Source organism: Bradyrhizobium sp. BTAi1 (assembly GCF_000015165.1).
GTDB classification, from domain to species: Bacteria; Pseudomonadota; Alphaproteobacteria; order Rhizobiales; family Xanthobacteraceae; genus Bradyrhizobium; species Bradyrhizobium denitrificans.
Genome location: NC_009485.1, coordinates 4,340,897 through 4,396,885, shown reverse-complemented (window position 1 = coordinate 4,396,885; position 55,989 = coordinate 4,340,897). Strand labels below are relative to the sequence as shown.

Annotated in this window: 49 protein-coding genes, 1 tRNA gene and 1 pseudogene (2 of these 51 only partly in view); 30 read left to right on the top strand and 21 right to left on the bottom strand. The window is 65.5% G+C overall.

Annotated features, from left to right (window positions below):
* Together BBTA_RS41740 and BBTA_RS41835 are read right to left on the bottom strand one after the other, a co-directional pair.
* On the bottom strand, positions 1 to 2,067 hold the 5' portion of the coding sequence (locus tag BBTA_RS41740) for an FG-GAP-like repeat-containing protein (RefSeq protein ID WP_012044244.1). 216 nt of this gene lie to the left of the window's left edge; only the first 2,067 of its 2,283 coding nucleotides appear in the window; the start codon lies at positions 2,065 to 2,067; its stop codon lies beyond the left edge, outside the window.
* A gap of 969 nt (positions 2,068 to 3,036) precedes the next feature.
* Positions 3,037 to 3,446, bottom strand: a pseudogene (locus BBTA_RS41835) (IS5 family transposase); the annotation flags it as partial.
* 61 nt (positions 3,447 to 3,507) lie between these two features.
* On the opposite strand from BBTA_RS41835, the gene BBTA_RS19600 reads away from it, so the two are divergent.
* From BBTA_RS19600 to BBTA_RS19580, 5 genes are all read left to right on the top strand, one after another.
* Positions 3,508 to 4,095, top strand: coding sequence for a hypothetical protein (locus BBTA_RS19600; RefSeq protein ID WP_012044243.1), 588 nt, complete (start codon positions 3,508 to 3,510; stop codon positions 4,093 to 4,095).
* A 307-nt stretch (positions 4,096 to 4,402) separates the two neighbouring features.
* A complete protein-coding gene (locus BBTA_RS19595; RefSeq protein ID WP_041750774.1) occupies positions 4,403 to 4,729 on the top strand; it encodes a hypothetical protein in 327 nt (108 codons plus the stop codon).
* A 160-nt stretch (positions 4,730 to 4,889) separates the two neighbouring features.
* Positions 4,890 to 5,102, top strand: coding sequence for a hypothetical protein (locus BBTA_RS19590; RefSeq protein WP_041750773.1), 213 nt, complete (start codon positions 4,890 to 4,892; stop codon positions 5,100 to 5,102).
* Positions 5,103 to 5,257: 155 nt separating this feature from the next.
* Positions 5,258 to 5,818 carry a hypothetical protein gene (locus tag BBTA_RS19585; RefSeq protein WP_148221478.1) on the top strand — a complete coding sequence of 187 codons (561 nt, stop codon included), beginning with the start codon at positions 5,258 to 5,260 and terminating at the stop codon, positions 5,816 to 5,818.
* A 394-nt stretch (positions 5,819 to 6,212) separates the two neighbouring features.
* Positions 6,213 to 6,896: a hypothetical protein gene (locus BBTA_RS19580; protein WP_012044239.1), complete on the top strand. Its 684-nt coding sequence runs from the start codon at positions 6,213 to 6,215 to the stop codon at positions 6,894 to 6,896.
* Between the two features lie 51 nt (positions 6,897 to 6,947).
* Here BBTA_RS19580 and BBTA_RS19575 read toward each other — a convergent pair whose 3' ends face one another.
* On the bottom strand, positions 6,948 to 7,379 hold the full coding sequence (locus tag BBTA_RS19575; RefSeq protein ID WP_148221477.1) for a hypothetical protein: 432 nt from the start codon (positions 7,377 to 7,379) through the stop codon (positions 6,948 to 6,950).
* Between the two features lie 266 nt (positions 7,380 to 7,645).
* Between BBTA_RS19575 and BBTA_RS19570 the strand changes: the two genes are divergently transcribed.
* Both BBTA_RS19570 and BBTA_RS19565 read left to right on the top strand, forming a co-directional pair.
* Positions 7,646 to 7,831, top strand: coding sequence for an AlpA family transcriptional regulator (locus BBTA_RS19570; RefSeq protein WP_012044237.1), 186 nt, complete (start codon positions 7,646 to 7,648; stop codon positions 7,829 to 7,831).
* Positions 7,832 to 7,919: 88 nt separating this feature from the next.
* Positions 7,920 to 8,150 (top strand): hypothetical protein, encoded by a 231-nt coding sequence (locus BBTA_RS19565; RefSeq protein ID WP_012044236.1) that lies wholly within the window; start codon positions 7,920 to 7,922, stop codon positions 8,148 to 8,150.
* Positions 8,151 to 8,238: 88 nt separating this feature from the next.
* On the opposite strand, the gene BBTA_RS19560 is transcribed toward BBTA_RS19565, so the two are convergent.
* A tRNA-Lys gene (locus BBTA_RS19560) sits at positions 8,239 to 8,314 on the bottom strand.
* A gap of 510 nt (positions 8,315 to 8,824) precedes the next feature.
* On the opposite strand from BBTA_RS19560, the gene BBTA_RS19555 reads away from it, so the two are divergent.
* Complete coding sequence (locus BBTA_RS19555) at positions 8,825 to 9,946, top strand: acyltransferase (RefSeq protein WP_012044235.1); 1,122 nt, start codon at positions 8,825 to 8,827, stop codon at positions 9,944 to 9,946.
* A gap of 43 nt (positions 9,947 to 9,989) precedes the next feature.
* On the opposite strand, the gene BBTA_RS19550 is transcribed toward BBTA_RS19555, so the two are convergent.
* Together BBTA_RS19550 and BBTA_RS19545 are read right to left on the bottom strand one after the other, a co-directional pair.
* Positions 9,990 to 12,677 carry a glycosyltransferase gene (locus BBTA_RS19550; protein ID WP_012044234.1) on the bottom strand — a complete coding sequence of 896 codons (2,688 nt, stop codon included), beginning with the start codon at positions 12,675 to 12,677 and terminating at the stop codon, positions 9,990 to 9,992.
* Positions 12,678 to 13,029: 352 nt separating this feature from the next.
* Positions 13,030 to 13,602, bottom strand: coding sequence for a hypothetical protein (locus BBTA_RS19545; RefSeq protein ID WP_012044233.1), 573 nt, complete (start codon positions 13,600 to 13,602; stop codon positions 13,030 to 13,032).
* 153 nt (positions 13,603 to 13,755) lie between these two features.
* Here BBTA_RS19545 and BBTA_RS40155 point away from each other — a divergent pair, with 153 nt between their 5' ends.
* Positions 13,756 to 13,938, top strand: coding sequence for a hypothetical protein (locus BBTA_RS40155; RefSeq protein ID WP_148221476.1), 183 nt, complete (start codon positions 13,756 to 13,758; stop codon positions 13,936 to 13,938).
* Between the two features lie 56 nt (positions 13,939 to 13,994).
* Positions 13,995 to 15,551, top strand: a complete 1,557-nt coding sequence (locus tag BBTA_RS19540) for a beta-1,6-glucan synthase (protein WP_041750771.1) — start codon at positions 13,995 to 13,997, stop codon at positions 15,549 to 15,551.
* Here BBTA_RS19540 and BBTA_RS19535 read toward each other — a convergent pair.
* The gene (locus BBTA_RS19535; protein ID WP_008963041.1) at positions 15,511 to 15,891 is read right to left on the bottom strand and encodes a hypothetical protein; all 381 of its coding nucleotides are present in this window, start codon (positions 15,889 to 15,891) and stop codon (positions 15,511 to 15,513) included. The genes BBTA_RS19540 and BBTA_RS19535 overlap by 41 nt on opposite strands.
* Before the next feature lie 103 nt (positions 15,892 to 15,994).
* Complete coding sequence (locus BBTA_RS19530; protein ID WP_041750770.1) at positions 15,995 to 17,251, bottom strand: hypothetical protein; 1,257 nt, start codon at positions 17,249 to 17,251, stop codon at positions 15,995 to 15,997.
* A gap of 146 nt (positions 17,252 to 17,397) precedes the next feature.
* Between BBTA_RS19530 and glmU the strand changes: the two genes are divergently transcribed.
* A complete protein-coding gene (gene glmU, locus BBTA_RS19525; RefSeq protein ID WP_041750769.1) occupies positions 17,398 to 18,744 on the top strand; it encodes a bifunctional UDP-N-acetylglucosamine diphosphorylase/glucosamine-1-phosphate N-acetyltransferase GlmU in 1,347 nt (448 codons plus the stop codon).
* A gap of 15 nt (positions 18,745 to 18,759) precedes the next feature.
* On the opposite strand, the gene BBTA_RS19520 is transcribed toward glmU, so the two are convergent.
* Positions 18,760 to 18,987 carry a hypothetical protein gene (locus tag BBTA_RS19520; protein ID WP_012044229.1) on the bottom strand — a complete coding sequence of 76 codons (228 nt, stop codon included), beginning with the start codon at positions 18,985 to 18,987 and terminating at the stop codon, positions 18,760 to 18,762.
* 232 nt (positions 18,988 to 19,219) lie between these two features.
* Between BBTA_RS19520 and glmS the strand changes: the two genes are divergently transcribed.
* From glmS to BBTA_RS19505, 3 genes are all read left to right on the top strand, one after another.
* Complete coding sequence (gene glmS, locus BBTA_RS19515) at positions 19,220 to 21,046, top strand: glutamine--fructose-6-phosphate transaminase (isomerizing) (RefSeq protein ID WP_012044228.1); 1,827 nt, start codon at positions 19,220 to 19,222, stop codon at positions 21,044 to 21,046.
* A 184-nt stretch (positions 21,047 to 21,230) separates the two neighbouring features.
* Positions 21,231 to 21,842: a LysE family translocator gene (locus BBTA_RS19510; protein WP_012044227.1), complete on the top strand. Its 612-nt coding sequence runs from the start codon at positions 21,231 to 21,233 to the stop codon at positions 21,840 to 21,842.
* Between the two features lie 192 nt (positions 21,843 to 22,034).
* Positions 22,035 to 22,832: a DUF502 domain-containing protein gene (locus BBTA_RS19505; protein WP_012044226.1), complete on the top strand. Its 798-nt coding sequence runs from the start codon at positions 22,035 to 22,037 to the stop codon at positions 22,830 to 22,832.
* A 12-nt stretch (positions 22,833 to 22,844) separates the two neighbouring features.
* On the opposite strand, the gene BBTA_RS19500 is transcribed toward BBTA_RS19505, so the two are convergent.
* Positions 22,845 to 23,216 (bottom strand): VOC family protein, encoded by a 372-nt coding sequence (locus BBTA_RS19500; RefSeq protein ID WP_012044225.1) that lies wholly within the window; start codon positions 23,214 to 23,216, stop codon positions 22,845 to 22,847.
* Between the two features lie 53 nt (positions 23,217 to 23,269).
* On the opposite strand from BBTA_RS19500, the gene BBTA_RS40150 reads away from it, so the two are divergent.
* From BBTA_RS40150 to BBTA_RS19490, 3 genes are all read left to right on the top strand, one after another.
* Positions 23,270 to 23,473 carry a hypothetical protein gene (locus BBTA_RS40150; protein ID WP_012044224.1) on the top strand — a complete coding sequence of 68 codons (204 nt, stop codon included), beginning with the start codon at positions 23,270 to 23,272 and terminating at the stop codon, positions 23,471 to 23,473.
* An 18-nt stretch (positions 23,474 to 23,491) separates the two neighbouring features.
* Positions 23,492 to 25,372: an autotransporter domain-containing protein gene (locus BBTA_RS19495; RefSeq protein WP_041750768.1), complete on the top strand. Its 1,881-nt coding sequence runs from the start codon at positions 23,492 to 23,494 to the stop codon at positions 25,370 to 25,372.
* 153 nt (positions 25,373 to 25,525) lie between these two features.
* Positions 25,526 to 26,380: an NAD(P)-dependent oxidoreductase gene (locus BBTA_RS19490; RefSeq protein ID WP_083780683.1), complete on the top strand. Its 855-nt coding sequence runs from the start codon at positions 25,526 to 25,528 to the stop codon at positions 26,378 to 26,380.
* 107 nt (positions 26,381 to 26,487) lie between these two features.
* Here BBTA_RS19490 and recG read toward each other — a convergent pair whose 3' ends face one another.
* The gene (gene recG / locus BBTA_RS19485) at positions 26,488 to 28,590 is read right to left on the bottom strand and encodes an ATP-dependent DNA helicase RecG (RefSeq protein WP_012044221.1); all 2,103 of its coding nucleotides are present in this window, start codon (positions 28,588 to 28,590) and stop codon (positions 26,488 to 26,490) included.
* Between the two features lie 191 nt (positions 28,591 to 28,781).
* On the opposite strand from recG, the gene BBTA_RS19480 reads away from it, so the two are divergent.
* Both BBTA_RS19480 and mfd read left to right on the top strand, forming a co-directional pair.
* Entirely contained in the window at positions 28,782 to 29,069 is a 288-nt protein-coding gene (locus tag BBTA_RS19480; protein WP_012044220.1) for a succinate dehydrogenase assembly factor 2, read from the top strand.
* Complete coding sequence (gene mfd, locus BBTA_RS19475) at positions 29,069 to 32,584, top strand: transcription-repair coupling factor (RefSeq protein ID WP_012044219.1); 3,516 nt, start codon at positions 29,069 to 29,071, stop codon at positions 32,582 to 32,584. The genes BBTA_RS19480 and mfd overlap by 1 nt, the downstream gene beginning before the upstream one ends.
* 402 nt (positions 32,585 to 32,986) lie before the next feature.
* On the opposite strand, the gene BBTA_RS19470 is transcribed toward mfd, so the two are convergent.
* From BBTA_RS19470 to BBTA_RS19460, 3 genes are all read right to left on the bottom strand, one after another.
* The gene (locus tag BBTA_RS19470; protein ID WP_012044217.1) at positions 32,987 to 34,219 is read right to left on the bottom strand and encodes a hypothetical protein; all 1,233 of its coding nucleotides are present in this window, start codon (positions 34,217 to 34,219) and stop codon (positions 32,987 to 32,989) included.
* 205 nt (positions 34,220 to 34,424) lie between these two features.
* Positions 34,425 to 35,933, bottom strand: coding sequence for a class I adenylate-forming enzyme family protein (locus tag BBTA_RS19465; RefSeq protein WP_012044216.1), 1,509 nt, complete (start codon positions 35,931 to 35,933; stop codon positions 34,425 to 34,427).
* Between the two features lie 51 nt (positions 35,934 to 35,984).
* On the bottom strand, positions 35,985 to 37,790 hold the full coding sequence (locus BBTA_RS19460; protein WP_012044215.1) for an extracellular solute-binding protein: 1,806 nt from the start codon (positions 37,788 to 37,790) through the stop codon (positions 35,985 to 35,987).
* Positions 37,791 to 38,071: 281 nt separating this feature from the next.
* Between BBTA_RS19460 and BBTA_RS19455 the strand changes: the two genes are divergently transcribed.
* Positions 38,072 to 38,863: an invasion associated locus B family protein gene (locus BBTA_RS19455; protein ID WP_041750767.1), complete on the top strand. Its 792-nt coding sequence runs from the start codon at positions 38,072 to 38,074 to the stop codon at positions 38,861 to 38,863.
* Positions 38,864 to 38,997: 134 nt separating this feature from the next.
* Here the strand turns inward: BBTA_RS19455 and hspQ are convergent, their stop codons facing one another.
* Positions 38,998 to 39,330: a heat shock protein HspQ gene (hspQ, locus tag BBTA_RS19450; RefSeq protein WP_012044213.1), complete on the bottom strand. Its 333-nt coding sequence runs from the start codon at positions 39,328 to 39,330 to the stop codon at positions 38,998 to 39,000.
* A gap of 132 nt (positions 39,331 to 39,462) precedes the next feature.
* Here hspQ and BBTA_RS19445 point away from each other — a divergent pair, with 132 nt between their 5' ends.
* Positions 39,463 to 40,416 (top strand): AEC family transporter, encoded by a 954-nt coding sequence (locus tag BBTA_RS19445; protein ID WP_012044212.1) that lies wholly within the window; start codon positions 39,463 to 39,465, stop codon positions 40,414 to 40,416.
* 9 nt (positions 40,417 to 40,425) lie between these two features.
* Here BBTA_RS19445 and BBTA_RS19440 read toward each other — a convergent pair whose 3' ends face one another.
* A complete protein-coding gene (locus BBTA_RS19440; RefSeq protein ID WP_012044211.1) occupies positions 40,426 to 41,625 on the bottom strand; it encodes a UbiH/UbiF family hydroxylase in 1,200 nt (399 codons plus the stop codon).
* A 108-nt stretch (positions 41,626 to 41,733) separates the two neighbouring features.
* Between BBTA_RS19440 and pcsA the strand changes: the two genes are divergently transcribed.
* The 3 genes from pcsA to BBTA_RS19425 all read left to right on the top strand — a co-directional run bounded on the left by pcsA (position 41,734) and on the right by BBTA_RS19425 (position 44,338).
* Complete coding sequence (gene pcsA / locus BBTA_RS19435; protein WP_012044210.1) at positions 41,734 to 42,468, top strand: phosphatidylcholine synthase; 735 nt, start codon at positions 41,734 to 41,736, stop codon at positions 42,466 to 42,468.
* Positions 42,465 to 43,190 (top strand): TerC family protein, encoded by a 726-nt coding sequence (locus BBTA_RS19430; protein ID WP_012044209.1) that lies wholly within the window; start codon positions 42,465 to 42,467, stop codon positions 43,188 to 43,190. The genes pcsA and BBTA_RS19430 overlap by 4 nt, the downstream gene beginning before the upstream one ends.
* A gap of 173 nt (positions 43,191 to 43,363) precedes the next feature.
* Positions 43,364 to 44,338 carry a quinone oxidoreductase gene (locus BBTA_RS19425; protein WP_041750766.1) on the top strand — a complete coding sequence of 325 codons (975 nt, stop codon included), beginning with the start codon at positions 43,364 to 43,366 and terminating at the stop codon, positions 44,336 to 44,338.
* Positions 44,339 to 44,443: 105 nt separating this feature from the next.
* On the opposite strand, the gene BBTA_RS19420 is transcribed toward BBTA_RS19425, so the two are convergent.
* The 3 genes from BBTA_RS19420 to BBTA_RS19410 form a co-directional block, all read right to left on the bottom strand.
* Positions 44,444 to 45,046, bottom strand: coding sequence for a hypothetical protein (locus BBTA_RS19420; protein ID WP_012044207.1), 603 nt, complete (start codon positions 45,044 to 45,046; stop codon positions 44,444 to 44,446).
* A 265-nt stretch (positions 45,047 to 45,311) separates the two neighbouring features.
* Positions 45,312 to 45,593, bottom strand: coding sequence for a hypothetical protein (locus BBTA_RS19415; RefSeq protein WP_041750765.1), 282 nt, complete (start codon positions 45,591 to 45,593; stop codon positions 45,312 to 45,314).
* A 299-nt stretch (positions 45,594 to 45,892) separates the two neighbouring features.
* The gene (locus BBTA_RS19410) at positions 45,893 to 47,089 is read right to left on the bottom strand and encodes an acetylornithine transaminase (RefSeq protein ID WP_012044205.1); all 1,197 of its coding nucleotides are present in this window, start codon (positions 47,087 to 47,089) and stop codon (positions 45,893 to 45,895) included.
* 403 nt (positions 47,090 to 47,492) lie between these two features.
* Here BBTA_RS19410 and BBTA_RS19405 point away from each other — a divergent pair, with 403 nt between their 5' ends.
* The gene (locus BBTA_RS19405) at positions 47,493 to 48,620 is read left to right on the top strand and encodes a DUF2336 domain-containing protein (RefSeq protein ID WP_012044204.1); all 1,128 of its coding nucleotides are present in this window, start codon (positions 47,493 to 47,495) and stop codon (positions 48,618 to 48,620) included.
* Positions 48,621 to 48,674: 54 nt separating this feature from the next.
* Here the strand turns inward: BBTA_RS19405 and rimO are convergent, their stop codons facing one another.
* The gene (gene rimO / locus BBTA_RS19400; protein ID WP_012044203.1) at positions 48,675 to 50,000 is read right to left on the bottom strand and encodes a 30S ribosomal protein S12 methylthiotransferase RimO; all 1,326 of its coding nucleotides are present in this window, start codon (positions 49,998 to 50,000) and stop codon (positions 48,675 to 48,677) included.
* 114 nt (positions 50,001 to 50,114) lie between these two features.
* Here rimO and BBTA_RS19395 point away from each other — a divergent pair, with 114 nt between their 5' ends.
* From BBTA_RS19395 to BBTA_RS40815, 5 genes are all read left to right on the top strand, one after another.
* Positions 50,115 to 50,705, top strand: a complete 591-nt coding sequence (locus tag BBTA_RS19395; RefSeq protein WP_012044202.1) for an ANTAR domain-containing response regulator — start codon at positions 50,115 to 50,117, stop codon at positions 50,703 to 50,705.
* Positions 50,702 to 51,856 (top strand): CmpA/NrtA family ABC transporter substrate-binding protein, encoded by a 1,155-nt coding sequence (locus BBTA_RS19390; RefSeq protein WP_012044201.1) that lies wholly within the window; start codon positions 50,702 to 50,704, stop codon positions 51,854 to 51,856. Before BBTA_RS19395 ends, BBTA_RS19390 begins: the two co-directional genes overlap by 4 nt.
* A gap of 344 nt (positions 51,857 to 52,200) precedes the next feature.
* A complete protein-coding gene (locus BBTA_RS19385) occupies positions 52,201 to 53,988 on the top strand; it encodes a NirA family protein (protein WP_041750764.1) in 1,788 nt (595 codons plus the stop codon).
* Positions 53,985 to 55,592, top strand: a complete 1,608-nt coding sequence (locus BBTA_RS19380) for a sulfite reductase subunit alpha (RefSeq protein WP_012044199.1) — start codon at positions 53,985 to 53,987, stop codon at positions 55,590 to 55,592. The genes BBTA_RS19385 and BBTA_RS19380 overlap by 4 nt, the downstream gene beginning before the upstream one ends.
* A 172-nt stretch (positions 55,593 to 55,764) precedes the next feature.
* A complete protein-coding gene (locus tag BBTA_RS40815) occupies positions 55,765 to 55,932 on the top strand; it encodes a hypothetical protein (protein WP_168167909.1) in 168 nt (55 codons plus the stop codon).
* Between the two features lie 11 nt (positions 55,933 to 55,943).
* Here the strand turns inward: BBTA_RS40815 and BBTA_RS19375 are convergent, their stop codons facing one another.
* Positions 55,944 to 55,989, bottom strand: the end of a protein-coding gene (locus BBTA_RS19375) for a LamB/YcsF family protein (protein WP_012044198.1). It continues 728 nt past the right edge of the window; the window shows 46 of its 774 coding nt (coding positions 729-774); its start codon lies beyond the right edge, outside the window — the gene reads right to left on this strand; its stop codon occupies positions 55,944 to 55,946.

The following is a 55,989-nucleotide window of genomic DNA, read 5'->3' as shown; positions in this document are numbered from 1 at the left end:
GGCCAGGATCTGGCCATTGTTCATTTGCCATTCGGCCAGCGTGCCGCTGTCATTGCGCCAGAGAATGTCAGCCTTGCCGTCGCCGTTGAAATCGCCGGTGGCGACGACGTGCCAGGACAGGTCGGGCACCGAGCCGATCGCAGGCCCGGCCAGGATCTGCGATCCGTTCATCGACCATTCCGCGAGCGTGCCATTGTCGTTGCGCCAGAGAATATCGGCCTTGCCGTCGCCGCCGAAATCATCGACGCCGACGATGTGCCAGCTCGGATCGGGTGACGAGCCGATGTTCGGCCCGGACAGCACCTGCGCGCCGTTCATCGTCCACAGCGCCAGCCCGCCGCTGTCGTTGCGCCAGAGGATGTCGGCCTTGCCGTCGCCGTCGAAATCAGCGGTGCCGGCGACGTTCCAGCTCTTGTCGGGCGAGGAGGCGATGCCTGGTCCGGAGACGATCTGCGATCCGTTCATCATCCATTCGGCGAGCGCGCCGCTGTCGTTGCGCCACAACAGGTCGCTCTTGCCGTCGCCATTGAAGTCGGCGACGCCGACGACGTGCCAGCTGTTGTCCGGGACGGAGCCGAGCTGCGGGCCGGCCATCACCTGGGCGGCGTTCATTTGCCATTGCGCCAGGGTGCCGCTGTCGTTGCGCCAGAGGATATCGGCCTTGCCGTCGCCGTCGAAATCGCCGGTCAGGCCATAATCGCCCTGGACGCCGGTGCTGGCGCTCACGCCGGCGTCGAGCAGGAAGCGGAATGTCTCGGATTGGTGTGTGCCGGCGACATGGGCGATGGTGGTCCAGTGCACGCCGCCATTCAGGCCGTCGCTGTCCATCTGGACGTCGGCGAAGGCGCCGCTCTGGTCCTCGACGACGCGAACGAGATGATCGGCGGTCTGGCCGGCATGGACGCCCCAGGAGAGCAGGGCGCTCAGGTCCATCGTGTCGCCCTCGGCGGCACTGTAGACGCCGGCATTGCCGCGGTTGAAATCCTGGATCAGGTCGGAATTGACGCCGGTGTTGGATGCCAGGATCGCCTGGTCGAACACGAAGCGGTCGCCGCCTTGATTGCCGAACAGGGTGTCGATGCCGTCGCCGCCATTGATGACGTCGCCGCCTTCGCCGCCGCGGAGGATGTCGTTGCCGGCCTGGCCGTTGAGAATGTCGTTGCCGACGCCGCCATAGATGGTGTCATTGCCGGCGCCGCCATCGATGGCATCGTTCTTGACGCTGCCGATCAGGAGGTCGTCATTCACCGTTCCCGAGAGGTGATAATACTGGTCGGTGATGCGGTAGATCGTGACCGTTGAGGCATTGGCGAGCTGGCTGAAATCGGTCTGGTGCTCGCCGAGCGCGGCGTTCCAATTGTCGATCGTATCGACCTTGCCATTGGCCACGCTCATCACCGTGAAGGTGTGCTGCGACTTGCTCGGATCGGCATAGTCGAAGCGGACGATGTCGCCCGGCTGCAGGCGGTTCTGCCAGTTCGGGTCGGGGGTGACGTCGCCCTTGAAGATCGCGCTCCACAGCCCGCCATCGAGATTCTGCGACGGGGTCAGCGACCCCGACATCGCCGGCAGCGGCGCGCCGGCGGCCGCAGCGTAGTCCGACGCGATCGAGTGGCAGCCATTGGGGCTGGCGGAGCCCTGGTAGAGCTGCAGATAGGTCCTGGCGGCGGCGACGACGTCGTCGCCGGTGATCGCGTTCGGCGTCGGGTCGTTGTACAGCGTCGGCACGATGCTGATCTTCATGTACGAGCCGTAGCCCGGGCCGAACGCCGCGTAGCAGTAGATGCTGGGCTCGATCTCGTTGCCGACGACGAGCTGCAGGTTGTTGAGCTGCGCCGCAGGGACGTAGAAGGCGGTGTCGACCGGCTCGGCCGTGCCGTTATAGGCGAAGCGGCTGTTGATCCGGGCGCTGCCCCAATAGCCGAACTGGCTTTCGTCGATCGAGCCGTCGTAGAAATAATATCCGGCGTAGCTCGCACCCGAGAACAGCTGCGAGATGTAGTCCGCCATGTTGATCACAGAGCCAACCGGCGCACTGATCACGATCGGTGAGGCAATGTCGGCCATCGGGAATGTCCTAATGAATCAATCAAATACTCGTGAAGTCTAGCGATACTCCGGATCGTCCGCAACAGGTGCGGGGCCGGCGGGACGGGGCCGGAGACGTCCGGCCGTCGATATCGTTAAAAGCCGCCCACCCCGGATTGCATGCGCGCCGCCCCACCGATGCGGCTGGCGCGGTCGCCCGGTTCGCAGACCGGTCGGTGAGTCCGTGAGGCGGGATCAAGCCGGCCATCTCAAACCCATGATACTGCGATGGATCGCGCGGACGCGTTCATTCGTCACCGCGACGCCTCCCGCGCCCGAGCTTTGATCGCGTTCGCCCCCATCGGACAGAGGGCGCGGGGAATGCCGGGCTGCAGGCCGCAACCCATGGCCCGCCTGCAACAAGGAAAGCAGGCGGCAGTCACCACAGGTTCAGCCGGCCTCCGGCATTCCCCGCGCGATGGTCTTCACGCTTATACGCGATCTCCCCGGTGTCCGGCTTGGTAGCCACCGTCGCCCTCGGGGATCATCACCCCCAGGACTTGGCGCCAGCTTCGGGGCGCCAGGACCACGCGATTTCACGTCCGCGACCTGCCGTTCGTCCGCGCACATCAGCGCGCTGCAACAGGCCCGCGGCCACCGCTCCCCGCACCCAACGTCCGTGACGATCGCGAAGCGCCCCTCTCGAGGAGCACGGGATGGAGGCAGTCAATCATAAAATTCGGAAAAATGGAAGGAGAATATTTTTGGAGGTGGGACTGGACAGGGGTGAGCGTATTGAGGCGTCTACAGAAATCAGTCTGACAGCGTGCGGAAATTCCGCGATGAATCAATAATAAGCTTGCGGGCCGCAAGCTGGAGCAGCAACGCGGTGACGCACGCCGCGGCAGGGCGACCGCTTAGGGCAGTCCACAGCCGGGCTTGCCGGCGGTCATGCAGGTCATTTTCGGTGCAGCGACGCGCAGGTTTAAGTGCACGGTCACCGTAATACCGGACCGGCAGTCCGTTCTCGTCGACGACCGCATTGATCTTGGTGCTCAGTCCTCCACGAGAACGGCCAATGGCGTGATCCTCGCCCCCTTTTTACCCCCAGCGGCGTGCTGATGGGCGCGGACGATAGAACTGTCGATCAGCGCCATCGACTGCGGCGAGCGTGCTGCCAACACCTCGAAAATTTGGACCCAAACACCTGCCTTGGCCCAGCGGTTAAAGCGATTATAGACCGTCGTGTAAGGGCCATAGCGTTCCGGAAGATCTCGCCAGGGCGAGCCTGTCCGCAGCACATAGAAGATGCCGTTGAGAACCCGCCGGTCGTCGACCCGACCGACACCGCGTGGCTTATTCGGCAGCAAGGGCTTGATCAAAGCCCATTCTCGATCGCTCAGGTCAAACCGCGCCATGTCTACCCCCAAATCACCTAAGGGGAGTGAATCACTGTTCGTCAGCTAACGGAATCCATTTATGAGTACAGAACCTAGCCTGACAGTCTACACCGAATTCGAGAGCGACGCGCGCGAGTACGTGGCCCGGCTGCTCGATCACGCCTCGGAGCTGTTCGCTGCAGTCCAATCCGTCACCATCATCAATGTGGAGACGGAGGCCAAGCGCGTGGAGCGTGCTGACGAAGCCGCTTCGGCCGTAACGCTGATCGGCTCCGAGCGTGGCGCCGCAATCTTCAAGCTTGATCCCGTCGAGGCGTTGGCCCTCAATTACGAGGCGTCAAAAGACCCGCGCCTCGCAGACGCCGAGCTGTGGGAGATCATCGAACGTCAGCGCAGATGGCACCTTTTTCCAGGGCCGGCGCATCGGCGAGTGTCTGCGGCAACAATGACGCCGCGCTTCGGGGCGGCGATGCTTTCCGGGCGCTTCGGTATTGGGCCTTGGAGCACCGCACCGCGAAGCTCGCAGGCTGACAAAACTATCAGACTAACAGGGGGACAAAGAACCATGGAAGCTATTGCACCGATTGCTTATTGGGCGCTCACCGCTGCGAGCGCGGTTCGTCTGGTGCGCGCAGGATACATCATCGGCACCATCGGTCGCGACTAATCACCACTACATTCCCAGGCCGTTGCTTCACGACGTGGCGGCCGTAACTACTCAGGAGCATCACACATGACCGAACTAATCGCGGTTGTTCTCGCAGCCGACAGCGCCGACGCACTCGGATTGGCGAGCGACGTTGCACGAGCATACGAGGGAGCCATCGCAGAGCGCCAGCGCATCGAAGACGAGGCCGAGCTTGCCTACCGCAAGGCGATTGCCGATGCGCGCGTGAACGCGAGGAATTGGGAGAGCGTCACGGGCATGAGCGCGCGTGTAGCAGAGACGGCCGCGGCGATCAGGCTGAGAGGCCTTGAGGCGTCTGCTCGCCGATACGCGCAACGCGCTGGTGCCGCTCATCGCGGCGCTGGCGAAGGCTACGACGCGGGCCGAAGCGCTCGAAATCGTTGAAGCCACGCCCACGCATCTGCTCGGCGAGCTAGCCGCCGCGTCTGTTGCGCGCCGCTACATCGCTGACGAATTGACGGGCGTGGTCGTGCAGGCCGCAGGCCGTAGCGCTGTCCGCACTGCGATGGGCGGACGTGCAGGTGACGCAGCGTGGCAGCGATTCAAGCCGCAACGAACTACGGCCGCAGAGCAGGCCAGGGAAGCTGCAGAGGCGCTGTTCTCGAAGCACTGACAGACCATCAGCCCCGCAGCATGTGACAGCGCTGCGGGGGCTTTTCGTCGTTCGGGGCTGTCAGCCTGTGAGGTCTGTAAGCTGACGTGGTGACGGCTATACACGACAGCATTATTGACCGCAATCATGCGGGACTCGCAGATCACCAGGGACAACAGACATGACGCGGATTGCAACTCGCACCTTCGAGCTGGACGGCTTTACGTGCGTGGAGGCTGTTAGCCGGACAGGCGAACAGTCGTTTGTCTTACAGTTCAGCAGCGACCACCCCGCAGAAGCGCCCTTCGAGCGGACGATGACGCTCGCCGAAGTGTTTGAGTGGCTGCGCGATCAGCCGCAGCAGATCGCTCGCGAAGTCGTGATCAGGAAATAACAAGGGAAAAGCCTCGGCAGGACTGCAGGGAGTCGGTGCCATCATGCTAGTAGTACGTGCGTCGCTAACAGGTCAACGGGGACCGTATGACGAAGCATGTAATAATCAGCGTCAAGCGCGCCGTACTGAATTGGCGGTCGCTTCTAGGTGTCGCAATGAGCGCCCTCGCGGTGTCGTCGGGCTTGCTCGGGTCGCCGCTCGGTATCCCGTCGCAAGTGTGGTGGGGGCTGGCGGTGTTCTTGATGTTCGTGACTGCCTGCATTGGCTTCTACGAGGCCGAGCGCGAGCGGGACAGCAAGCGTAAAGTATTGCCGGACATGGCGCTTGAGGAGGTCGTCTGCCAGATAGTTGGCGTGTCCGCCGACCGCCTGTTTGATTACGACAACCCACAGAAGGTCAGTGACGCGCTGTTGGATATTCGAGAGAAGGCGTTGCTTGGCGCAATTGACACTTGGGGCCGACGCGATTGCAATTCGATGGACCTGCGCTTTTACCCGCTAGACACCGTTGATCGTGGGTCCTGGGCGTTCCGCCATATCGACTATCTGGCCTTCATGCGCGACAGACGTTGCGCGCTCGGGGTTGCGTCCGGGCAGCCAAGAGAGTTCAGGGTATCAGACATTCATATGAACCGCGATCAGGTTGATCGTACTTGGCCGAAGAAGCCGATGCGGCGGTTTAATCTGGGATGGCCGGTTCGGAAGGCCGCGGCCTAACGGGGCCGTAGGCTGTCCGGCTCTGCGTCGTGCCAGTTCGGCGTGATGTTGACCACGCCACGCCTGCCGCACGCCTCGCAGCGTATCGCGCCGTAGACGCGAGGCCACGGCCAATCAGGCGGCAGCCGCGACAGCACCACATTCACGACGTGGTCGCAGCGCGGCGCCATACACTGGACAGAGCAGGTGCGGTGCCCGCTGGCGATCCACTCGCGCGGAGTTCCTATCGGGTATCGGATGCGAGCTATGGAGCCTGCAGCCAAGCCGTTGCCGGCACCTGTGTCAACGGGCAGCCGTGAAGTGGGACAGGCTTGCCGCGAGAACTCGAATCGTTAGGCAGGATGCTGGCGAGGTGGTAAGTTGCGGCCACGTACAAACGGCTCGGGGCTGTCCGGTGTTTTTCGATATTGCGAACGACGTTGACGAAAGGCTTTACGCGCAATTGATGATCGCGCTGGACGCCTCGGACTGGGCCAGAACTAAGGTGTCTGACTACAAAGATGTGCTTGAGAAAATCTTGCAGGATAAAGTCGACTGGGAAGAGCTGCGATCCCTGCACGACAGAGGTTTGGTCGACATGGAGTCCAATTTAATTCCGGCTAGCGCGCGTGTAGAATTAACAAAGCTAGGCGTTGCGGTGCTGATAAACGCCGCGCCGCGGATGCTCGATAGAGTTGTCGCAAATTACGAGATGCCAGAGGCAACGCTAGCCGCGTTGGTCCCCTTGCTTGATTTGCGGCAGGTTCCGGCGGCTGACAGATGCGTTAGTACGGCCGACAATCAGGAGCTTTTTTCCTCCTTAGCGAAAGAGCTTGAAACTATCAGGAACGAGCTTGTCAAAGACCAGAACGCCAACGAGCTGCCAATACCTGTCAATGAGAAGCGCGCCATTGCGGCCGAGCTCGAAGGGTTAGTTGGACAGATCAAAGCAGGTTATGTGCGGCTCTCGGACCTTACCCACCGGGCCCGGCCTATCGTCAAGAACATTGCCGACACCTGCAAAGACTTCGCTGTCATAGCGGGCGCCGCTTGGGGGGCTATCGAGGTGGTGCGGAAAATCCTCGCTGCGATCTTCTAGTAGTTCACTCAGTCTGGCAGAGTAGAGGGCTGCGGCGCTTAGCCGTCCAGCCTATTCTTCCATGAAAGGCTTCGCAAGCCGACGCCATTCCACTTCAGACGAGCAGCGGGCCTCGCCGACGATGCAGTGAACTAACGGGCGGGCTTTGGTGGCGGCTATGTATTGCCCATACTCCCGGTTTTCGTTGATGTCAGTCAGTGTTAATTGCGTCCTGAAGATGCCGGGGCTTGTCAGCGTTCCCGTGTAGAGCACGAAGCACTTATTCAATCTCTCATTGTAGTGGTTCTCGTAGCTGAAGGTCCATTGGCCTTCGGCGGTATTCTGTGTGTTGGGCGAGTAATCCCTCTTGAACACCTCTTCGGCCCGCTTCCCGCAACGCTCTTGAACCGTGTACCTTTCGGAGGCCGTCTGGCCATAGGCGGCATATGTGCCGGCTGATAGTAGGATGGCCATAGCGACAGCAAAGCTGGAGTTGTGTTGCATCTTCATTTCCTTGCAGAATCGTAAGTACTCTACCGAAGAGAATATGAATTCGCAAAGGGCGTGAGAGCGTTCGCGGAGCAGGTCCGACTATTCCTTGCAGCCGTGAAAGCCTGTGGCCTATAGACTTGAGACAGGATGAGACAGAGACGCACGGTGCGTAAAGAGCGCAGGGGACGTGACGATGGGCCATGTCCCAAAGTGCTCGCGAAGCACCGCGACCTAGTCATGCAGAGCTGAAAGGACCCCGCCCGATGCAGTCACCATTCATGAACGTCAAGGCAGTCTGCGAATATCTGGACGTCTCCCGCGCCATGCTCTACCGGAAGATTGAGGCCGGCGAGATCGCCAAGCCTGCCAGGGATGGAGGCCGCGCGTACTATCGCCGCGCGTATGTGGAGGAAGTCGCGTGCAAGAAAGCGTGGCGGGCAATGGACGTAGAGCTTGGGCTGTAAGCTGGATCGCCTTGCAGCTTAGGCCTCCGGCTGTCAGAACACGCGCGCGAGTGCTTCGAGTTCGGATTGCGCTGCATACGGGGGAGTCATGAAGGTCTTGCCGGTCGTGATCATAGCGACCCTAACGGCTGCGGTCGTGTGGATGGGCGCGGCTGTAGTGCGGCTGGAGAACTACCGCTACGCCAACTCCGTGGGCTTCTGCACGCAGTTCGATGCCAAGGCCCCCCAACAGCGGATTGACCGCGACACCTGCCTTGATCGAACAGAGACGCGCATGCATTGGGTTTGGCATCTGCTTTACGGGCTGAAGGTGCTCTAAGCGCCGAAACGTTGTCCCCGTGTTGCCCCGGAGCCTGAAAGCCTCCAAGAGTTTCAGACCCCGGACCTTGCTAAGTGCTTGATTTGTTTGGTGAGCGCGCTGGGGCTCGAACCCAGGACCCCGTGATTAAAAGTCACGTGCTCTACCGGCTGAGCTACGCGCTCGCTTCCAAGGAAGCGGTGTGGCGGCGTGGGCCGTCACTGTCCGGATCGTCGGCAGGATACCATGAGAACGCGGAGGACGTCGCCGTGGTTCACTGCGGCGCAAAATCGGGGCGTCGAAACCCCGGCCATGGGCCGCGTTGCTGTCGCTCCGGCTGTGTAGGGGGCGCGCCGGTTTCGGTCAATAGGCGCGCGTGCCAACCCACAGGCGGACGGCCGGATTTGCTCGGCTTTGAAGGCGGTTAGCCGGCCGTCTTCGCATGCCCGCACGCTCTGACGGCGGCCGCCTCCAGCGGGACGCGGCGCGGCCGTCGGCGGCGAGCCGCCACCACACCGAGGCCTCACGCTGTGGCCTGCGCGCCACAGCGGGGTCAAAACAGGGGCGGGCCCTCCGAAACGGTGTGATGACCCATCATGCTACCGCCGGTAGATGTGTTTCTGAAGGTTACTGTGTGTTTCCGAGTCCGGTGAACCGGCGCCCATTGCCGCCCGGCTGTCGGCAGAGGAAACGACATGAATGTGCCCCCTCGCGGATTCTGGCCTGTGCTCGGGGCCCTCCGGTTCCTGCTGGCGATGTGGGTGCTGTTCGATCACACCTATAATTTCGGGCCGGCCGACCGCGCCATTCCCGTCCTCACGCGGAGCGGCCTGATGGCCGTGATGTGCTTCTTCGTGATCTCCGGCTTCAGCATTCATCATTCGATCGCGACACGGCCCGCCGGCTACTTCCGCCGGCGCCTGCTGCGCATCTTCCCGTTGAATGCGCTGGCGGTCCTGATCGGATGGTTCGGCTGGTCCGTGCTCGGCCTGTCCGGCGGGTATGGCACGCCGGCGGTGCCGCCGAGCGTGTGGCAGTTCATCGGCTGCATCTTCCTGCTCGAGGCGTTCTTTCCGATCATGATCGGGTTTCTTTACCCCGCATGGTCGCTCTCGATCGAGGCGGTGTACTATCTGCTCGCGCCGCTGTTCCGGAAGATCGAGGGACGGCGTTACATTCCGGGCATCATGATCGTGTCCGGCCTGCTGTTCGTGGCATGGCCGCTGATCCGCGACGAATATGTCGCGGGCCGCAACTCCTATTGGCTGACGGGCATCGTGATGCTCTGGGCCTGGCTGGCGGGCTGGGTCGCCTATACGAACGCCGGCAACCGCCGCTATCTCGTCTCGCTCGGCATCGCCGGCCTGGCCTCGGTCGCGACCCAGGCCAGGTTCTTCGACGTGACCAATGTCAGCTCAGCGGCCGTGAATGGCGTCGCCTGGATCGGCACCTTGATGCTGGTCTTCTACCGCATCGGGGATGTCGGCGGCCGCGTCGCCGCTGTGTTCGACTATCTCGGCGAGATCAGCTTCCCGCTGTACATCCTGCATTACCCCGTGCTGTTCGTGGTCAGCAGCTCGCTGTTCAAGGCGCATCCGAACCTGAACTACGGCATCACCCAGGTCGCCATCTCGCTGGCCGCGGCGGCGCTGGCCTACCACCTCGTGGACAGGCCGTTGCGCATGCCCGGGGCGAGCCTGGCGCAGGCTGCGCGCGCCTGGCGCGGCCTGGTCGCCGGCCGGCGCGCGTCGCCGGCTGTCGGCAATGGGCGCGGCGAGCTGCCCGAGGCCGCGCCGCGGCTCGGCACGACCTCCTGATCTTCGGCTCGTCCCGACGCAGGCGGCGGCGCGCGGAGGGGCTTCAGACCTTCTCCACCGCCTTGGTCGGCGCCGCGCTCAGCGCGGCCGGCTGCATGCCGGGGCCGGCCAGCTCGGGCACCCAGACCGGGCGCAGGCCGATCAGTTCGGCGGTGCGGACGGTGGCGTGGCGCCAGAACTCGAAGGAGTTGATGCGCGACATCTCCAGCACGGCGATCGCCACCGCCGAGAGGAAGGGCAGGCTCTCCAGGATCAGGACCGCGGCGAAGATGTAGAGCTCGGTGATCGCCAAATAGTTGGTCATGATCAGGATGGTGGCGCCGATCAGCAGCAGGGCGCCGATGACGGCCTCCCAGAACGCCTGGAACTCGATCGACATCCGCGACAGGCCGCCCTTGGACGTCCGGGCGAACGCCAGGTGCTCGGTGATCAGGCCCTGCGCCACGGCGCGGCTGACGGTCCATTGCACGCTCATCGCCGCGATCATCGCGCCCAGCATCTGCCACGGCTTCACCGCGACGCGCAGCCGGTAGAGGATCAAGAAGTGGGCGAGCGAGACCACGAAGGCGGCGATGATCGGGATGGTCAGGATCTTGTCGGGAATGGCGATGCCGGCAAAGGCGACGATCGGCACCCAGATCAGGTTCAGGATCGCGACCACGACGCCGAGGCTCTCGGCGCCGAGCCAGTTGAGCCAGCCGAGCGAGAATTCGCGCTTCTGGTCGGCCGTGAGCCGGCTGCGGCCGGGCAGGAAGCGGCGCCAATGCTTCTTGACGATCTGGAAGCCGCCATAGGCCCAGCGATGGCGCTGCTTCTTGAACGCCTCATAGGTGTCGGGCAGCAGCCCGGCGCCGTAGCGGGTGGCGGTGTAGTGGGTCTGCCAGCCGAGTTCCTGGATCGCGAGGCCGAGATCGGTGTCCTCGCAGATCGTGTCGCTCGACCAGCCGCCGGCCATGTCCATCGCCGCGCGGCGGATCAGGCACATCGTGCCGTGCACGATGATCGCGTTCTCCTCGTTGCGCTGGACCATGCCGATGTCGAAGAAGCCGGCATATTCGCCGTTCATGATGTAGTGCATCAGCGACAGGTCCTCGTCGCGATGCTCCTGCGGCGCCTGCACCAGGCCGACGGCGGGGTCGGCGAAGGCCGGCACGAGGTCCTTCAGCCAGTCCGGCGTCACCACATAGTCGGCGTCGATGATGCCGATGATCTCGGCATCGACCGCGGTGCGCTCCATGGCGATGCGCAGCGCGCCGGCCTTGAAGCCCTTGACCTTCTCGGCATTGATGAACTTGAAGCGCTCGCCGAGCATGCGGCAGTGATCCTGGATCGGCTGCCAGAACGCCGGATCCGGCGTGTTGTTGATGATGACGACGACCTCGTAGTTCGGGTAGTCGAGCCGGGCCAGCGCATCCAGGGTCTGCTTCATCATCTCGACCGGCTCGAAATAGGCCGGCACATGGATCGAGACCTTCGGGCAATAGTCCGGCGCGGCGGCGCGGGCGCGCGCGGCCTTGTCGCGGGTGAGCAGGCGACGCGGCGCCCGGCCGAAGGCGATCGCGGCGATCTCCTCGATGCGGGCCATCGCGATCAGGATCAGCGGAACCAGCAGCGTCAGGCCCAGCGTCAGCGCGAAGGCGGAGCCCCAGACGAAATAATGCACGTTCCAATAGGCGAAGACGTTGGAGACCCAGGCGCCGACGCCATGCGCGGTGATCGCCAGCACCAGCGCCTGCAGCACCGTCGGCTGGCGCAGCCGCACCAGCGGCAGCGACAACAGCACGCCGACAAGGAGCGCGATGGCCGCGAGCTTCCAGTAGTCCGGGTTCACGATCGGGCCGGTCCAGGCGAACTTGACCTCGCGCGCGGCGTTCAGCACGCCCCAATAGGGACCGACGCCGCCCTCGAAGAACTTCCAGGGCTGATCGATGCCCTCGACGATGTTGTACTCCATGCCGATGGCCTCGGCGCGGGTGACGAAATTGCGCAGCACCCAGGCCTGCTGGAACGGGCCGGGATCGGCAATGCCGCGGTTGTAGCCCTCGCTCGGCCAGCCGAACTCGGCGATGACGATGCGCTTGCCGGGGAATTTTTCGCGCAGCAGCTGGTAGCGGTCGACCGCCTGGTCGACGGCCTGGGTGTGGTTGAAGAACTCCCAATAGGGCAGCACGTGCGCGGCGATGAAGTCGACATTGGAGGCGAGCTGCGGATAATCGCGCCACAGGTTCCAGATCTCGCCGGTGGTCACGGGCACGGTGACCGACTTCTTGACCATCTTGATGTAGCCGATCAGCTCGTCCGGCTTGAGCTCGCCGCGGTACAGCGTCTCGTTGCCGACGACGACGCCGATGACGTTGCTGTTGCGGCGGGCGAGCTGGATCGCGGCCGCGATCTCGCGCTTGTTGCGGTCCTCGTTCTTGTCGATCCAGACGCCGAGCGTGACCTTCAGGCCGACTTCGGCGGCGATCGGCGGCACCAGCTCGACGCCGCCGGTCGACGAATACAGCCGGATCGCGCGGGTGATGGTGGCGAGCTTCTTCAGGTCGCTGCGGATGCGCTCGGCATTGGGAATGTTGTCGACGTCGGGATGGTCGGTGCCCTCGAACGGCGCGTAGGACACGCTCGGCAGCATGCCGGTGAAGTCGGGCGCGCTCTGCTTCTGCTGCAACAGGCCCCACAGCGCGGCATGCGCGGCGGCGACGAACAGGATGACGGCTGCGATCACGCGCATCGGTCAGGACACCATGGCGGGCGGGAGAGGAGGGAGCAGCGACAGCGACGGCGCGATCGGCGGCCGGCGTCGCGCCGCGGCACCTCGCGGCGTGCTGCCCAGGCACGACAACGAAGCGCAGCTTCGAGCGGAGAACCGGCCATGGGTCTGCGATGGCACCACGCCGGGGTCACCATTTAGGCCCGTTCATCGCTGAACGAGGGCTGAACCGGGTGGCGGTCGGACTCACGCCGCTCGCGTCACGATAACGCTGCAGCGCCATTAGACAACTGCAGCGGTGATGCGGCGTTTGCGTGGCAGACCTGTTGCTGCGCCGCGACGGCGCAGGCGGGTCCGCTTCCGGATTGGCAGATTACGGCTTGGCAGGCTGCGGCGACGGCGAGGCCTGCGGCGCGGCCGGCTGGGCGGCCTGCGGCTGCGACCCCGTCGGGGCCGGCGGCGCGGCCGGTGCCGGGGCGGCGGCCACCTGCGGCTTGGCGTCCGGGTTGATCCAGCAGGTGTGGACGTGGTTGTTCAGCGAATTCGCCACCTTGTCGTCGATCTGGGCGATGAACCGGGTCAGGCAGCGGAACGAGGCCTGGACGTGGCCGCCGGGGCAGCCGAACCGGTCATACAGGTCGAGGTGGCGGAAGGCGGTATCGAGGTCGTCGCGGTACATCAGCTGGACGACGCGGCGGCCGAGCCAGACGCATTCGGGGTTGCCGGCGGGGCCGCCGCTCAGCGCCTGGGCGGCCTCGCCGAACTCGTCGGCCTTGCGCTGGTTCTCCTTGGCGTCGGCCGGATTGGCCGCCTGCGGCTTTTGGTCCTGAGGATGGTCGCTGCCGCTCTGGGCGAAGGCGCCGGGCAGGCCGGCAAGGACCGAGAGGCCCACCGCCGCAGACAAGCGCAAAACCGAAAACTTGGACTGGAGCACGCGTCGACCCATAAATTCCCCGAATGTTGCCTTCATGCCGTCCCGCGACGGACGCAGTGTTGATGCCGGTCAAATCGGCCCCGATTGCGGCGGGAGAGTGATTCCGAGTATCGCATTGCGTTCCTAAAATCCGGTTGCGGCGCTCGGAGCATCCGGGGAGTCCCAATGACCGGAATCTCGGATTTTGTCCAGCAAGGCCCCAACTTTCTCGCCGCACATCGTAAAGCACCGCTGATGCCACGCCGCCGTTGCCGCCGCACGCGGCCGATGACGCGTGTGCGGCAGAGCCCTTGGCAGATCGCCGCCGACCGGGTAATCGACACCACCCTGCCTGGAGAACGGAACTGAAATCCCTTCGTACACCGCTGGCGCTTCTGCTCATTTCCTTGGGTGTCATCGCCGCCATGTGGTGGTGGCTCGCCAAGCCCATTGTGCTCGCACGCGCCCCCATCGAGCTCGATTCCAAAGTTCAATGCGTCTCCTACGCGCCGTTCCGCGGTCAGCAGAGCCCGCTGGATCCGACCACGCATATCGAGGCCGACCAGATCGAGCAGGACCTGGTCCAGCTCGCCAAAATCTCGGATTGCGTGCGCACCTATTCGATCGAGAACGGGCTCGACCAGGTGCCGGGCATCGCGGCGCGCGTCGGCATCAAGGTCATCCAGGGCATCTGGCTCGGGTCCAACAAGCTGAAGAACCAGCAGCAGATCGGCATCGCCGTCGACCTGATCAAGCGCTATCCGGGCGTGATCACGTCGGCCGTGGTCGGCAATGAGGTGCTGCTGCGCGGCGAGATGACCACCGCCGATCTCGCCGCGACGATTCGCAGCGTCAAGGCGCAGGTCACGGTGCCCGTCACCTATGCCGACGTGTGGGAATACTGGCTGCGCAACCGCGAACTCTATGACATCGTCGATTTCGTGACGGTTCACATCCTGCCGTATTGGGAGGACATGCCGGTGCGCGCGAAATTCGCCGCCGCCCATGTCGACACCATCCGCCAGCAGGTCGGCGTGGCGTTTCCCGGCAAGGAGATCCTGATCGGCGAGACCGGCTGGCCGAGCGAGGGCCGCATGCGCGAGGGCGCGCTGCCGTCGCGCGCCAACCAGGCCCGCGTGGTGTCGGAGATCCTGACCTTGGCCAAGCGCGAGAATTTCCGCGTCAACCTGATCGAGGCCTATGACCAGCCCTGGAAGCGCAAGCTCGAAGGCACCGTCGGCGGCTATTGGGGCCTGATCAGCGACGACCAGCGCGCGCTGAAATATCCGCCGGGCCAGCCGGTCAGCAACTATCCGCAGTGGAAGCTGCAGATGGCGGCCGGCATGATCCTGTCCTTTGTGGTGTTCCTGTCGGGCTGGCTGACGGTGCGGCGCCGGCCCTGGCCGCCGCACCTCTCGGCCTGGATCGGGGTCGGACTCTCCGCGACCACGGCGGGCGTGCTGTTCGGCATGGCCGCGGACAAGATGTTTTATGAGAGCCTGGGCTTCGGCGGCTGGCTGCAATGGGGCGCGCTGCTTGCCGCCGGCGTGCTGGCGCCGATCCTGGGGGCCAATGCGGCGATGGCTGGCCGGCCTCTGCCGACCTTCCTCGACCTGCTCGGGCCGAATGACGGCCGCAAACAGCTCAAGATCACCTATGCGCTCGGCCTGGTGCTGATCGTGACCGTGCTGATCGCGGCCGAGACCGCGCTCGGCTTCGTGTTCGATCCGCGTTACCGCGACTTCCCGTTCGCCAGCCTGACCATGGCGGTGGTGCCGTTCGCGATGCTGCTGGCCAACCGCCCGGCGCAGGGCGGCCGGCCGATCGCGGAGGCGAGCTTCGCCGGCCTGCTCGCGATTTCCTCAGTCTATGTGATCTACAATGAGGGGCGCGACAATTGGCAGGCGCTGTGGACCTGCGCGATGTACCTGACGCTCGCCGTCACGCTGTGGCGGGCGCGGGCCGTGCAAATCCGAGGATGAGCAGGCCGATCGCCAGCCCCGACAGCACGATATTGTAGAGCACGATGCCGAGGCCGGCGGCGATCAGCCCGCCGGTCAAGAGCACGATCGACGGCCGCATCACATGCAGGACCGCGATCACCAGCGCGGTCGCGCCGAACACGGAATTCTTGAACAGCGTCGTCGCCACCGCCCGGCTCTTGCAGGCGAGGGTCTGCAGACCCGCGTCGCAGGCGAGCGCGACGCTCGACAGCTCGATCGCGAGATAGCGCAGATAGAGGGCGTAACCGACGGTGACGAAGCCAACGATCAGGAGCCATTGCACCTGATAGGGCGAGAGGCGGAACGGGGTCTTTTTCATGCGCCGGACTATGCTGCGGAACGGCCGTGCGGACAAGCCGCAAAGCGCTTCCGGGCTGCTTTCACAGACCGGTCCAAGCGCTTCGCGGAGCAGGTGAATTCGATCAGGAGCGGCGGAAGAAGGACGACAGCGCTGAGGGCTGCTCGGGCTTGGGCGCCTCGGGCGGAGGTGCCGGCGCGGCCGCCGCCGGGGGTGGAGGCGGTTCCTCGCGCTTGCCATGGCGTTGCTGCAGCGCCTGGGGCTGCAGCGTGCGGCGGCGTTGCGCCGGCGGCTTCTGGGCGGCCGGCGCCGGTGTGGCCGATTTGGCTGCGTCGGAGCCGTCCGGCTCATCGCGCAGCGACAGCCGCTGGCCGTCATAGACCGTGGTTTCGCAGGTGCGCTGCAGCTCTGTCAGCGTCGCGCAGATCCGGGCCGCCGCGGCCGCATCGCTGAGCGGGCCGGCCCCGAGCCGCAGCTGCATGCCGGGGCCAGACTGGCCCTCTTTCAGGATGATGATCGGACGCAGCGCGGCGAGATCGGCGTTGGTCTTGCTCAGGCCGCGCCACATCGTTCGCAGACCGCCAATCGAATTCGCGCCGCCGAGATCGACGGCGAATTCGGTCTTCTGGACAGCTGTGGCGACGCTGTCCGAACTGTCGGTTGGGCCGGCGGAATCCGCTGGCTCGGCCTTGGCGATCTTGTCGGCGTCAGGTGGCTTGGCGGCGGCCGGCGCGGGCGAACTGGCTGTGGCGGGCGTTGCCGCGGGCGAGGGCGCCGGCGCCGGCGAAGCGGTCGTGCCCGCGCGTCCGACCCCGGCTCCCGGAACCGTGGTCGGCGCCGCCATGAAAGGCGACATGTTCGCATAGGCCGGCAGCGGGCTCGGCGATGCCGGACTGGGCGAGGGCGATGGCGGCTGCGACTCCACAGCGGCGACCGCCGGCGGCGGCGCGCTACGGCTGTTCGGGGGCGGGCTTGCCGTGGCCTGGGGCGGCGTCTGTTTGGCAAGCGCGCCGGTGACGGAGTCCAGGCCCTGCTCGAGCACGGTGACCCGGGCATAGAGCCGGTCGCGGTCGGTGTTGAGCGTCTCAATGGCCGCCGCAAGCTGGCGCGCTTCGCCTTGCGTCTCCTTGGCGAGTGACTGGATCAGCTGAGTCTGGCGCGACAGATCGGCCGCCGAAACCCGGTCGCGACGCCAGCCCTGCGCGGTCTGACTGGCGAAAATGGCCAGGCCGACGGCTCCCACGGCACCCGCACCCCACCAGCCGAGCCGCCACAGCGTCCGGCGGTCGAACTCGTTCTCGTCCGCGAACAACCCGGACAGCTTTCCGCCAGTTTTCTCAACTCCTCGAACTGCGGCTGAATTGTGGGAGTCCTTAGCCATGAACCTGCCTTAATCGAATCACGGGCGAACATTAACAGGAAAACCACTGCAGGCTTCAGTCGGTGGAGGTTTGCCGCGGGCAGAAAACGCATTATGACAACGCGGTGTGGCCGTGTGCTGATTTGCCTCTCAATTCAAGGTGTTGAATGACCGCTCGATCCAGTCTCACAATCGTGCTTGCCGCGGGTGAGGGCACGCGGATGCGCGCGAGCCTGCCGAAGGTGCTGCACCCGGTCGCCGGCGAATCGATGCTGGCCCACGTGCTGGCGGCGGCGCCGAGTGGAGACGGCGCCCGCCTCGCCGTGGTGCTCGGACCGGAGCACGCCGCGGTCGAGACGGAGGCCAAGCGCCTGCGACCCGATGTCGACATTTTCATCCAGCGCGAGCGGCTGGGGACCGCGCATGCGGTCTTGGCCGCGCGCGAGGCGATTGCCCGCGGCGCCGACGATCTGTTGATTGCCTTTGGCGATACGCCATTGATCACGGCTGCGACCTTTGCGCGGCTGCGCGCGCAACTCGCCGAGGGCGCAGCGCTCGCCGTGCTCGGCTTTCGCGCCGCCGATCCGACCGGTTACGGACGGCTGCTGATGGACGGAAGCAAACTGGTCGCCATCCGCGAGCAGGCCGATGCGACCGAGGCGGAGCGGGCGATCACGCTGTGCAATGCCGGGGTGATGGCGATGGATGGCCGTCATGCGCTGGCCATTCTGGACAAGATCGGCAACGCCAACAGCAAGGGCGAGTATTATCTGGTCGACGCGGTGGCGATCGCACGCGCGCAGGGGCTGGATGCGGCGGTCATCGAGACCTCGGAGGACGAGGTGCGCGGCATCAACACCAAGGCGCAGCTTGCCGAGGCCGAGGCCGTGATGCAGAACCGTCTGCGGCAGGCGGCCATGGACGCGGGCGTGACCTTGATTGCGCCAGAGACCGTCTATCTCGCGGCCGACACCAAGTTCGGCAAGGACGTGACGATCGAGCCATTCGTCGTGATCGGTCCCGGCGTCTCCATCGGCGACGGTGCCGTCATCCATTCGTTCTCGCATCTCGTGCAGTCGACGCTCGGCCGCAACACCCTGCTGGGACCGTTCGCGCGGCTGCGGCCCGGCACATCAATGGGCGACGGCGCCAAGATCGGCAATTTCGTCGAGGCCAAGGCCGCAGTGCTGGAGGCGGGCGTCAAGGTCAACCATTTGTCCTATATCGGCGACGCCCATGTCGGTGCCCATTCGAACATCGGGGCCGGCACCATCACCTGCAATTATGACGGCTTCAACAAGCATAAGACCAGGATCGGCGAGGGCGCTTTCATCGGCACCAACACGTCGCTGGTCGCGCCGATCAATATCGGCGCGCGCGCTTATATCGGCTCGGGATCGGTGATCACGCGCGACGTGCCTGAGGACGCGCTGGCACTCGAGCGCAGCCCGCAGACGACACGCGAGGGAGCGGCCGCGCGCTTCCGGAGCGCGAAGTCGCGCCAAAAGAAGTGAACAGGACTCGGCGGCCTAACCTTCGTCGTCCTGGAACTCGGCGAACATCGCGCGTGTCAGCCGCCAGCCGCGGCGGGTGGCGTGCTTGACCGGTTCGCTGCTGCGATGCTTGACCGGCATCGGCTTGAGCTCGCGACTCATGGTCGGCGGCGGCCAATGCGCGAGATGACTGCCGGACTCGGGATGCGACAGGCTCAGCGAGCCGGTGCCTTTGGGATCAGATGGGCGACGCGTGGTGGTCATGAGATCATCTCCGACGCGACATTGTCTGCGCGAAAGCATTGACCGGACGTTAAGCTCGCTTGCATCGGGACCTCCGCGTGGAACCGGAGTTGCACGCCTATTCGCGCGCCGAAGTCCTCCACTTAACCGTGTCGCAATCCGCAATAATTATTGAATCCTGAAAGCGCACGGATTCCGTTAAGACAACGCCACGCATTTGAATCTGTTTGGACAATTTGGGGAATAGCTCGGCATGTGCGGAATTGTCGGCATTTTGGGACGCGGGCCGGTCGCCGAGCAGTTGGTGGATTCGCTCAAGCGGCTCGAATATCGCGGTTATGACTCGGCCGGCGTCGCCACGCTCGAAGGCGGCATCCTGGAGCGACGGCGCGCCGAGGGCAAGCTGAAGAATCTCGAAGCGCGGCTTCAGGCTCAGCCTCTGAAGGGATTTACCGGCATCGGTCATACGCGCTGGGCGACGCATGGCAAGCCGACCGAGAACAATGCGCATCCGCACGCGACGGACCGCGTCGCCGTCGTCCACAACGGCATCATCGAGAATTTCCACGAATTGCGTGAAGCCCTGCAGAAGAAGGGCACGGTGTTCGCGACCGAGACCGACACCGAGATCGTGGTGCATCTGGTCGATGATCTCTTGAGCCAGGGCATGGCTCCGGTCGACGCCGTGCGCGAGACGCTTGCGAAACTGCGGGGCGCCTTCGCGCTCGGCTTCATCTTCGCGGGTCAGGACGATCTTCTGATCGGCGCGCGCAATGGTCCGCCGCTCGCGGTCGGATATGGCAATGGTGAGATGTATCTGGGGTCGGACGCGATCGCGCTCGGACCGCTCACCGACAACATCAGCTATCTCGAGGATGGCGACTGGGTGGTGCTGACCCACAAGGGCGCCACGGTCTACGATCGCAAAAACGCGGTCGCCGATCGCGAGATCGTCAAGCATGGTCCATCGACGTCGCTGGTCGACAAGGCCAACTACCGCCACTTCATGGCCAAGGAGATCCACGAGCAGCCGGAGGTCGTCGGCCATACCCTGGCGCGCTATGTCGACATGGGCACCGAGCGCGTGATGCTGCCGGCGCGGCTGCCGTTCGACTTCAAGGACATTCAGCGCATCTCGATCACCGCTTGCGGCACCGCGAGCTATGCCGGTTTCGTCGCCAAATACTGGTTTGAGCGCTTCGCGCGGGTGCCGGTCGAGCTCGACGTCGCCTCCGAGTTCCGCTACCGCGAGGCGCCGCTGCGCAAGGGCGACCTCGCCATCTTCATCTCGCAATCGGGTGAGACGGCCGACACGCTCGCCGCGCTGCGCTACGCCAAGGCCCAGGGTGTTCACACCCTGTCCGTTGTCAACGTGCCGACCTCGACGATTGCGCGCGAGAGCGAAATCGTGATGCCGACCCTGGCGGGCCCCGAGATCGGCGTCGCGTCGACCAAGGCCTTCACCTGCCAGCTGATGGTGCTGGCCGCGCTGGCGATTGCCGCGGGCCGGGGCCGTGGCGAATTGTCCGAAGCCGACGAGACAAAGCTGGTGCATGGCCTCGTCGAGGTGCCGCGCCTGATCGCGGCGGCCCTCACCACCGAGCCGCAGATCGAGAAGCTCGCCCGCGAGATCGCCAAGTCGAAAGACGTGCTCTATCTCGGCCGCGGCACCTCCTATCCGCTGGCGCTGGAAGGCGCGCTGAAGCTGAAGGAGATTTCCTATATCCACGCCGAAGGCTACGCCGCCGGCGAGCTGAAGCATGGTCCGATCGCGCTGATCGACGAGACCATGCCGGTTGTCGTCATTGCGCCGTATGACCGCGTGTTCGAGAAAACCGTATCCAACATGCAGGAGGTCGCGGCGCGCGGCGGCAACATCATCCTGATGACCGATGCCAAGGGGGCCGAAGAGGCCACCGTGGACTCGCTGGTCACGATCATCTTGCCCGACATGGCTGCGACGTTCACGCCGATCGTCTACGCCATCCCGGTGCAGCTGCTGGCCTATCATACGGCCGTGGTGATGGGGACAGACGTCGACCAGCCGCGCAACCTCGCCAAATCGGTCACGGTGGAATAGCGACGACGTCGGCACGCAGCCCCGGGTGCAAGCTGGCTCCTCGTAGATGGGGTAAGGGGCCGACCACCCGAGCGGCACGCTCACTCAGGCGCTATTTGGGAGCGCGTTCGCGTGCCGCCCGGGTGGTCGGCCCCTTACCCCATCTACGTTTCTACGATCCTGTTCATGGTCAATGTGCATCGCGATGGCGCTCAACACCTGGCTGCTGTTCCTGGTCACGTCGGTCGGAATCTCCCTCACCCCCGGCCCAAACGGCCTGCTGGCCTTGACGCATGGCGCGCTGCATGGCGGGCGCAAGACACTGTTCACGATCGCCGGCGGCCTGATCGGCTTTGTCCTGGTCATTGCGCTCTGCATGTTCGGCATCGGCGCGCTGGTGCAGGCGTCGATCATTTGGCTGGTGGTGCTGAAATGGGTCGGCGGGCTCTATCTCGCCTGGCTCGGCATCAGGCTGTGGCGGTCGCCGCCGGTGGCCGTCGATGTCAGCTGCGACGGTGTCACCGTCAGCGCACCAGCGCTGTTCAGGGCCGGTTTGCTCACCGCGGCCACGAACCCAAAATGCCTGCTGTTCTTCAGTGCGCTGTTGCCGCAATTCATCGACCCCGACCGGAGCCTCCTGGTACAGTTCACCGTCGTTGCCATGACCTATACGGTCACCGAGTTCGTCACTGAGCTCGCCATCGCGAGCTTCGCCGCCCGCGTGCGCCCCTGGCTCGCCCGGGTCGGACGGCGCTTCAACCAGGTCTGTGGCGGCATCTTCGTGGCCGTGGGCCTCGCTCTACCGCTGCGCCCCTAGCGGGGATCTGCCCGTCAGGGGGATTCATGCCGCGGATCGTGCGGAAAAATATTGGCACGGATCGTCACAATCGTCCGGCGGATGGGTCACACGGCAGCGGCAAAGCGCCCGGCTGTGTCGGAAAGGGGGCCTTACCCTTCCAAAAATCTGCTAAGACCCTAGCTGAGATTTGATCCGACCCCGGAAGTCCGCATGAGTTCCCGCGACGACCTGCCGCCCCAAAACGATCCCTTGGCCGATGCTCAAGCCGAGACGCCCCATCATGGGCTGATGTTTCGGTTTCGAAACTATTTTCTGACCGGTCTGGTCGTCGCTGGCCCCGTCGCCATCACGCTCTACATCACCTGGTGGTTTGTGACCTGGGTGGACGGTCTGGTGCGGCCGTTCGTGCCGCTGGTTTACCGTCCCGAGACCTATCTGCCGTTCGGCGTCCCGGGTTCCGGCCTGATCGTCGCCGTGATCGGCCTCACGCTGCTCGGCTTCCTGACCGCCAACCTGATCGGCCGCACGCTCGTCGATCTCGGCGAGCGGCTGCTCGGCCGCATCCCGGCGGTGCGCGCGATCTATCGTGGCCTCAAGCAAGTGTTCGAGACGCTGTTCTCAGGCAAGGGCTCCAGCCTGCGCCGCGTCGGCCTGGTCGAGTTTCCCTCGCCCGGAATGTGGTCGATCGTGCTGATCTCGCAGCCGCCGAGCGTCGAGGTTGCGAGCCGGCTGCCCGGCGACGAGGAGCAGATCTCGGTGTTCCTGCCGTGTGCGCCGAACCCGACCACGGGCTTCTTTTTCTATCTGCCGAAGAGCAAGATCATCGAGATCGACATGAGTGCCGAGGACGCGGCGACTCTGATCATGTCCGCCGGCGTGGTGCAGCCCGGATCCGATCAGCAGAAGAAGGTCGCGGCGCTCGCCAATGTGGCCAACGCCGCGCGCATCGCCAATTCCCAGGCGCAGCCATCGGCGCGCCTGGAGCCGGAGACCGCCAAGGCCGACTGACAAGGTCGGTCGTCACGCGTCCTGCGGCACGAACACGCGCAGCCGATGCCCGTCGGGATCGAGCGCCACGAAGGTGGTGCCGAAATCCATCCGCGTTGGCGCCTGCGTAATTCGTAGGCCGCGGGCCTTCCAATCGTCGTGAAGCCTCTGGACCTCGCCGGCATCGGCCACCGTGAAGGCCACCTCGCTGCAGCCCGCCGCGCCGGCTGCAGCCGGTTCGACCGTGTGCCGCGACCACAATCCCAGCATAACGCCCTCGCGCAGCGGGAGCATCGCGAAGGTCGGTGATTGCTCGACGATCGGGCTGCCGAGCAGGCCGGCATAGAAGGTCGCGCTGCTCGGTGGGTTGTCGACATACAGGATGAGAAAGCTGAAATCGGGCATTGTCGGTCTCCAGTGTCAGCGCCGGCGGCGCCGTCTGAGCCCGCAAACTACCCGTGCCGCTGCCGGATTCTGTCAGCAGCCTGCATGGCCGCAGGCGGCGGCTTGCCGTGCGCCGGATGGACCGACGTTCATTGGGCGGCACGCTGCGCTGCATGATGATGCGCGAAAGGCACAGAGCATCCTGGTGTTCTCTCTACAACCGCAAGGTGGTGGTCCTGCAACCCGTCGCCATGGAAACATTCAGTCAACAAATGTAAGGCGTTGGGGAGGCGCGTATGAGGCCTGTGAGCAGGACGTCGTTGTTGTGTGCAGTTGCCCTCTCGGGGGCGTGTTTGCAACCATCGGGGCCCGCGTCCGCCCAAACCGCCTTCACGCGCATTCAGGCCTTCGGCGACAGCTACGCCGATACGGGCAATCTCTGGACCTTCACTGGCGGCATCGGCAAGCTGCCGCTCTATCCCACCGGGCGCTTCAGCGGCGGCACCAATTTCGTCGACACGACCTCGGCGCTGCTCGGCATCCCCCAGCTCAATTACGCCATCGGCGGCGCCACCAGCGGCACCACCAACGTGGCCGGCCCCGGCATTCCCGGCTTCTTCCAGGAATGGAGCGGATTGACCGGATTTTCGGGCAAGATCTCGTCGACCGATCTGGTCGAGATTTCGATCGGCGGCAATGATGCGCGGGCCTATTACCGCGCCGGCGGTTCGCTCGCCGGTGCACCGGTCGCCGCCGCGGTCACCGCGCAGCAGGCGATGGCCGGCATCAACGCGCTGGTCGGCAGCGGCGCGCGCAACATCGTGTTCACGGCCGGCGATGTCAGCACGCTGCCGGAGGCGGTCGGCAACGCCAATGCGCCAGCCGGCGCGGCCTACAGCAGGACCTATAACAGCCTGATGCAGGCATCGCTCGCCGGCGTTGCGCGCTCGGGCGTGCGCGTCGAATATGTCGACACCGGGCTGATCGGCACGCTGATCCAGGCCAATCCGCAGCGCTACGGCTTCAGCAATGTCGGTGCGTGTCCGGTCGCCTGCATCGGCAATCCGGCGCTGCAGAACCAATATCTGTTCTATGTCGACGGGGTGCACCTGACCTCGCACGGCTTCGAGGTGCTCGGGCAATACATCGTCAACCGCCTCAACGCGCCGCTGACCTTTGCGCCGCAGGGCGACGTGGCCTCGATCACGGCCATGGGCTTTGCCGCGACCTTGTTCGGCAAGCTCGATCAGTTCCGCGAAACCGCCGGGTTCGCGCCGTCGACGATGAATTCGTTCGCGGCCGTCACCAAGGCGCCTTACACCAAGGCGCCGCCGCTCGCGGCCATCAGCCCGTGGTCGTTCTACATGCAGGGTAATGGCGGCATCAGCGACCGGCAGGGCAATGTCGCCGCCAACGGCTTCAATCTCGACAGTGTCGGCGGCACCATCGGCGTCGAGTACCGGCTATCGGCGAATGCCCTCATCGGCACCGCCTTCGACTATTCCAATCCGAAGGCGCGGCTGTTCAACAATGCCGGCACCACCGACGCGAACTCCTATCAGTTCGGCCTGTACGGTGCCTGGGCCAGCAGCAACCTGTTTGCCGAAGGCCTCGCCACCATCGGCCACCAGGATTATCGCAACACAAGGCCGGGCGTCGTCGACACCATCACCTCCAATCCCGGCGGCACCACCTTCGTCGCCGCCGGCAAGGCCGGCTATCTGTTCGATGCCGGCGCCGCCAAGATCGGGCCGATCGGCGGCCTGACCTATGCGCGGGCTCGCGTCGATGGCTTCACCGAGGCCGGTGATCCCGCGCTGACGCTGACCGTCGGCTCGCAGACCGCCGAGACCCTGATCGGCAGCTTTGGCGTGCAGCTGCGGACCCCGTTCCAGATGCAGGGCGCCACGATCCATCCCTATCTGAACCTGACGCTCGACGACGACATCATCGGCAATGGCCGCCTGATCCAGTACAGCGCGACCTCGGCGCCCGTGATCGTCAACAACTGGACGGTGCCGAACGGCACCTCGCACAATGTGTATGGCCGGGTCAGCGCCGGCGTGGTGGCGCCGTTCTGGAGTAATGTGGCGCTGACGGCCAACGTGTCGCGCACCATCGGCCGGAGCGGCGGCGACGACTTCTTCGGCAGCGGCGGGCTGAAGATCTCGTTCTGATGCGGTCGGCGCAGCAGGCGCTGGGGGGCGCGGCTGCTGCGACGGTCGTGGAGGGGCAGTCCGGAAGGGCTGCCCCTCGGTTTTCGCGTGTTCATTTTTGTCATGAGATGCGCGTAGTCTCCGCGACCGTTCTTGGAATCGGAGACAGTCCTCATGCCCCCCAGCATTGCCGTCGTCGCCCCCGGCGCCATGGGCAGCGCCATCGCCACCCGCCTCGTGGAGCATGGCTGCAAGGTCCTGACCCTGCTCAAAGGGCGAAGTGCCGCCACGCAGGCGAGGGCCGCGGCGGCCGGCATGACCGGAGCCAGCGAGGCCGAGATCGCCAATGCGGATATCATCCTGTCGATCGTGCCGCCGGGCGAGGCGGTGGCACTGGCGGAGCAGCTCGCGACGCTCATCAATCGCAATGCGAAGAAGCCGGTCGTGGTCGACTGCAACGCCGTGAACGTCGAGACCATCCGGACGATCGAGGACATCGTGCTGTCGTCGGGCGCGCGCCTCGTCGATGCCGCCATCATCGGCCTGCCGCCGAAGCCGGGAACGAAAGGACCGGCGTTCTATGTGAGCGGCGACGCCGCTGGCGACATCGCCGTGCTGGGCCAGCTCGGGCTCGACCTGCGGCTGATCGAAGGACCGATCGGCGCGGCCTCGGCGTTGAAGATGTCCTATGCCGGCATCAACAAGGGCCTGACGGGGCTCGGCGCGGCCATGGTGCTCGCGGCCACGCGCGCCGGCGCCGCCGACGCGCTGCGCGATGAACTCGCGCTCAGCCTGCCGCAGGTCCAGGCGCGGCTCGCCAACGCGCTGCCGGACATGCTGCCAAAGGCCTATCGCTGGGTCGCCGAGATGCGCGAGATCGCGGGCTTCCTCGGCGAGGATCATCCGGCCGCGCTGATCTATGAAGGCTTTGCCCGGCTGTTCGAGCACATCGCCGCGGATGTGCAGGGGCAGGGCACCGAGGCGGCGCAACTCGTGGCCTTCGCCGAGCGGTGCAAGGCGAAGACGTAGGCTCAGCTCTCTCCACGCGTCATTGCGAGCGCAGCGGCGCAGCGAAGCAATCCAGGGCCGAGCAAGGACTCTGGATTGCGTCGCTGCGCTCGCAATGACGGCGATTTTTACCCCGCCGTCAGCAGCGGGATCGCCTCGTCGCGTTCGTAGAGATACAGCAGGCAGCGCAGCGCGTCGCTGCGCGGGCCCTTGAGCTTGGGATCCTCTTTGAGGATCCGCAGCGCCTCGTCGCGCGCCTGCGTGATCAGCTGGGCGTGTACCTCGGGGCGGGCGATGCGATAGCCGGGCAGGCCGCTCTGGCGGATGCCGAGCACGTCGCCTTCGCCGCGCAGCTTGAGGTCCTCCTCGGCGATGCGGAAGCCGTCGGTGGTCTCGCGGATCACCGCGAGCCGCGCCTTCGACATCTGTCCGAGCGGCTCGTGATAGAGCAGGATGCAGGTCGAGGCCTCCGAGCCGCGGCCGATGCGGCCGCGCAATTGGTGGAGCTGGGCGAGACCGAAGCGCTCGGCATTCTCGATCACCATGATGGTCGCGGCCGGCACGTCGACGCCGACCTCGACCACGGTCGTCGCAACCAGGAGGCGCAGCTCATGCGCCGCGAAGCGGCCCATGACCTCGTCCTTCTCGCTGCCCTTCATCTTGCCGTGGACCAGGCCGACCTTGTCGCCGAAGCGCTCGCGCAGGCTCTCGCAGCGGTCGGTCGCATTGGTGAGATGATCGATGCCCTCGGCCTCGGATTCCTCGACCAGCGGGCAGATCCAGTACACCAGCTTGCCGGCCTGCAAAGCGCGGCCGACGGCGTCGATGACCTCACCGAGCCTGGTATCGGCCACCACGCGCGTATCGATCGGCTGGCGTCCCGCCGGCTTCTCGCGCAGCTCGGAAATGTCCATGTCGCCGAAGTAAGTGAGGACCAGGGTGCGCGGGATCGGCGTCGCCGACAGCACCAGCACGTCGACGGCCTCGCCCTTGGAGGTGAGCGCCAGCCGCTCGCGCACGCCGAAGCGGTGCTGCTCGTCGACAATGGCGAGCGCCAGCGATTTGAAGATCACGTCGTCCTGGATCAGCGCGTGGGTGCCGATCAGGAGGTCGATCTCACCCGCTTCGAGCCGGCCGAGAATGTCGCGGCGCTCCTTGCCCTTCTCGCGGCCAGTCAGGATCGCGACGTTCATGCCGGCGCGCTCGGCAAGGGGCGCGATGGTCTTGGCGTGCTGGCGCGCCAGGATCTCGGTCGGCGCCATCAGCGCCGCCTGCTTGCCGGCCTCGGCGACGGCCGCGGCGGCGAGCAGCGCCACAACCGTCTTGCCCGAGCCGACATCGCCCTGCAGCAGCCGGAGCATGCGCACAGGCTTTTCGAGATCGGTCGCGATGGCGTCGAGCGCCCCGGCCTGCGAGTTGGTCAGCGCATAGGGCAGGGCGTCGATGATCTTGCGGCGCAGATGGCCGTCGCCGGCATGGCGGTTGCCGGCGGGCCGGCGCAGCTGCGCCCGCACCAGCGCCAGCGCCAACTGCCCGGCGAGCAATTCGTCGAAGGCGAGCCGCGACCAGAACGGGTTCTCGGGCAGGATGTCGGTCAGCTCCTGCGGCCCATGCACCCGCGTCAGCGCCTCTTTCAGCGGGGGGAAGTTGCAGCGGTTGAGCACTTCGGGGCTGATCCATTCCGGCAAGTCCGGCAGCTTGGTCAGCGCCGCGGAGATCGCGCGCCGCAGGGAACCGAGCGCGAGGCCCTCGGTCAGCGGATAGACCGGGTCGATGCCGGACAGCTTGGCAAAGGCCGCTTCGTCCAGGATGGGATGGGGGTGGACGATCTGCGGCACGCCATCATACATCTGGACCGTGCCGGAGACGTAGCGCTTGGCGCCGACCGGCAGCATCTTCTCGATGTAGTCGCCCTTGGGCCGGAAGAAGGTCAGCACGACGTCGCCGGTCTCGTCGCTGGCGTAAACCAGATAGGGCGCGCGGGCGTTACGCGACGGGCGGTGGCGGTCGACGGTGACCTCGAGTGTCACCACGGTTCCGACTTCGGCGTCGCGGACCTTGGGCCGGTTGCGGCGGTCGATCACGCTGGCCGGCAGGTGCAGCAGCAGGTCGACCAGGCGCGGCGTCTCGCTGCAGCTGAGCAGATAGCGCAGCAGCTTGTCCTGCTTCGGTCCGACCCCGGACAGGGTGGTGACCGGCGCAAACAGCGGATTGAGGATGGCAGGACGCATGGGGCGAACACTTAAAGCGGTTGTGGGGCGGAATAGCCGCGAATGCCAAGACATCCACCTCTTTTTGTTGCAGGTGGCCCGGCATGCCGGTTCTGCGGCCGGGGAGGGCTGACACCGGCCCCGCGCACCGCTATATCGAACCGCGCCCGGCACCGTCCGGGCTTTCGGCGTTGTACTGCAGGGATACCGCGATGACTGGGACCACCCGATCGAGCCAAGGCTTAGACGACCGCCGCAAGCGGCTTCTGTTCCGCTGCTGGCATCGCGGCACCCGCGAGATGGACCTGATCCTCGGCCGCTTCGCCGACGCCGAGATCGGCACCCTCTCCGAGGGCGAGCTGGCGGAGCTGGAGCAGCTGCTGGAAGTGCCGGACCCGGATTTCTATGCCGCCGTGACCGGTGCCCGGCCGCTGCCGCCGGAGCAGACGCCGGCGCTGTTCGCACGCATCAAGGCGTTCCGCGCGGCGGATGCCGATTGATGAAGAGCCCGGTCAAGTCGCCTGCCGAGCATCTCGCGCCGGGCCGCGCGCTGACGCTCGCCAATGTCGCCGAGGGGGCCGAGGGTCTGGTCGTCTCCGACCTCGCGCGCGCGATCGCAGCCAAGCCGAAGCCGCCGGCGGTGAGCCTCGCCGTGGTGTGCCGCGACGGCGCGCGGATGCAGCAGCTGGCACGGGCGCTCGACTTCTTCGCGCCTGACCTGCCGGTGATGCAGTTCCCGGCCTGGGACTGCCAGCCCTATGACCGCGTCTCGCCGCATGGCGGCATCCTGGCGCAGCGCGTGACGACCTTGGCGCGGCTGTCGCGGCTGGCCGGCAGCGACAAGCCGCTGATCGTGCTGACCACGGTCAATGCGATCGTGCAGCGCGTGCCGTCGCGTGACACCATGGCCGGGCAGGCGCTGTCGGTGGCGCCGGGCCATGTCGTGCCGATGAACTCGGTGGTCGCCTGGCTCGAGCACAATGGCTATGTCAGGTCGTCGACCGTGCGTGAGAGCGGCGAATATGCCGTGCGCGGCGGCATCCTCGATCTGTTCCCCGCCGGCCTCGACCAGCCGGTGCGTTTCGACTTCTTCGGCGACAGCCTGGAATCGATCCGCACCTTCGATGCCGAGACCCAGCGCACCCTGCTCGACATGCGCTCGCTCGATCTGGTGCCGGTCTCCGAATTCCAGCTCGTCACCGACACCATCCGCCGCTTCCGCATGGGCTATGTCGCCGAGTTCGGCGCGCCTGAGCGCGACGACGCGCTGTACGAGGCCGTCAGCGAAGGCCGCCGCTATCCCGGCATGGAGCACTGGCTGCCGCTGTTCCACGACAAGATGGAGACCTTGTTCGACTATCTGCCGAACACGCCGATCGTGATCGAGCCGCAGGGCGAGGACGCCGCGCGCGAACGCTTCAAGCAGATCATCGATTATTACGACGCGCGCCGCGAAGCGATGGAGCATCCCGGCGGCGGCGCGATCTACAAGCCGCTGACGGTCGACCGGCTATATCTGACATCGTCCGAATGGGCTGAGCGGCTGGAAAGCGTGCCGCTGGCGCGGATGACTCCGTTTGCCGTGCCCGAAGCGGCAGGCGTGGTCGACATCGGCGCGCGCCAGGGCCGCAATTTCGCGCCCGAGCGCAACGACGCCGCCGTCAACGTGTTCGAGGCCGTGGTGGCGCATGTGCAGGCGCTGCAATCGGTGCGCAAGAAGGTCGTGATCGCGCTGTGGAGCGAGGGCTCGCGCGACCGCATGGCCAGCATGTTGAAGGACCACAAGCTGATCCATGTCACCAGCGTCAACACCTGGCGCATGGTGCAGGCGACGCCGCGCAACGAGACCATGCTCGCGGTGCTCGGGCTGGAGACCGGCTTCGAGACCGACCAGATCGCCATCATCTCCGAGCAGGACATTCTCGGCGACCGCCTGGTGCGGCCGCGCCGGGCGAGCCGCAAGCTCGACAATTTCATCTCGGAGGTGACGAGTCTGGCCATCGGCGACATCGTCGTCCATGTCGATCACGGCATCGGCCGCTTCGTCGGCCTGCAGACGCTGGAGGTCGCCGGCGCGCCGCATGACTGTCTCGAACTGCGCTATGCCGGCGAGACCAAGCTGTATCTGCCGGTCGAGAACATCGAGCTGCTGTCGCGCTACGGCTCCGACCAGACCAGTGTCGAGCTCGACAAGCTCGGCGGCTCCGGCTGGCAGACCCGCAAGGCGAAGCTGAAGAATCGCATCCGCGAGATGGCCGGCGAGCTGATCAAGATCGCCGCCGAGCGCATGCTGCACGAGGCGCCGAAGCTGCCGGTGCAGGCCGGCCTCTACGACGAGTTCTGCGCGCGCTTCCCCTATGACGAAACCGAGGACCAGCTCACCGCGATCCAGGCGACGCTCGCCGATCTCGAGGCGGGCCGGCCGATGGACCGGCTGGTCTGCGGCGACGTCGGCTTCGGCAAGACCGAGGTGGCGCTGCGCGCGGCGTTTGCGGTCGCGCTCGACGGCAAGCAGGTCGCTGTCGTCGTGCCGACCACGCTGCTGGCGCGTCAGCACGCGAAAACTTTCACCGAGCGCTTCAAGGGCTTTCCGGTCAATGTCGCGCAGGCGTCGCGGCTGGTCTCGACCAAGGAGCTCAACCAGGTCAAGAAGGGGCTGGCCGACGGCTCGGTCGACATCGTCGTCGGCACCCATGCGCTGCTCGGCAAGTCGGTCAAGTTCCGCGACCTCGGCCTCGTCATCGTCGACGAGGAGCAGCATTTCGGCGTCGGCCACAAGGAGCGGCTGAAGCAGCTGCGCGCCGAGGTGCACGTGCTGACCCTGTCGGCGACGCCGATCCCGCGCACCTTGCAACTCGCTTTGACCGGCGTGCGCGAGCTGTCGATCATCGCCTCGCCGCCGGTCGATCGTCTCGCCGTGCGCACCTTCGTCGCGCCGCATGATCCCGTGATGATCCGCGAGGCGCTGCTGCGCGAGCGCTATCGCGGCGGCCAGGCGTTCTATGTCGTGCCGCGCATCGACGATCTCGCCGAGGTCAAGGAGTTCCTCGACAAGACCGTGCCGGAGATGAAGGTCGCGGTCGCGCATGGCCAGATGGCGCCGACGGTCATCGAGGACATCATCGGGGCGTTCTACGACGGCAAGTTCGACATCCTGCTGTCGACCACGATCGTCGAATCCGGCCTCGACATTCCCCGCGCCAACACGCTGATCGTGCACCGCGCCGACATGTTCGGCCTTGCGCAGCTCTATCAGCTGCGTGGCCGCGTCGGCCGCTCCAAGCTGCGCGCCTATGCGCTGTTCACGCTGCCATCGACGCACAAGATCAGTGCGCAGGCCGAGAAGCGGCTCGGCGTGCTGCAGTCGCTGGAGACACTCGGCGCCGGCTTCCAGCTCGCCAGCCACGATCTCGACATCCGCGGCGCTGGCAATCTGCTCGGCGACGAGCAGTCCGGCCACATCAAGGAGGTCGGCTTCGAGCTCTATCAGTCGATGCTGGAAGAGGCGATCGAGAACCTCAAGGCCGGCATCACCGAGCCGACGGTCGACCGCTGGTCGCCGCAGATCACGATCGGCATGCCCGTGCTGATCCCGGAGGACTACGTCTCCGATCTGTCAGTGCGGCTGTCGCTGTACCGCCGGCTGGCCGATCTCGAAACCGACGAGGAGATCGAGAATTTCGCTGCCGAGCTGCGCGACCGTTTCGGCAAGCTGCCGGACGAGACGCGCTATCTGTTCAAGGTCGCCGCGATCAAGAACTACTGCCGCAGGGCCAATGTCGAGAAGGTCGATGCCGGCCCGAAGGGCGCTGTCATCGCCTTCCGCGACAACAGCTTCGCCTATCCGGATCGCCTGGTCGCCTTCATCAAGCGCCACGGCCAGGCCGCCAAGGTTCGCCCCGACATGAAGGTGGTGTTCCTGCAGGTCTGGGAGACGCCGGAGGAGCGGCTCGAAGGCACGACGGATATTCTGAAGGAATTGGCGGAGCTCGCGGAGAAGAAGAAGGCGGCGTAGCGCCGCGTTCATCGCCGTTCGCCTGCGGGCTCTCAGCTCGGCTGGGGCCTCGTCACCCGCCGCCGCGAGTCATAGCAGCCGCCATCCGAAATGCAGCGCAAAGCTGGCGATGAGAAAGACCGACACGATCGCGATCACGCTGACCCAGTCGGTCTCGTCGCGGGATTGTCTGTTTTGCATCGCGCAAGGCTCCGCTTCACATGATGCCTCGAGTTCCAGGTTGGATGACATCAGACGAGTAGGGCAAATGCGCGATCTCACGATGTAGGTGTTTGGCTGAGATCGTGACCACAACCGTCATTGCGAGCGCAGCGGCGCAGCGAAGCAATCCAGAGTCCCGTCCGAACACTGGATTGCTTCGCTTCGCTCGCAAGGACGCTGGGGGCGGGCTGTGCCGCAATCTCAGGACGCCGCGCGCTGCGCCTCGTTGTAGACGCGCGCCAGCAGGGTGCGCGCGGTGTCGCCGGGCTGCAGCGCGGCGATGGTGATCGCGGGCTCGGTGCGGGCGTCGCGCTTGCCGTGGGAGGTGTGGCGCATCACACTGGAGAGACGGCGAGCGATGGCGTGGGCCGATCGCAGGTCGGTCTCGGCGAACACGACGATGACCGAGCCGTTGTCCTCGTGGGTGCCGAAATCCATCCGCCGCATCAGCCGACTGATGATGCGCGCGCCGTCATATTGGGCGCGCGGACTGACCGGATCGAAGGCGAAACGCGCCACGGCGAGGCTGCCGCCGCTCTTCTGGGTCTGGCTGACGGCGGTGGCGAAGTCGCGTGCGAAGGCGGTCCGGGTGAGCAGGCCGGTCTGCGGATCGAGCATGCCTCCGGCTTCGATGGCGCGCAGCGTGCGGTTGAGGCGAGCCTCGAAGGCATGCTGCCGGATCAGGGGCAGGGCGCTGGCCGCGATGTGGGCGGGAGCGCCGGCGATGATCTCGAGATTGGCGAGCTCCTGCAGCGGCGCTGGCTGGTTGGCGGTGACGACGACGGCGAGGTTGCGGAAGCGGGTGTCCTCGGCGAGAACGGCGAGGAAGGCATCGACGACGCGCGGCGAAAACCCTTCGCCGAGCACGATGCCGTCGATGTCGCGGCTCGACAGATGCTTGGCCGCGGCTTCGATGCTCAGCGCGCCGACGACGGCCATGCGCTCGCCGAGCGCCACCGACAGCCCGGGAAGCGAGCCGCCGCGGCCGAGCAGCAGCACCGTCGCATCGCTGAGCGGGTCGGTGTCCGGCATCGTGGCGTCCGGCGCCTTCTTCTCGTCGAGCCGCCGCAGCACCGTCGTGTGCAGCGTGCGGACGCGCAACGCAGCGCGCAGTCGCGCCAGCAGGCGGTCGGTGTTGTCGCTGCCATGCAGGGGAATGGCGTTGTCGGGCAGGGTCGTCTCGCCCGGCGCGATCGCGATCAGCGGAACATAGGGCTTGCGCGCGTCCAGATGCTGCGAGACCGCGCGCATCTCGCTCGCATCGGCGTCCTCCATCACGGCCAGCACGGCGGCCGGTTGAACGCGGGAGATGATCCCGGCCGCAGCGTCCCAGCGCGCTTCCATCGTCGGCAGGATTTGCGCCGCATCGAGGGCCGCAGTCAGTGAAGGCCGCGAAGACCGGGAGACGATGAGGAGCGGGCCGTGTTGGGACATCCAGGAAACTCAGGATACGCTGATGACAACGTGCGATCCTAGGTCTCCGACGTTAACGCGGCGTCAACACTGTTCCGAGTGGCGAGGCCGCGCAAATACAACTCATGACGCGGCATGAGTTGCCGCCTCCATGAGTCGCCGCCGGTTTGATTGGCTGCCTCGATGCAGCGACCGTTGAGCGCCTCGCAGAGCCGCAATGGCTGTGTCAACCGGACTGATTGGCGCGGTCGCGAAACGCCTCGACCATCAGCGGATTGAGTCCGAGTTCGGCAAGTGCGTCGCGGGCTCGCGCATTGTCCATCGCGCGTCCGGCGAGCCGGTGACCGCTGAGCCGATCGGGCAAAGCCGTCAGCAGCGCGCCCTGGCCGAGCCGGCGCGACCATTCGTGCAGGTCCTGGGCGAGGAAGCGGTAGCCGCCCACGGCCATGACGCCGGCGGGAGGCGCGGTGATCGAGATGGTGTCATGGGCGCGGTCGAGCCTGACGGCATATTCGGTATCGACATAGTCGCGCGGCGGTGCCGGCATCAGTGAATCGCTCGGCGGTGGCGCCGGCGCATAGGCGGCGACCACGACCATCGGTCCGCGCAGTCCCAGCGTGCCCTTCGGCGTGACCAGGATCTCGCCGGCGATCGACGAGCCCGGCTGCTCGCGCGGGGCACCCTGGCGGCCGGGCTTGACGGGACCGGGATTGCCGTCGGCCGCGGTGCGGCGCACTGCGAACAATCCGGCCTCGCCGAACAGATAGACGTCCGAGAACTCGATCTCGCGCGTCTTCCAGGCCGGGCTCGAGGCGACCTGTTCCGGTGCCCGCCAGAGGCCGAGCACATAGCGCAGGTTGGGCAGGCGGCCGGCGAGGTCGCTGCCGTCGAGGCGCAGCACGAGCTGCGCCGGCGCAATCAGCGTGTCGCACGCGAGTTCGGCGAGCTGCTGCTCCAGCACCTCGGCATCGAAGGGGTGATGCAGGGCCAGGCTGCCGCCCGACAGCAGCCAGGTGACCACCGAGGCGGCGAGACCGGCGAAGGACGAGGGCAGGAAGGCCGACATCATGTTCACGCCTTGGGGCAGATCGCTCTCCAAGGAGATGGCCAGCCCACCGGCGATCAGGCTCAGATGGCTGCGCGGCACGGCGCGGAAGCCGTCGGCGGTGACATCGAACGATACGATCGCGGCCTTGCGACCGTCCGGCATCACGCCGCGCGTCGATCGCGACGGTTTGGCGATGGATTGGTCGAGCGAGAACATGCCCTCGGGCAGATCATTGCCGAAGCCGCAGACGTGCCGGATCGAGAACGCCTCCGCCGCGGCATGCATCGCGAGGTCAGCATGGATGACGCCATCGATCTTGGACATCGTCACGATCGCCCGCGCGCTGGTGCGGTTCAAGGCGGCGACCAGTTCGGCCTGCCGCCAGAGCAGCGGAAACACAGCGACCACGAGGCCGGCGCGATGCGCCGCCAGCACCGTCAGCACAAACTCGATGGTGTTGGGCAACTGCACGGCAATCACCGAGTGCGGCGGCAGGCCGGCATCGATGAAATGCGCCGCCAGCGCCGAGATCACGCGGTCGGCCTCCGCATAGGTCAGGCGCATCGGCGCCCGCCCGGTGATCCGCTGCTTGTTGATCGGATCGACCAACGCAATCGCGTCCGGCTTGCGCGCCAGAATGCGTTGAAACAACGCGTCAAGCGTCGGCGACGTATTGGCCTGGTTCACCTGCTGCCCCGTGCTTTCCCGGATCCGGCGTCGACCAACTGCCCCGGTTGGTCATTTGGTTGCCGGCTCCGGCCGCTGCCACCAGCTTTCCGGGAGCGCTCCCGTCAAGGCTGTCCTGTCTGGTCGTTCTATCCGATTCCACCGCGCAATCCATTCCTCGGCGGCGTTGAGCACTGGAATAGCGTAGAAGCCAGCCATCAGGGTACGGTCCAATGCGCGGACCGTCGAGATAAATTCCGGCCTGTCGCGAGCCCGCAACAGCGCCGCGATCATGGCGTCGATGGCAGGGTCCTTGGCGCCCATGTAGTTTCGGGTTCCGGTCCTGTCGGCTGCCTCGCTGCCCCAATAGAACGCCTGCTCGTTGCCCGGCGACAGCGATTGATCCCACCTGTTCTGGATCATGTCGAACGCGAAGCTGAGCCGACGCTGGTCGAATTGCACGGGGTCGACAACCCTGATCGCCGCGTTGATGCCGGCGCGCTTGAGACTGCCGGCATAGGCGAGCGCGATGCGTTCCTGGTCCCGTGTGGTGACAAGGATCTCGAACGCGAGCGGCTGCCGGGTCGTCCGGTGCCGCAGCACCGTGCCGTCGAAGCCGTAGCCGGCCTCTTCCAGGAGATCGAGCGCGGCCTTGAGCGCGGTGCGATCGCGGCCCGATCCGTCGGTCACCGGCAGGCGGTAGCTGCCGTCCATGATGTCGGGCGGTATCCGGGCCGAGAACGGCTTCAAGAGCTCGCGCTCCGTGGCGTCTGCGGCGCGTCCATAGGCCGAGAGCTCGGAGCCAGCGAAATAGCCGCCGCTCCGCCGGTAGAGGCCGAAGAAGTAGTTGCGGTTGATCCATTCGAAATCGAACAGGAGGGTCAATGCGCGCCGCACCTTGATGTCGGCGAACACCGGCCGGCGCGTGTTGAACACCAGGAACTGCGACGGTTGCGGCATGCCGGAGGTGACACTGTCGCGGATGATTTCGCCGTCGCGGGCCGCCGGGAAATCATAGCCGTCGTGCCAGCGCAGCGGCTCGTTCTCGACGCGGACATCGTAGAGCCCGCGTTTGAAGGCTTCGAACTGCCCATTGGCTTCGCGATAATAGTCCAGCCGGATCTCGTCGAAGTTCCACAATCCCCGATTGATCGGCAGGTCGCGGCCCCAATAATCCGGATTGCGGGTCAGGGTGACGCTTGCGCCCGGCCGGACCGCGGTGACGCGGTAGGGGCCGGAGCCGACCGGGGCCGCCATCGACGTGTCCTCGAAGGTCGCGACATCGGTGGCGTGCTTCGGCAGGATCGGCATCAGGCCGAGGATCAGCGGCAGTTCGCGATCGGCGACGCCGCCGAAATCGAACCGGATCGTGAGCGGATCGAGCACCTCGACCTTGGCCACCTTGCCGTAGAACTGCCGGTGGTTCGGCCGGCCATGCTCACGCAGCAGGTTCCAGGAGAATGACACGTCGTCGGCCAGCACGGGCTGCCCGTCGGAAAAACGGGCGCGCGGATCCAGCCGGAAGGTGACATAGGTGCGCTCGTCGTCGGTCTCGACGGTTCGCGCGAGCAGTCCATACAGGGTGAACGGCTCGTCATTGCCGCGGGTCAGCAGGCTCTCGAACACATGGGTGCGGATTTGTTGCACCGCAACGCCGCGCACGATGAAGGGATTGAGGCTGTCGAAGGTGCCAAGCAGGCCCCAAACCAGCCGGCCACCCTTGGGCGCTTGCGGATTCACATAGGGCAAGTGCTGGAAGTCGGCCGGCAAAGCCGGGCTGCCGTGCATCGCGATCGCCGAACTTTCCGAGGCTGTTGCGGCGAAGCCGTGGACGGACAGCGACAGCGCCATGACCACGGCACAGCGGCGCAGCGCCATGCGGGAGAGGCGCTGCAACCTTGGGAACAGGGCACAAGCATCTGATTCGAAATGGGGCACAACAGGCTTTTAACACAGGCCCGTAAGCGCTAGACCGCAGCAACGTCGTGGTCTCGCGGCATTGATCTTTCCGCATACCGCGTTATGAAAGCGGGCGATTAAGCTGGGCGGCAACGCCTGTCACTTAACCGCCTCATTTCCTGAGGAGACAGCCGCTTCAACGGCTTGGTGTGGCGCCTTTGGCGGTCTCGGGCGCTGCCGTTCAGAAAGGGTTTTCCGCAATGAATTTCCGTGACTTGGCCTCGTCGGTTGGGCCGCGTGGGCGGCTCATCGCCCTGCTGGCGGTCACCGCGCTGGCTGTTCCCTTCGCTTCGGCTGCGCAAGCGCAGGCTCCGGCGCCTGCTGCGCCCAAGGCGAAGGCTCCCGCTGCCGCTCCAAAAGGTCCCGCTCCGGCCGCGCAGGCCCCTGCCACGCCTCCCGCCGGCGGCCAGCCGCAGCAGGCCCAGCAGGAGATGCCACAGCTGATCTACGCGCCCTGGACCAAGTTCTGCCTGAAGGGGCAGGACGCCAACGCCAAGCAGGTCTGCTTCATCGGCAAGGACGGCCGCATCGAGTCCGGTCAGCCGGTGGTTGCAGCCGTGATCATCGAGCCCGAGGGCGAGCCGCGCAAGATCCTGCGCGTGACCCTGCCGCTCGGCATGCAGCTGCAGCCGGGCACCCGTATCGCGGTCGACACCGGCAACCCGATCGACGGCAAATATGTCATCTGCTTCCAGAACGGCTGCATGTCCGACTATGAGGCGACGCCGGATTTCGTGAACAGCCTGAAGAAGGGCCAGACCCTCTACGTGCAAGCGATCAACTCGAACGGCACCGCGCTGACGCTGCCGCTGCCGCTGCAGGAGGGCAACAGCAGCTTCGCCAAGGCCTATGACGGTCCGCCGACCGACCCGAAGGAGTTCGAGAAGACCCAGCAGAAGCTGCAGGAAGAGCTGCAGAAGCGCGCCGAGGAGCAGCGCAAGAAGCTGGAGCAGACCCAGGGCGCCCAGCCCCAGCCGCAGGCGAAACAGTAACGCGGGCCTCGCCCCGACATTCCGAAAAACAAAAGGCGCTCCGAGGGGAGCGCCTTTTTTGTTCGGATCGTTCGGCGGGAGCGGGCTCTGATAGAGGCTGCTGAAATGCTTCGCGCGCCGTCGCCTCGTGCCGCTCAGTTCAACAGCGGGTTGCGCGGACGGTAGCCGCCGGACTTGTCCTTGATGAAGATCTCGGCAACCTGGGAGTGCCGGATCGGCTCGCCGGAATCGTCCGGAACCAGGTTCTGCTCGGAGACATAGGCGACGTATTCGGACTCAGCGTTCTCCGCCAGCAAATGGTAGAAGGGCTGATCCTTGTGCGGGCGAACCTCTTCGGGGATCGACAGCCACCATTCCTCGGTGTTGTTGAACTCCGGATCGATGTCAAAGATCACGCCACGGAACGAGAACACCCGGTGCCGGACGATCTGACCGATCTGAAATTTCGCGGTTCGCGCTTTGATCATTCTTGTCGAATAGACCAGGATTGAGGCTGATGCTAGTGCCCGGAAGGCGGATTTAATCTAGATCGCCGCCGATTCGGCGGCCAGCCGCCGCTCCCGCATCCCAGGCCCGCGACGGGTCACCTTCCGAGCGCCATGTTCGACATTCTCAATCTGGCCTTGCCCTATTTCGGCGTTGTTTTCATAGGGTTCGCCTGCGGTAAATGGAAGAAGCTGCCCGAATCCGGGCTGGCCTGGATGAACTTCTTCCTGCTCTACGTGTCGCTGCCAGCCTTGATGTTCAACCTGATCGCGCGCACGCCGTTTGCGGAGCTGAGCAACCCACCATTCCTGGTTGCAACGACGCTCGCCACCATGCTCACTTTCAGCCTGGCGCTGCTGCTCGGCAAGCTGATCGGCCGGCTGTCGCTGCGCGAGGCGACCATGGCGGGGCTCGCCGGCGGCTATGGGAACATCGGTTACATGGGGCCGGGACTGGCGCTGTCGGTGCTCGGCGCCAAGGCCGCGGCGCCGACGGCGCTGATCTTCTGCTGCGACAGCATCTTCCTGTTCTCAATCGTGCCGCTGCTGGTGGAACTGACCGAGCGCGACCATGCCTCGGTGGCGCATGCGCTGCGCACGGTGCTGCGCCAGATTGTGCAGAACCCGCTGATCATGGCGACCGCGGCCGGCATCCTGGCGGCGGCGCTGCAGTTGCATCCGCCGACGGTGTTCGATCGCATCCTGCAATTCCTGCAGAACGCCGCGGCGCCGACGGCGCTGTTTGCCCTGGGCGTGACCGTGGCCCTGCGGCCGTTCGAGCGGCTGCCCTGGGAGGTGCCGGTGCTTACCCTCGTGAAGCTCGTGGTCCACCCGCTGCTGTCGTTCGGGCTGATGCTGCTGTTCGGGCCGTTCGCGCAGACCTGGGCGGCCACGGCCGTCCTGATGGCGGCGCTGCCGCCGGCGCTCAATGTGTTCGTGATCGCGCGCCAGCATGACAGTTGGATCGAGCCGGCCTCGTCAGCGGTGCTGATCGGCACCTTCGCCTCGGTGGTCACGCTGACCACCGTGATGTGGCTGATCCAGAGCGGCCGGCTGGTGTTTCCCTGAGGCCGGTGCTCAGCCCGCTTTGCGCGCGTTGCGCCAGGACGGCGCCAGTCCCTCGCGCATCGCCAGCCGCCGCAACGGACCGAAGCCGCCGATCAGATGCATGCCGACTGCGCGCAGCGACTGCATCGGCACGAGATCGCTGAGCAGCGAGCGGTTGGCGACGTCGATGACGAAGGTGCGGCTCAGGATATCGGCGCGGCGCGCCGCGCCATAGCGGGCGATCACCTGGGGCGCGCCGAGATCCTCGCCGGCTGCTTTCGCCTTGCTCACGACAGACGCGAGATCGATGCCGTCGCGCAGTCCGAGATTCAATCCCTGCGCGCCGATCGGGGGCACCACATGGGCGGCCTCGCCGATCAAGGCGATGCGGTTCTGGGCGTAGTGCTGCGGCCGCTCGATCGCGAGCGGGAACAGATGGCGGCCAGGCTCGACATGAACGCGACCGAAGATCGAATGCGATTGCCGCTCGGCGGCCGCGGACAGCGCGTCGTCGTCGAGCGCGTAAAGCCGCTCCGCCTCCTTCGGCGCCGCGACCCAGACGACGCTGCAGCGGTCGCCGGGCAGGGGCACGAACACGCAGGGGCCCTGCGGCGTATGGAATTCGGTCGAGACCTCATGGTGCGGACGCGCATGGGTGATGTTGAAGGTCAGCGCCGCCTGTTGCAGCGTCCTCCGGCTCACACCGATGCCGGCCGCCTCGCGGCACAGCGAATGCCGCCCGTCGGCCCCGACCACCAGCTGCGCCGTCAGGCTGCGTCCGGAGCTCGTGGTGACTGTGACGGCATCGGCATCGCAACGCACGCTCTCGGCGTCCTCCGCGATCCGCGACACTTGGTCAATGTCAGCCGCCCGCCGCTCCAGCGCGTCGACCAGGACGGCATTGGCGATGTTGTAGCCGAACACGTCCAGACCGATCTCGCTCGCAACGAAGCGCACTTCAGGCGCGCGGATCAGCCGGCCGGTATCATCGACGAGCCGCATCGCCTTGAGGCCGGCGGCGCGATCGCGGCACAACGGCCAGACGCCGAGCTCGTCGAGAAAGTCGACGGAGCCGCCGAGCAGGGCCGTTGTGCGATTGTCCGCATAGGGCGCCTGACGGGCCACGAGCGCCGTGCGCGCCCCGGTTTGCGACAGGGCGATGGCAGCCGCTAGTCCCGCGGGGCCGCCGCCGACGACGATGACATCGAAGCTGGCTTCTGTGTTGGTCATGGTGGAACATTTGACGTTCCCGCCGGCCTTTTTCAAGGGCACTGCGCGGCGCATGGTCGCAATCGCCGATATGCAATCGGCTCCGATTCCTGATAGCAGTGGACCGGCATGGATCAGGTCAGACCCGAGGGCGCAGTATCAGTCACGACGGCGCACCGCGCTGCCGCGTTCTCGGTGCATGTGTTCACCGCGCTCGGCGCCGGCGTGGCGCTGCTCGCGATGTTGCAAGCCGTTCGCGAGCATTGGACGGCGATGTTCTGGTGGCTCGGCGTGGCGCTGATCATCGATGGCATCGACGGGCCGCTGGCGCGCTGGCTCGACGTCGCCAATGTCCAGCCGGACTGGTCGGGGGACGTGCTCGATCTCGTGGTTGACTTCACGACCTATGTGTTCGTGCCGGCCTATGCGATCACCGCCAGCGGCATGCTGCTGCCGCTGGCTGCGCCCGTGATCGGGGTCGCCATCGCGGTGACCGGCGCGCTGTATTTCGCCGACCGCCGCATGAAGAGCGCCGACAATCATTTTCGCGGCTTCCCGGGCCTGTGGAATATCGCCGCGTTCTATTTGTTCCTGCTGCATCCGCCGCCGCTGCTCGGCACGCTCGGCCTCGCGATCCTGATCGCGCTGACCTTCGTGCCGTTTCATGTCATCCATCCCGTGCGCGTCGCGCGGCTGCGCTGGCTGACATTGCCGCTGATCGCGCTTTGGGCCGTTCTGGTGATCGATGTGCTGGCGGAGAATTTCACCGTGAGCCCGATCGTGACGGCACTGCTGTGCGCGATCGGCCTCTACATCGTGGCGAGCGACTCCGCGATCCGTCTGTTGAGATCCCTGAAAGCATGATCGACCTCCTGACCAGCCCCGAAGCCTGGGCCGCGCTGCTGACATTGACGGCGCTTGAAATCGTTCTCGGCATCGACAATGTGATCTTCCTGTCGGTGATCACCTCGCGCATCCCGCAACCGCAGGCGACGCGCGCGCGGCAGATCGGGCTGGCGCTGGCGCTGATCTTCCGCATCCTGCTGCTCAGCGTGCTGGTCTGGCTGATCGGCCTTACCCAGCCGGTGTTCTCGATCGGCGGTCTCGGCTTCTCCTGGCGCGACATCATCCTGATCGCCGGCGGCCTGTTCCTGATCGCCAAGGCGACGCATGAGATCCATGCCGAGGTCGAGGCGCGCGAGGAGGAGGGGCCGCAGACCGGGGGCGCCAACAAGTTCTTCTGGGTGATCCTGCAGATCATCGTGATCGATCTGGTGTTCTCGCTGGACTCGATCATCACCGCGATCGGCATGGCCCAGGATCTCGAGATCATGATCGCCGCGGTCATTATCGCCGTCATCATCATGTACGTCTCCTCGGGACCGGTCGCCCGTTTCGTGGCGAACCATCCGACCACCAAGATGCTGGCGCTCGCCTTCCTGGTCCTCATCGGCGTCGCGCTGGTTGCTGACGGCTTCGAGTTCCACATTCCGCGCGGCTACATCTATTTCGCCATCGTCTTCGCGCTCGCGGTCGAGGCCTTCAACGTGATGGCCTCGCGCAACCGCAGGAAGCGCAAGGGCTGAGTTGACAAGGACCGCGTGATCGCCTTGGCTTTTGCCTGCGGCTGCGCCTCGAGCGCCGGCTGCGGTCAGGCTCCTTCGACGAGCCGGATGTCCGACGAGAATCAGGTAATTGTCGAAGGGTCTTGGCCGGCTCCCAAAAGTTGGCCAAGCGGGCCTGGAGGGGAGATCGCGGGATGGCGAAGGCGGTGCGCGTGCACAAGGTGGGAGGCCCCGAGGCGCTGGTCTATGAGCCGGTCGATCTCGCCGCCCCCGGTCCGGGCGAGGTCCGCATCCGCCAGCATGCGATCGGATTGAACTTCATCGACGTCTATTACCGCACCGGCCTGTACAAGGCGCCGGGCCTGCCCTTCATCGCCGGCAATGAGGCGGCCGGCGAGGTGATCGCCGTCGGGCCGGGCGTGACGCATTTCCATCCCGGCGATCGCGTCGCCTACTACGAAAATCTCGGCGGCTACGCCACCGAGCGCAACATCGCCTGGCAGCGCCTGGTCAAGCTGCCCGACCACATCACCTATGAGCAGGGCGCGGTGCTGATGCTCAAGGGTTTGACGGTGTGGTATCTGCTGCACAAGACCTTCAAGGTCGAGCCGCATCATCGCGTGCTGATCCATGCGGCGGCCGGCGGGATCGGCCTGTTGGCCTGCCAATGGGCGCGGGCGCTCGGCGCCCATGTCATCGGGACCGTCGGCTCCAGGGCCAAGGCCGACCTGGCGCTTGCCAATGGCTGCGATCACGTCATCCTCTACAACGAGGAGGACTTCGTCGCCCGGGTCAAGCAGATCAGCCGCGGCGAATTGTGCGACGTGGTCTATGACGGCGTCGGCAAGTCGACCTTCCCCGGCTCGTTGTCTTGCCTGAAGCCGCGCGGCCTGTTCGTCAGCTTCGGCAATGCCTCCGGACCGGTGCCGCCATTCTCGATCGCGGAGCTCAACAGCCACGGCTCGTTGTTCGCGACCCGTCCGAAGCTCAACGACTATGTCGGAAAGCGATCGGAATTGCTGGAAGGCGCGGACACGCTGTTCGCGGCGGTCATCAGCGGCAAGCTGCACGTTCCGATCAATCACGCTTATGCGCTGAAGGATGCGGCCAAGGCGCATGCCGATCTGGAAAGCCGCGCCACGACCGGAGCCTCGATCCTCAAGCCGTGACGAGCCAGAGCACGATCCGGAAAAGTGGAAACCGATTTTCCGAAAAGATCATGCTCAAACAAAGAGGAAAGATCATGATGCGTTTCCATGGACACGCATCATGATCTAGCTCTCGTCGCCGGCCGGCGCACCGCCGTCGGCGGCGCGGCTCCAGAGCATCGCATTGGCCTGGCCGGCCGGCGGCTGTTCGATCCGGGCGGGGGCGAGGCTGTCCTTGCCATCGCGCCAGGCGCGCTCGCGCGCGGGGTCGTCGAGGGCCAGCGCAAGGCCCTGGTTCAATTCATAAAGATCGGCAGCAAGGCCAGCCTCCGCGAGGGCTGACCGCAGCGCATCCTGGATCAAGCCGCGCAAGGCGATATGAGGTGCCGACACCGGGACATCCACGTCGCGTCCGGCCATGGCCTGGCTGCAGGCGCGTCGGTCGAACGAGGCGTGGCCGCGGCAGGCCAGCGGACGGGCGGGGTGGATGATGCAGGCGCCGCGCACCACGAAGGGGCAGGGTTCGCGCAGCTTCATCCGCTCGACCTCGTCCAAGCCGCGCGTGGTGCGGTTGGCGAGTTGCACGCGTCGGGACAGGAGGCCGAGGGCCGTCCTCGGCGCCCGCTGATCAATCTGCCTGATGTAGCGCGCCAGCAGAAAGATCTCCGGCGCGGTGGCCGTGACGCGCAGCGCGCAGCAGGACGGGCATCCCTTTTCGCAGGCCAGCACAGGCAGATCGGCCGACTGGACGCCGATATTGGCCTCGAACAGGTTGAACGCCTGCTCGGTTCAATGTCTCGACGGCGGCGCCCGATCCGGGCCGGCTGGCCAGCAGCGTGCGGAAGGTCTGTTGCAGTTCTCCGAAGATCGATCGCGCCACCGCGGTACTCCCATGGCCAGAACAGATCCAATCGACCGCGGCGCACCCGGCGCGCCGCGGTCAAGAGGGCGAGGCAGAGAGGACGCTCGCTGCCTCATCCGGAGAGAGCCGATGTCAGCCAGCGACGTCCTTGAGGATCGCCTCGAAGCAGGGGCGGGGAATGCGGAAGAAGCCGCGGCCGCCGGCAAAGGTCTGGTAATGCGGACGCGCCATGTCGAGCAGCCGCTCATACCATTGGCTGGCGGTCAGACTGGCGGGCTTCTCGCCGATCGAATTGATGTCCGAATTCGGGAAGAAGCGGACGTGGATCAGCACCTCTTCGGTCGCTGCAGCGGGGGCGATGTGGCTCCTTGGAGCTTCGACGGGCAGCACCCGAGCCAGATTGTCTCTCGCCATTCTTGCATCTCCTTCTGTCGTGCCGACCTCGTTGTCGGCGGAATGATCATCAGCTTGGTCCCGGCAAGCCTCTTCCTCCGAGCTGATCACATCCCGTACAACGCTATATCCATATGAATATAACGTATGTCATCGGATCGCAGGTGTTTGGCGCAAGCAGGATCGTTTTTCTGCAGCGGCGCTGTCTTTGATTTAGGTCAACCGCCGCCGATCCTGGATCCTCCGGATCTGCCTCATCTATGGGCAGGCGAGATGCAGTCTCCACCGTCGGACGGGGAGACTGCGTCGACCTCGATCGATCACGCGACGCAGCGTGCGGCGCCGAGCTTGGTCAGAATGCCGTCCAGGGTCTCGATCATGGCCGCGATCTCGTCGCGCGTGACGTTCAGAGCCGGCATGAAGCGCAGCGTGTCGGCGCGCGGTGCGTTCAAGAGCAGGCCAAGCTCGAAGGCCTCGGCGACGATCGACGGCGCGATCGGCCTGACCACATCGAGCGCGAGCAGCAGGCCGCGGCCGCGCACTTCGCCAAGCCCGTGCCGGGCCGAGAGCCGCTGCAGCTCGCTTTCGAGATAGATCCCGCTATCGGCAACGGCTTTCAGAAATGACGGCGTCTCGATCACGTCCAGCACGGCAAGCCCGGCGGCGCACATCAGCGGATTGCCGTTGAAGGTGCCACCCTGGTCGCCATGCGCGAAGCAGGAGGCCTCGTTGGTGGCCAGCAGCGCCGCCAGCGGGACGCCGCCGCCGATGCCTTTGCCGAGCGTCATGATGTCCGGAACGATATCGGCATGCTCATAGCCGAGGAGTTTGCCGGTCCGGCCCATGCCGGTCTGGATCTCGTCGACGATCAGCAGCAGGCCATGCTGCGTGGTCAGGGCGCGCAATTGCTGCAGGAATCCGGTCGTCGCAGGCCATACGCCGGCTTCGCCCTGGATCGGCTCCAGCATGATCGCGACGGTCTTGTCAGACATCAGCGCCTCGACCGAGGCGATGTCGTTCAGGCGCGCCTTGGCAAAGCCCGGGACCTTCGGCTCGAACAGCGGTTCGAACGCCTTCTTGCCGGATGCAGACATCGTCGCCAGCGTACGGCCGTGAAAACCACCCTCGAAGGTGATGATCTCATGCGCGCCGTTCTTACGCAGCGCGCCATATTTGCGCGCAAGCTTGATCGCGCCCTCATTGGCCTCGGCGCCCGAATTGGTGAAGAAGACCTGATCGAAGCAGGAGCGGTCGACCAGGGCCTTGGCCAGCTTCAGGCTGGTCTCATTGAAATAGGCCGGGCTCGGCGTGATCAGCCGCGCCGCCTGGTCGGCAAGCGCCTTGGCCAGCTCGGGCGGCGCATGGCCCAGTGCGTTCACGGCCCAGCCCTGGATGAAATCCAGATAGCGCTTGCCGGTATCGTCCCACAGCCAGGAGCCTTTGCCCTGGACGAAGACGGTACGCGGACGGGCCGTGATCTCCATCAGAGCGTCGAACGGTTGAGAGGCGGTCAGCATGTTCAGTCTCCTATGCTCAGGGGGAAACGGCGGCCAAAAAGCGAGAAGGCCGCTCCTTGCGGGAGCGGCCTTCTCGAAAAACGGAAGCTGATGCGCGAGCTGATCAGCAACGTCTTCGGACACGGCGCGCCCCGGCCTCGTCACGGCGGTGACGGCGGCAAACGGCGGCGCGGCGGCTGGTCCGGTTGAAGATCATGCGCCGGGCCATACAGGCAAATTGTCACCGGTGTCAAGGCGGGGGAACGTCGAGCCGGACGACACAACGCAAGACAGGCCCGATCGAACGGAGAAGCAGGACATACCGCAGGCCGCTCGGCCAAGCTTAGTTCAAACTTTACCAAACATTTAGCGACTGCCTCTACCGTGCAGGATACTCTGAAATGGAAAGCGCTCAGGACGAGCGATGTCGAAACCTCATCTCACGATCGCCGATGAAGTGCAGGCGGCGATTGCCACCGGCTCAGCCGAACGCTGCTCAGTGGTGGCCGAGCGGGTCGCGTCCCTGTTCATCGCCTCGGCAGGCAACATGGATATCGAGCAGCATGCGCTGTTCGCAGACGTTTTCGAGCGCCTCGTCAACACGATCGAGCTGCGTGCGCTCGCCGATGTCAGCGCACGGATCGCGCTCGCCGAGCTCAGCGCGCAGCTTGCGCCGGTGCCTCAGGCGCCCGTCGCGGTGATCCGGCGGCTTGCCCGTCATGAAGATATTGCCGTTGCCGAGCCGGTGCTCGCGGAGTCACCGCGGTTGAGCAACGCGGATCTCATCGAGATCGCGAACACCCGCAGCGAACAGCATCTGATCGCGATCGCCGGCCGCTGGTGGCTGCAGGAAGTCGTCACCGATGCCTTGCTGGGGCGGCGTTTTCCCAGCGTGAGCCGCAAGCTGATGAAGAATCCCGGCGCGCGGATCTCCGCGGCTGGCTTTTCCATCATCCTGTCCCAGGCGATCAACGATCCGGAGCTCACGATCGCCACCGGCATACGCGCCGATCTGCCGGCCGGGTTGCGCAGGACGCTGTTGCAGAGCGCGACCGAGGCGGTCAAAGCCCGCCTTCTCGCGTCGGCGCCGCCGCATCTCTATGAGGAAATCCGAAGCGCGATTGCGGCCGCCGCCGCCGGCGCTGAGCGGGACATGGCGCGACAACGCGATTTCGGCAGCGCCAAAGCGGCGTTCGGGCAGCTGCGGCAGACCGGCAGGCTGAACGAGACCATGCTGCTCGATTTCGCCAGGCAGCGCCGCTACGTGGAGACGACAGCGGCGATTGCGGAGCTCGCAAAATGCAGCATCGATCTGGTGCGGCCGCTGATGCAGAGCCTGCGCAGCGATGGCATTCTCGTTCCCTGCAAGGCGGCGGGACTGAGCTGGGACACGGTGGTGGCCATTCTCGACAGCCGCTTCGTCTCGGGCGCGACGCCGCCTGACGAACTCGCCAAGCTCAAGACCAAATACCGTGCGCTGACCGCCGACGAGGCCCAGCGCACGCTCAATTTGTGGAATGTCAGGACAGCGGCCCCGGCCAAGTCGATTTGAGGCGCAAGTCTTTTTGAGGCGATCGTCCCGTCGCCGCCAGTTGCTTGGCGACGATCAGAAGCCGGCGACCGTACCGTGCAGGTCATATTCGTCAGCGCGCTCGATCCTGGCCGTGACGATCTCGCCGACGCGAAGGGGACGGCGGCTGGAGACGTAGACCGAGCCGTCGATCTCCGGAGCGTCAGCCTTGGAACGGCCCTTGGCCACGGTCGGACCGACCTCGTCGATAATGATCTGCTGGCGGGTTCCGACCTTGCGCTTGAGGCGACGCGCCGAGATCTTCTGCTGGCGCGCCATCAACGCGTTCCAGCGCTCCTGCTTGACTTCGTCCGGAACCTGATCGGGCAGGGCGTTGGACGTCGCGCCCGCCACCGGCTCGTATTTGAAGCAGCCGAGACGATCGATCTCGGCCTCGTCGAGCCAATCGAGCAGGTAGGCGAAGTCCGCATCGGTTTCGCCGGGAAAGCCGACAATGAAGGTCGAGCGCAACGCCAGATCCGGACAGGCCGCCCGCCAGCTCTTGATGCGATCCAGCGTCTTGTCCTGGGCGGCCGGCCGGCGCATCGCCTTGAGGACATTGGGGCTGGCATGCTGGAAGGGAATGTCGAGATAGGGCAGCACACGGCCCTCGGCCATCAGCCCGACGACCTCGTCGACATGCGGGTAGGGATAGACGTAGTGCAGCCGGACCCAGGCGCCGAGTTCGCCGAGCTCGCGGGCGAGGTCCAGGAAGCGCGCTCTGACGCTGCGGTCCTTCCAGCTGCTCTCGGCATATTTCAGGTCCAGCCCGTAGGCCGAGGTATCCTGGGAGATCACCAGGAGCTCCTTGACCCCGGCGGCCACCAGACGTTCGGCCTCGCGCAGCACGTCGGCGGCGGGTCGGGACACGAGATCGCCACGCAGTTTCGGGATGATGCAGAAGGTGCAGCGGTTGTTGCAGCCCTCGGAAATTTTCAGATAGGCGTAATGACGAGGCGTCAGCTTGATGCCCTGCGGGGGAACCAGGTCCAGATGAGGGTTGTGGATCGGCGGCGACGCCCGGTGAACGGCCTCGAGCACGCTCTCGTACTGCTGGGGCCCGGTGATCGACAGCACGCCCGGATAGGCCTGTTCGATCTGTTCGGGTTCGGCGCCCATGCAGCCGGTGACGATGACCTTGCCGTTCTCGGCCATGGCCGAGCCGATCGCAGAGAGCGATTCCTGCTTGGCGCTATCCAGGAAGCCGCAGGTGTTGACGATCACGACGTCGGCGCCGTCATGTTTGCGGGCCAGCTCGTAGCCCTCCGCCCGAAGCCGGGTGATGATGCGCTCGGAATCGACCAGCGCCTTTGGACATCCGAGCGAAACAAAGCTGATCTTGGGCGCGGAACCCTGCTGCATCTTGGAACTGCCTGATGGGATGAGCGTCAGCTAGTCCGAATTACCCAGAAAGACAAGGCTTTAAGCCGGTCGCGTCCATGCTATGGATGAGGGCCCGGACAACCCTGGTGATCGATGAGCGCCGAGCAATCGCCTAAAATCGTGATCGTCGACGAGAGCCCGATCCGCGCGGCCATCCTGGAGGAGGGCTTGCGGGAGGCGGGTTTTACCGGCGTGGTGCATGTCAGCGAGATGCAGGGCCTGCTGGCGCGGATCTACGCGCTCGACCCTGACGTCATCGTCATCGACCTGGAGAACCCGAGCCGCGACGTGCTTGAGCAGATGTTTCAGGTCAGCCGCGCGGTCCGTCGGCCCATCGCCATGTTCGTGGACCAGAGCGACGCCGCCTCGATCCAGGCCTCGGTGGAAGCCGGCGTGTCGGCCTACATCGTCGACGGGCTGAAGAAGGAGCGGATCAAGCCGATCCTCGACCTCTGCATCTCCCGGTTCAATGCGTTCTCGAAGCTGCAGGATGAGCTCGAGCGCGCCAAATCGGCCCTCGAGGATCGCAAGGTGATCGACCGCGCCAAAGGCATTCTGATGAAGATGAAAGGCTTCACTGAAGAGGAGGCCTACGTGCTGTTGCGCTCCACGGCGATGCGCGAGAAGAAGAAGATCGGCGAGATCGCGCAATCGATCCTGACCGCCTCGGAGATGCTGAAATGATCGGGCCGATTCGCATTGGCTTCATTCCGCTGGTCGATGCCGCGGCGCTCATCGTCGCGGTCGACAAGGGCTACACCGCCGCGGAAGGTCTGGACGTCACGCTGGTGCGCGAGGTCTCGTGGTCGAATGTGCGCGACAAGCTGAATATCGGCCTGTTCGATGCGGCGCATCTGTTGGCGCCGGTTGCAATCACCTCCAGCCTCGGCATCGGCCATGTCAAGGTCCCGATCGTGGCCCCCTTCGCTCTCGGGGTGAACGGCAACGCGATCACGGTGACCCCGGCCTTGTACGCCTCCATCATGGCCAAGCTCGAAGGCGACCGCTTCGACCCGATGGCCACGGCGCTCGCTCTGGCGCGCGTGGTCGCTGAACGTCGCAAGGCCGGCGCCGAGCCGCTCACCTTCGGCATGACGTTTCCGTTCTCCACCCACAACTATCAGCTCCGGTTCTGGATGGCCGCCGGTGGCGTCGATCCGGATGAGGATGTCCGGCTTGTGGTGCTGCCGCCGCCCTACATGGTCGATAGCATCGCCAATGGCCATGTTGACGCGTTCTGCGTCGGCGCGCCCTGGAATTCGATCGCCGTCGATCTCGGCATCGGCCACATCCTGCATTTCGTGTCCGATGTCCTGGTGCGGGCCGCCGAGAAGGTTCTGGCGGTGCGGCAGAGCTGGGCCGACAAGCACCCGGACGCGCTGGCCGCGCTGGTCCGCGCCTGCGCCCGCGCCGCCAATTTTATCGAGCAGAACCACGAGGAGGCCGCGCGCATTCTGGCGGTGCCCGAGCGGATCGGCGTCGATGCGGGGGTGCTGCAGCGCACGCTGGACGGCCGGTTGAAGATCTCCCCGGACGGCAGCTTCCGCGAAAGCCCGCGTTATCTGCTGGTGGGACGCGAGGGCGCGGCGCGACCGGACAAGATCCAGGCCGCTTGGCTGTATGCCCAGATGGTGCGCTGGGGCCAGACGCAGCTCAGTGACGAGGCCCTGCGCACGGCGATGGGCGTGTTCCGGCCGGACATCTACGATGCCGCGCTCGGAGTCCCCGGGCAGCCCCAGGACAGCGCCATCGGCGCTTTCGCCGGTCCGCCGTTTGCGGCAAACGACGTGATTGGCCATCTCAGGGCATTCAAGATCGGCCGCTGGACCGCCTGATCCTTGTTGTTGGACCAGGATCTAGGCATCTGGCGCCGCCGTACAAATTTTAGGCGGACTGCCCGCATTTCGGGGCTTGAGCCCGCCTCTGCGCGCTCGGCGATTCGGTCATATCCTTGTTTTGAATAGTCTTTCCTTGGTGTCGCGGCTGGCACGTAACTTGAATGTTGCATTGCAGTCAGCCGCCACAGACGCCGCTGACCGCAATCCGCGTCGGATTTCCGCAGCAACGAAGCTGGTCGGACCGCTCACCCTGTCGCGCCATGTCGGCCGAACGGATGACGCGATCCTCATCCCATCCACACAGGCCCATCGCCGTGGCCGCTGGAGCTTCGTCCGCCATCATGAAAATCGAACCCTTGTCAGTCGGCTTCAACGACGAGCAGAAGCGCTATCTCGAAGGCCTGGCCGCCGGCCTCAAAGTCAACCTGGCGGGCCGGGCTCAGACTGCCACCGCCCCCCTTGCGGAGCCGAGCGGGCCTGATGCCATCCATATCAAGGCGCAGGACAAGGTCCTCGCAGCGGGTCGCAAGCTCGCCGACCAGGAGAAGGTCAAGCGCGAGCAGCATCCGTTCGATGCCTATCCGCGCTTGAAGCAGCAGGCCCACAGCAACGCAGCGCCGTCTGCGGCCGACAATTTCCGCTGGCGCTATTTCGGCCTGTTTCATGTCGCGCCGGCGCAGGATTCCTACATGTGCCGGCTACGGATTCCGAACGGCATCCTGAAGCATTGGCAGCTCACGGGGCTAGCCGACCTCGCCGATCAGCTCTGCGGTTCGTACAGCCACGTGACCACGCGGGCCAATCTGCAACTGCGCGAAATCCCGCCCAAGCACGCCGTCATGCTGCTGGAGGGCCTGTCCGATCTCGGGCTGACTGCGCGCGGTTCCGGCGCCGACAACATCCGCAATGTGACGGGCACGCCGACCGCCGGCATCGATCCGCAGGAATTGCTCGATACCCGCGCCTATGCGCGCGAATGGCATTTTCACATCCTCAACGACCGCTCGCTGTACGGACTGCCGCGCAAATTCAACGTCGCGTTCGACGGCGCCGGCCGGATCGCGGCGCTCGAAGACACCAATGACATCGCGTTCTCCGCCGTCGAGGTGAAGGATGGCTTCGGCGTCGCGCCGGGCGTCTGGTTCAGGCTCGGCCTCGGCGGCATCACCGGTCACAAGGATTTCGCCAAGTCCACCGGGATCATCGTCGAGCCCGAGCGCGCCACCGAAGTGGCCGATGCCATCGTGCGGCTCTTCATCGAGACCGGCGATCGCACCAATCGCCTGAAGGCGCGGCTCAAATATGTGCTCGACAGCATGGGCCATGACAAATTCATGGAAGCTGTCGAGTCGCGGCTCGGCCGCAAGCTTGCGCGCGTCGCGGACGAGGCGATCAAGCCGCGGCCCGAAGCCGATCGCATGGCCCATATCGGCGTGCACCCGCAGAAGCAGCAAGGCCTGAACTGGATCGGCGTCGTGCTGCCGCTGGGCAAGCTGACGACGGACCAGATGCGCGCGCTCGCCAGGATCGCTGCGGATCTCGGTGACGGCGAGATCCGGCTCACGGTCTGGCAGAACCTGCTGCTACCGGGCGTGCGCGACGAGAACGTCGCCATGGCCTGTGCCGCGATCGAGCAGATCGGTCTCTCGACCAAGGCGTCGCACATCCGCGCCGGACTGATCGCCTGCACCGGCAATTCCGGTTGCAAGTTCGCCGCCAGCAACACCAAGCGTCACGCCGCCGAGATTGGTGACTGGTGCGAGAGCAGGGTGGAGGTCGATACCCCGCTGAACATCCATCTCACCGGCTGCCATCACTCCTGCGCCCAGCACTACATCAGCGACATCGGCATGATCGGAGCGAAGGTCCCAGTCGGCGATGGCGACGAGACGGTCGAGGGCTATCACCTGTTCGCCGGCGGCGGCTTCGGCCCGCAGGCCGACATTGGCCGCGAAGTCTATCGCGACCTCAAGGCGGAGGACGCGCCGCGCACCGTCGAGAAGCTGCTCAAGGCCTATCTGGCGCACCGCCTCTCTCCCGATGAAACCTTCCTGTCCTTTGCCCGCCGGCACGATGGCGAAACCCTGCGCAAGCTCGCCGACGCGCAGACGTCCGAGGTGGCCGCATGAACCAGATCACGCCCATGCCGAAGATCGAGATCATTCCCGCGTCAGCGCCGTTCTCTGAAGCGCAACGCTCCTGGCTCAACGGCTTCCTGGCCGGCGCGCTCGGCCTCGACGGATCGACGCCGTTGTCGCCGGCGCAGAACGGCGCGGTGCTCGCACCCGCAGGCGATGCCGATGACGGCGAGGCGCCGTGGCACGATCAGACCCTGCCGATCGCCGAGCGCATGAAGCTGGCCGAGGGACGTCCGCTGCGCCGCCGCCTGATGGCCGCGATGGCGCAGCAGGATTGCGGCCAGTGCGGCTACAATTGCAGCGACTATTCCGACGCGATCGCCAATCGCAGCGAAGCCCGGCTCAATCTCTGCGTCCCCGGCGGCAAGGAGACCGCGCGGATGGTCAAGGCGCTTTACGAGGAGCTCGACAAGGCGACCGCGGCGGCCAAGCCGGCTGCAGTTGCAGCAATGCCGGCCACTGTGTCCGTCGTTGTCAGCGAGCCCGGCCGCTCGCGCGACAATCCGGTCGAGGCGACCTTTCTGTCGCGGCGTCTGCTCAACAAGCCGGGCTCGGAGAAGGAGACGTGGCACATCGAGTTCGATCTCGGCGAAGCCGGGCTCGACTACGTCGTCGGCGATTCCTTCGGCATCTTCGCCAAGAACGATCTCGGCCTGGTCGACCAGATCATCGCGCTGCTCGGCGCCTCGCACATCACGCAGGTGAACGGCAAGCCGTTGCGGCAATGCCTGCTGGAGGACGTCTCGCTGTCGCCCGCGCCGGATTCGCTGTTCGAGCTGATCTCCTTCATCACCGGCGGTGCGACGCGCGAGAAGGCGCGGCGGCTGGCGCAGGGGGAGGACCCGGATGGCGATGCGGCGACGCTCGACGTCATGGCGGTGCTGCAGAAGTTCTCCGGCGTGCGACCGCATCCCGAAGCCTTCGTTGAAGCACTGGAGCCGCTGCAGCCGCGGCTGTATTCGATCTCGTCGTCGCACAACGCGACGCCCGGACGGCTGTCGCTGACGGTCGACTGCGTCCGCTACGTCATCGGCAAGCGCAAGCGCCTTGGGCTCGCCTCGACGTTCCTTGCCGAGCGGATCAATCCCGGCGACAGGCTTCGCGTCTATGTGCAGAAGGCGCATGGTTTTGCGCTCCCGGCGGATCCGAAGACGCCGATCATCATGGTCGGCCCGGGCACCGGCATCGCGCCGTTCCGCGCCTTCCTGCTCGATCGCCGGGCGACCGGCGCGCCGGGCAAGAACTGGCTGTTCTTCGGCCACCAGCGCAGCGACTGCGACTTTTTCTACGCCGACGAGCTCAATGCGATGAAGACGGCCGGTCTGCTGACGCGGCTATCGCTGGCGTGGTCGCGCGACGGCGACAAGAAGTTCTACGTCCAGGACCGGATGCGCGAGGTCGGCCGCGAGGTCTGGACCTGGCTGGCCGAGGGCGCCCATCTCTACATCTGCGGTGACGCCAAGCGCATGGCCAAGGATGTCGAGCGGGCCCTGGTCGACATCGTCGCCCATTTTGGCGCTCGGTCGACGGACGAGGCGGTCAGCTTCGTGGCGGACCTCAAGAAAAAGGGACGGTTCCAGCTCGACGTCTATTAACGATCCGAATCGGGCAGAAAGCCCGCGGATAAAATTCTCAGGCGGAACCCCGGCTGAGAATTTTATGGTCCCAGGCGGACCCGAAACAGGGGGCTTGTCGTTATTTCGCCGGTTGCCTTGCGCTCGGCTGCGAGAACGCTTTTCTCGTGGTCGGAACTTCAGGAGACCGGCCATGCAGACCATCACGACGGCCTCGCGCCAGATGCCTCAGGCCCGCGTTATGCCTCAGGGCCGCGCGATGCGTGAGCGGGGAACGACGGCAGCGCTGGTTGCCTTCTATGGCGCCGTCGCTCTGATCGCTGCGATCACGCTCGGCATGCCGTTCACACATCCGTTCTGAACGCGTGATGATCACGCCGCCGTCTTGAACGGCGCGACCTCGATACCGGCGGCGTCG

What these genes read in the sequence shown, in the direction of transcription:
- BBTA_RS19600 (WP_012044243.1), top strand. Translation starts at nt 3,508, where the DNA reads ATGAGTACAGAACCTAGCCTGACAGTCTACACCGAATTCGAGAGCGAC.
- BBTA_RS19590 (WP_041750773.1), top strand. Translation starts at nt 4,890, where the DNA reads ATGACGCGGATTGCAACTCGCACCTTCGAGCTGGACGGCTTTACGTGC.
- BBTA_RS19585 (WP_148221478.1), top strand. Translation starts at nt 5,258, where the DNA reads ATGAGCGCCCTCGCGGTGTCGTCGGGCTTGCTCGGGTCGCCGCTCGGT.
- BBTA_RS19575 (WP_148221477.1), bottom strand. Translation starts at nt 7,379, where the DNA reads ATGCAACACAACTCCAGCTTTGCTGTCGCTATGGCCATCCTACTATCA.
- BBTA_RS19570 (WP_012044237.1), top strand. Translation starts at nt 7,646, where the DNA reads ATGAACGTCAAGGCAGTCTGCGAATATCTGGACGTCTCCCGCGCCATG.
- BBTA_RS19565 (WP_012044236.1), top strand. Translation starts at nt 7,920, where the DNA reads ATGAAGGTCTTGCCGGTCGTGATCATAGCGACCCTAACGGCTGCGGTC.
- BBTA_RS19555 (WP_012044235.1), top strand. Translation starts at nt 8,825, where the DNA reads ATGAATGTGCCCCCTCGCGGATTCTGGCCTGTGCTCGGGGCCCTCCGG.
- BBTA_RS19550 (WP_012044234.1), bottom strand. Translation starts at nt 12,677, where the DNA reads ATGCGCGTGATCGCAGCCGTCATCCTGTTCGTCGCCGCCGCGCATGCC.
- BBTA_RS19545 (WP_012044233.1), bottom strand. Translation starts at nt 13,602, where the DNA reads ATGGGTCGACGCGTGCTCCAGTCCAAGTTTTCGGTTTTGCGCTTGTCT.
- BBTA_RS40155 (WP_148221476.1), top strand. Translation starts at nt 13,756, where the DNA reads ATGACCGGAATCTCGGATTTTGTCCAGCAAGGCCCCAACTTTCTCGCC.
- BBTA_RS19540 (WP_041750771.1), top strand. Translation starts at nt 13,995, where the DNA reads ATGTGGTGGTGGCTCGCCAAGCCCATTGTGCTCGCACGCGCCCCCATC.
- BBTA_RS19535 (WP_008963041.1), bottom strand. Translation starts at nt 15,891, where the DNA reads ATGAAAAAGACCCCGTTCCGCCTCTCGCCCTATCAGGTGCAATGGCTC.
- BBTA_RS19530 (WP_041750770.1), bottom strand. Translation starts at nt 17,251, where the DNA reads ATGGCTAAGGACTCCCACAATTCAGCCGCAGTTCGAGGAGTTGAGAAA.
- glmU (WP_041750769.1), top strand. Translation starts at nt 17,398, where the DNA reads ATGACCGCTCGATCCAGTCTCACAATCGTGCTTGCCGCGGGTGAGGGC.
- BBTA_RS19520 (WP_012044229.1), bottom strand. Translation starts at nt 18,987, where the DNA reads ATGACCACCACGCGTCGCCCATCTGATCCCAAAGGCACCGGCTCGCTG.
- glmS (WP_012044228.1), top strand. Translation starts at nt 19,220, where the DNA reads ATGTGCGGAATTGTCGGCATTTTGGGACGCGGGCCGGTCGCCGAGCAG.
- BBTA_RS19510 (WP_012044227.1), top strand. Translation starts at nt 21,231, where the DNA reads ATGGCGCTCAACACCTGGCTGCTGTTCCTGGTCACGTCGGTCGGAATC.
- BBTA_RS19505 (WP_012044226.1), top strand. Translation starts at nt 22,035, where the DNA reads ATGAGTTCCCGCGACGACCTGCCGCCCCAAAACGATCCCTTGGCCGAT.
- BBTA_RS19500 (WP_012044225.1), bottom strand. Translation starts at nt 23,216, where the DNA reads ATGCCCGATTTCAGCTTTCTCATCCTGTATGTCGACAACCCACCGAGC.
- BBTA_RS19495 (WP_041750768.1), top strand. Translation starts at nt 23,492, where the DNA reads ATGAGGCCTGTGAGCAGGACGTCGTTGTTGTGTGCAGTTGCCCTCTCG.
- BBTA_RS19490 (WP_083780683.1), top strand. Translation starts at nt 25,526, where the DNA reads ATGCCCCCCAGCATTGCCGTCGTCGCCCCCGGCGCCATGGGCAGCGCC.
- recG (WP_012044221.1), bottom strand. Translation starts at nt 28,590, where the DNA reads ATGCGTCCTGCCATCCTCAATCCGCTGTTTGCGCCGGTCACCACCCTG.
- BBTA_RS19480 (WP_012044220.1), top strand. Translation starts at nt 28,782, where the DNA reads ATGACTGGGACCACCCGATCGAGCCAAGGCTTAGACGACCGCCGCAAG.
- mfd (WP_012044219.1), top strand. Translation starts at nt 29,069, where the DNA reads ATGAAGAGCCCGGTCAAGTCGCCTGCCGAGCATCTCGCGCCGGGCCGC.
- BBTA_RS19470 (WP_012044217.1), bottom strand. Translation starts at nt 34,219, where the DNA reads ATGTCCCAACACGGCCCGCTCCTCATCGTCTCCCGGTCTTCGCGGCCT.
- BBTA_RS19460 (WP_012044215.1), bottom strand. Translation starts at nt 37,790, where the DNA reads ATGGCGCTGCGCCGCTGTGCCGTGGTCATGGCGCTGTCGCTGTCCGTC.
- BBTA_RS19455 (WP_041750767.1), top strand. Translation starts at nt 38,072, where the DNA reads ATGAATTTCCGTGACTTGGCCTCGTCGGTTGGGCCGCGTGGGCGGCTC.
- hspQ (WP_012044213.1), bottom strand. Translation starts at nt 39,330, where the DNA reads ATGATCAAAGCGCGAACCGCGAAATTTCAGATCGGTCAGATCGTCCGG.
- BBTA_RS19445 (WP_012044212.1), top strand. Translation starts at nt 39,463, where the DNA reads ATGTTCGACATTCTCAATCTGGCCTTGCCCTATTTCGGCGTTGTTTTC.
- BBTA_RS19440 (WP_012044211.1), bottom strand. Translation starts at nt 41,625, where the DNA reads ATGACCAACACAGAAGCCAGCTTCGATGTCATCGTCGTCGGCGGCGGC.
- pcsA (WP_012044210.1), top strand. Translation starts at nt 41,734, where the DNA reads ATGGATCAGGTCAGACCCGAGGGCGCAGTATCAGTCACGACGGCGCAC.
- BBTA_RS19430 (WP_012044209.1), top strand. Translation starts at nt 42,465, where the DNA reads ATGATCGACCTCCTGACCAGCCCCGAAGCCTGGGCCGCGCTGCTGACA.
- BBTA_RS19425 (WP_041750766.1), top strand. Translation starts at nt 43,364, where the DNA reads ATGGCGAAGGCGGTGCGCGTGCACAAGGTGGGAGGCCCCGAGGCGCTG.
- BBTA_RS19415 (WP_041750765.1), bottom strand. Translation starts at nt 45,593, where the DNA reads ATGGCGAGAGACAATCTGGCTCGGGTGCTGCCCGTCGAAGCTCCAAGG.
- BBTA_RS19410 (WP_012044205.1), bottom strand. Translation starts at nt 47,089, where the DNA reads ATGCTGACCGCCTCTCAACCGTTCGACGCTCTGATGGAGATCACGGCC.
- BBTA_RS19405 (WP_012044204.1), top strand. Translation starts at nt 47,493, where the DNA reads ATGTCGAAACCTCATCTCACGATCGCCGATGAAGTGCAGGCGGCGATT.
- rimO (WP_012044203.1), bottom strand. Translation starts at nt 50,000, where the DNA reads ATGCAGCAGGGTTCCGCGCCCAAGATCAGCTTTGTTTCGCTCGGATGT.
- BBTA_RS19395 (WP_012044202.1), top strand. Translation starts at nt 50,115, where the DNA reads ATGAGCGCCGAGCAATCGCCTAAAATCGTGATCGTCGACGAGAGCCCG.
- BBTA_RS19390 (WP_012044201.1), top strand. Translation starts at nt 50,702, where the DNA reads ATGATCGGGCCGATTCGCATTGGCTTCATTCCGCTGGTCGATGCCGCG.
- BBTA_RS19385 (WP_041750764.1), top strand. Translation starts at nt 52,201, where the DNA reads ATGAAAATCGAACCCTTGTCAGTCGGCTTCAACGACGAGCAGAAGCGC.
- BBTA_RS19380 (WP_012044199.1), top strand. Translation starts at nt 53,985, where the DNA reads ATGAACCAGATCACGCCCATGCCGAAGATCGAGATCATTCCCGCGTCA.
- BBTA_RS40815 (WP_168167909.1), top strand. Translation starts at nt 55,765, where the DNA reads ATGCAGACCATCACGACGGCCTCGCGCCAGATGCCTCAGGCCCGCGTT.